The sequence below is a fragment of the Corynebacterium sp. 11A genome (assembly GCF_008930935.1).
Classification (GTDB): domain Bacteria; phylum Actinomycetota; class Actinomycetes; order Mycobacteriales; family Mycobacteriaceae; genus Corynebacterium; species Corynebacterium megadyptis.
The window spans coordinates 1-57,051 of sequence record NZ_PQMR01000008.1; the positions used below are offsets into that span (position 1 = coordinate 1).

General features: G+C 62.0%; 55 protein-coding genes, 3 tRNA genes, 1 other RNA gene and 1 pseudogene (1 of these 60 only partly in view). 30 read left to right on the forward strand and 30 right to left on the reverse strand.

Annotated elements, in window-relative coordinates; genetic code table 11:
- Positions 1-187: 187 nt before the first annotated feature.
- Positions 188-415: a hypothetical protein gene (locus GBB18_RS06980; protein ID WP_151641199.1), complete on the reverse strand. Its 228-nt coding sequence runs from the start codon at positions 413-415 to the stop codon at positions 188-190.
- 202 nt (positions 416-617) lie between these two features.
- Between GBB18_RS06980 and GBB18_RS06985 the strand changes: the two genes are divergently transcribed.
- From GBB18_RS06985 to GBB18_RS06995, 3 genes are all read left to right on the forward strand, one after another.
- Positions 618-1,202 (forward strand): alpha/beta hydrolase, encoded by a 585-nt coding sequence (locus GBB18_RS06985; protein WP_151549624.1) that lies wholly within the window; start codon positions 618-620, stop codon positions 1,200-1,202.
- 104 nt (positions 1,203-1,306) lie between these two features.
- A complete protein-coding gene (locus GBB18_RS06990) occupies positions 1,307-2,575 on the forward strand; it encodes a pyridoxal phosphate-dependent aminotransferase (protein ID WP_151641200.1) in 1,269 nt (422 codons plus the stop codon).
- Between the two features lie 245 nt (positions 2,576-2,820).
- Positions 2,821-4,128: a YibE/F family protein gene (locus GBB18_RS06995; protein ID WP_225990259.1), complete on the forward strand. Its 1,308-nt coding sequence runs from the start codon at positions 2,821-2,823 to the stop codon at positions 4,126-4,128.
- A gap of 7 nt (positions 4,129-4,135) precedes the next feature.
- On the opposite strand, the gene GBB18_RS07000 is transcribed toward GBB18_RS06995, so the two are convergent.
- From GBB18_RS07000 to dcd, 6 genes are all read right to left on the reverse strand, one after another.
- The gene (locus tag GBB18_RS07000) at positions 4,136-5,473 is read right to left on the reverse strand and encodes a UDP-glucose/GDP-mannose dehydrogenase family protein (RefSeq protein WP_192795961.1); all 1,338 of its coding nucleotides are present in this window, start codon (positions 5,471-5,473) and stop codon (positions 4,136-4,138) included.
- Between the two features lie 152 nt (positions 5,474-5,625).
- The gene (locus GBB18_RS07005; RefSeq protein ID WP_151549627.1) at positions 5,626-6,564 is read right to left on the reverse strand and encodes an ABC transporter substrate-binding protein; all 939 of its coding nucleotides are present in this window, start codon (positions 6,562-6,564) and stop codon (positions 5,626-5,628) included.
- A 448-nt stretch (positions 6,565-7,012) separates the two neighbouring features.
- Positions 7,013-7,690, reverse strand: a complete 678-nt coding sequence (locus GBB18_RS07010) for an ABC transporter permease (RefSeq protein ID WP_151549628.1) — start codon at positions 7,688-7,690, stop codon at positions 7,013-7,015.
- Complete coding sequence (locus GBB18_RS07015; RefSeq protein WP_151641202.1) at positions 7,690-8,349, reverse strand: ABC transporter permease; 660 nt, start codon at positions 8,347-8,349, stop codon at positions 7,690-7,692. The genes GBB18_RS07010 and GBB18_RS07015 overlap by 1 nt, the downstream gene beginning before the upstream one ends.
- Complete coding sequence (locus GBB18_RS07020) at positions 8,350-9,168, reverse strand: ATP-binding cassette domain-containing protein (protein WP_151641203.1); 819 nt, start codon at positions 9,166-9,168, stop codon at positions 8,350-8,352.
- Positions 9,169-9,207: 39 nt separating this feature from the next.
- Complete coding sequence (gene dcd, locus GBB18_RS07025; RefSeq protein ID WP_151549631.1) at positions 9,208-9,771, reverse strand: dCTP deaminase; 564 nt, start codon at positions 9,769-9,771, stop codon at positions 9,208-9,210.
- 187 nt (positions 9,772-9,958) lie between these two features.
- On the opposite strand from dcd, the gene GBB18_RS07030 reads away from it, so the two are divergent.
- Positions 9,959-10,032 (forward strand) — tRNA-Gly (locus GBB18_RS07030).
- 938 nt (positions 10,033-10,970) lie between these two features.
- On the opposite strand, the gene GBB18_RS07040 is transcribed toward GBB18_RS07030, so the two are convergent.
- On the reverse strand, positions 10,971-11,510 hold the full coding sequence (locus GBB18_RS07040; protein ID WP_151641204.1) for a hypothetical protein: 540 nt from the start codon (positions 11,508-11,510) through the stop codon (positions 10,971-10,973).
- A 509-nt stretch (positions 11,511-12,019) separates the two neighbouring features.
- Here GBB18_RS07040 and GBB18_RS07045 point away from each other — a divergent pair.
- The 3 genes from GBB18_RS07045 to GBB18_RS07055 all read left to right on the forward strand — a co-directional run bounded on the left by GBB18_RS07045 (position 12,020) and on the right by GBB18_RS07055 (position 15,427).
- Positions 12,020-13,057: an extracellular solute-binding protein gene (locus tag GBB18_RS07045; RefSeq protein ID WP_151641205.1), complete on the forward strand. Its 1,038-nt coding sequence runs from the start codon at positions 12,020-12,022 to the stop codon at positions 13,055-13,057.
- Positions 13,058-13,218: 161 nt separating this feature from the next.
- Complete coding sequence (locus tag GBB18_RS07050; RefSeq protein WP_225990260.1) at positions 13,219-14,766, forward strand: iron ABC transporter permease; 1,548 nt, start codon at positions 13,219-13,221, stop codon at positions 14,764-14,766.
- Entirely contained in the window at positions 14,759-15,427 is a 669-nt protein-coding gene (locus tag GBB18_RS07055; RefSeq protein ID WP_151641207.1) for an ABC transporter ATP-binding protein, read from the forward strand. Before GBB18_RS07050 ends, GBB18_RS07055 begins: the two co-directional genes overlap by 8 nt.
- Before the next feature lie 36 nt (positions 15,428-15,463).
- Here GBB18_RS07055 and GBB18_RS07060 read toward each other — a convergent pair whose 3' ends face one another.
- From GBB18_RS07060 to GBB18_RS10865, 5 genes and pseudogenes are all read right to left on the reverse strand, one after another.
- Positions 15,464-18,082 carry an AMP-binding protein gene (locus GBB18_RS07060; protein WP_151641208.1) on the reverse strand — a complete coding sequence of 873 codons (2,619 nt, stop codon included), beginning with the start codon at positions 18,080-18,082 and terminating at the stop codon, positions 15,464-15,466.
- A 320-nt stretch (positions 18,083-18,402) separates the two neighbouring features.
- On the reverse strand, positions 18,403-19,389 hold the full coding sequence (locus GBB18_RS07065) for a bile acid:sodium symporter family protein (RefSeq protein WP_151641209.1): 987 nt from the start codon (positions 19,387-19,389) through the stop codon (positions 18,403-18,405).
- Positions 19,390-19,509: 120 nt separating this feature from the next.
- On the reverse strand, positions 19,510-19,638 hold the full coding sequence (locus GBB18_RS10830) for a hypothetical protein (RefSeq protein WP_255444693.1): 129 nt from the start codon (positions 19,636-19,638) through the stop codon (positions 19,510-19,512).
- 190 nt (positions 19,639-19,828) lie between these two features.
- A pseudogene (locus GBB18_RS07070) lies at positions 19,829-20,041 on the reverse strand (transposase); the annotation flags it as partial.
- Between the two features lie 317 nt (positions 20,042-20,358).
- Positions 20,359-20,496 carry a hypothetical protein gene (locus GBB18_RS10865; RefSeq protein ID WP_192796416.1) on the reverse strand — a complete coding sequence of 46 codons (138 nt, stop codon included), beginning with the start codon at positions 20,494-20,496 and terminating at the stop codon, positions 20,359-20,361.
- A gap of 517 nt (positions 20,497-21,013) precedes the next feature.
- On the opposite strand from GBB18_RS10865, the gene GBB18_RS07085 reads away from it, so the two are divergent.
- The 8 genes from GBB18_RS07085 (at position 21,014) to GBB18_RS07120 (ending at position 32,362) form a co-directional block, all read left to right on the forward strand.
- The gene (locus GBB18_RS07085; RefSeq protein ID WP_151549639.1) at positions 21,014-22,042 is read left to right on the forward strand and encodes a zinc-dependent alcohol dehydrogenase; all 1,029 of its coding nucleotides are present in this window, start codon (positions 21,014-21,016) and stop codon (positions 22,040-22,042) included.
- Between the two features lie 774 nt (positions 22,043-22,816).
- Positions 22,817-23,770 (forward strand): ATP-binding cassette domain-containing protein, encoded by a 954-nt coding sequence (locus GBB18_RS07090; protein WP_151641210.1) that lies wholly within the window; start codon positions 22,817-22,819, stop codon positions 23,768-23,770.
- The gene (locus tag GBB18_RS07095) at positions 23,771-25,834 is read left to right on the forward strand and encodes a YhgE/Pip domain-containing protein (protein WP_151641211.1); all 2,064 of its coding nucleotides are present in this window, start codon (positions 23,771-23,773) and stop codon (positions 25,832-25,834) included.
- 183 nt (positions 25,835-26,017) lie between these two features.
- On the forward strand, positions 26,018-28,114 hold the full coding sequence (locus GBB18_RS07100; protein WP_151641212.1) for a prolyl oligopeptidase family protein: 2,097 nt from the start codon (positions 26,018-26,020) through the stop codon (positions 28,112-28,114).
- A gap of 11 nt (positions 28,115-28,125) precedes the next feature.
- Complete coding sequence (locus GBB18_RS07105; RefSeq protein WP_151641213.1) at positions 28,126-29,499, forward strand: M1 family metallopeptidase; 1,374 nt, start codon at positions 28,126-28,128, stop codon at positions 29,497-29,499.
- A gap of 10 nt (positions 29,500-29,509) precedes the next feature.
- Positions 29,510-30,727 carry a hypothetical protein gene (locus GBB18_RS07110; RefSeq protein WP_151549644.1) on the forward strand — a complete coding sequence of 406 codons (1,218 nt, stop codon included), beginning with the start codon at positions 29,510-29,512 and terminating at the stop codon, positions 30,725-30,727.
- Positions 30,728-30,810: 83 nt separating this feature from the next.
- Positions 30,811-31,386 carry a DoxX family protein gene (locus GBB18_RS07115; RefSeq protein WP_151641214.1) on the forward strand — a complete coding sequence of 192 codons (576 nt, stop codon included), beginning with the start codon at positions 30,811-30,813 and terminating at the stop codon, positions 31,384-31,386.
- Between the two features lie 211 nt (positions 31,387-31,597).
- Positions 31,598-32,362, forward strand: coding sequence for an IclR family transcriptional regulator (locus tag GBB18_RS07120; protein WP_151529361.1), 765 nt, complete (start codon positions 31,598-31,600; stop codon positions 32,360-32,362).
- A 13-nt stretch (positions 32,363-32,375) separates the two neighbouring features.
- Here GBB18_RS07120 and GBB18_RS07125 read toward each other — a convergent pair whose 3' ends face one another.
- Entirely contained in the window at positions 32,376-33,428 is a 1,053-nt protein-coding gene (locus GBB18_RS07125) for an NAD(P)-dependent alcohol dehydrogenase (RefSeq protein ID WP_151641215.1), read from the reverse strand.
- A gap of 125 nt (positions 33,429-33,553) precedes the next feature.
- Between GBB18_RS07125 and GBB18_RS07130 the strand changes: the two genes are divergently transcribed.
- The 6 genes from GBB18_RS07130 to GBB18_RS07155 all read left to right on the forward strand — a co-directional run bounded on the left by GBB18_RS07130 (position 33,554) and on the right by GBB18_RS07155 (position 38,857).
- Positions 33,554-34,750 (forward strand): CbrC family protein, encoded by a 1,197-nt coding sequence (locus GBB18_RS07130; protein WP_151641216.1) that lies wholly within the window; start codon positions 33,554-33,556, stop codon positions 34,748-34,750.
- Positions 34,751-34,814: 64 nt separating this feature from the next.
- Positions 34,815-35,639 carry a glycosyltransferase gene (locus GBB18_RS07135; RefSeq protein WP_225990261.1) on the forward strand — a complete coding sequence of 275 codons (825 nt, stop codon included), beginning with the start codon at positions 34,815-34,817 and terminating at the stop codon, positions 35,637-35,639.
- 126 nt (positions 35,640-35,765) lie between these two features.
- Entirely contained in the window at positions 35,766-36,509 is a 744-nt protein-coding gene (locus tag GBB18_RS07140; RefSeq protein ID WP_192795962.1) for a glycosyltransferase family 2 protein, read from the forward strand.
- Positions 36,506-36,910 carry a DUF2304 domain-containing protein gene (locus GBB18_RS07145; RefSeq protein ID WP_151641217.1) on the forward strand — a complete coding sequence of 135 codons (405 nt, stop codon included), beginning with the start codon at positions 36,506-36,508 and terminating at the stop codon, positions 36,908-36,910. Before GBB18_RS07140 ends, GBB18_RS07145 begins: the two co-directional genes overlap by 4 nt.
- Positions 36,911-36,923: 13 nt before the next feature.
- Complete coding sequence (locus GBB18_RS07150) at positions 36,924-38,024, forward strand: thioredoxin domain-containing protein (protein ID WP_151641218.1); 1,101 nt, start codon at positions 36,924-36,926, stop codon at positions 38,022-38,024.
- The gene (locus tag GBB18_RS07155) at positions 38,021-38,857 is read left to right on the forward strand and encodes a cytochrome c biogenesis CcdA family protein (RefSeq protein WP_192795963.1); all 837 of its coding nucleotides are present in this window, start codon (positions 38,021-38,023) and stop codon (positions 38,855-38,857) included. The genes GBB18_RS07150 and GBB18_RS07155 overlap by 4 nt, the downstream gene beginning before the upstream one ends.
- 85 nt (positions 38,858-38,942) lie before the next feature.
- Here the strand turns inward: GBB18_RS07155 and GBB18_RS07160 are convergent, their stop codons facing one another.
- On the reverse strand, positions 38,943-39,878 hold the full coding sequence (locus GBB18_RS07160) for a GDP-mannose 4,6-dehydratase (RefSeq protein WP_151641219.1): 936 nt from the start codon (positions 39,876-39,878) through the stop codon (positions 38,943-38,945).
- A gap of 176 nt (positions 39,879-40,054) precedes the next feature.
- Here GBB18_RS07160 and GBB18_RS07165 point away from each other — a divergent pair, with 176 nt between their 5' ends.
- Complete coding sequence (locus GBB18_RS07165) at positions 40,055-40,702, forward strand: DedA family protein (RefSeq protein WP_151529367.1); 648 nt, start codon at positions 40,055-40,057, stop codon at positions 40,700-40,702.
- Here the strand turns inward: GBB18_RS07165 and gluQRS are convergent.
- From gluQRS to GBB18_RS07190, 5 genes are all read right to left on the reverse strand, one after another.
- Positions 40,686-41,621, reverse strand: coding sequence for a tRNA glutamyl-Q(34) synthetase GluQRS (gluQRS, locus tag GBB18_RS07170; RefSeq protein WP_151641220.1), 936 nt, complete (start codon positions 41,619-41,621; stop codon positions 40,686-40,688). The genes GBB18_RS07165 and gluQRS overlap by 17 nt on opposite strands.
- On the reverse strand, positions 41,599-42,189 hold the full coding sequence (locus tag GBB18_RS07175; protein WP_192795964.1) for a suppressor of fused domain protein: 591 nt from the start codon (positions 42,187-42,189) through the stop codon (positions 41,599-41,601). Before GBB18_RS07175 ends, gluQRS begins: the two co-directional genes overlap by 23 nt.
- Positions 42,190-42,327: 138 nt before the next feature.
- Positions 42,328-43,581: an aminotransferase class I/II-fold pyridoxal phosphate-dependent enzyme gene (locus GBB18_RS07180; protein WP_192795970.1), complete on the reverse strand. Its 1,254-nt coding sequence runs from the start codon at positions 43,579-43,581 to the stop codon at positions 42,328-42,330.
- Between the two features lie 224 nt (positions 43,582-43,805).
- Positions 43,806-44,486 carry an anti-sigma factor gene (locus GBB18_RS07185; RefSeq protein ID WP_151549653.1) on the reverse strand — a complete coding sequence of 227 codons (681 nt, stop codon included), beginning with the start codon at positions 44,484-44,486 and terminating at the stop codon, positions 43,806-43,808.
- Positions 44,483-45,037 (reverse strand): sigma-70 family RNA polymerase sigma factor, encoded by a 555-nt coding sequence (locus GBB18_RS07190; RefSeq protein WP_192795965.1) that lies wholly within the window; start codon positions 45,035-45,037, stop codon positions 44,483-44,485. The genes GBB18_RS07185 and GBB18_RS07190 overlap by 4 nt, the downstream gene beginning before the upstream one ends.
- 124 nt (positions 45,038-45,161) lie before the next feature.
- Between GBB18_RS07190 and GBB18_RS07195 the strand changes: the two genes are divergently transcribed.
- The 5 genes from GBB18_RS07195 (at position 45,162) to GBB18_RS07215 (ending at position 48,555) form a co-directional block, all read left to right on the forward strand.
- Complete coding sequence (locus GBB18_RS07195; protein ID WP_151641223.1) at positions 45,162-45,854, forward strand: fasciclin domain-containing protein; 693 nt, start codon at positions 45,162-45,164, stop codon at positions 45,852-45,854.
- 29 nt (positions 45,855-45,883) lie between these two features.
- Positions 45,884-46,393 carry a hypothetical protein gene (locus tag GBB18_RS07200; protein ID WP_151549656.1) on the forward strand — a complete coding sequence of 170 codons (510 nt, stop codon included), beginning with the start codon at positions 45,884-45,886 and terminating at the stop codon, positions 46,391-46,393.
- Between the two features lie 210 nt (positions 46,394-46,603).
- Positions 46,604-46,933, forward strand: coding sequence for a hypothetical protein (locus GBB18_RS07205; protein ID WP_151549657.1), 330 nt, complete (start codon positions 46,604-46,606; stop codon positions 46,931-46,933).
- Positions 46,934-46,939: 6 nt separating this feature from the next.
- Positions 46,940-47,773, forward strand: coding sequence for an ABC transporter ATP-binding protein (locus GBB18_RS07210; protein ID WP_151641224.1), 834 nt, complete (start codon positions 46,940-46,942; stop codon positions 47,771-47,773).
- A complete protein-coding gene (locus GBB18_RS07215; RefSeq protein WP_151641225.1) occupies positions 47,773-48,555 on the forward strand; it encodes an ABC transporter permease in 783 nt (260 codons plus the stop codon). The genes GBB18_RS07210 and GBB18_RS07215 overlap by 1 nt, the downstream gene beginning before the upstream one ends.
- Before the next feature lie 75 nt (positions 48,556-48,630).
- Here the strand turns inward: GBB18_RS07215 and GBB18_RS07220 are convergent.
- Positions 48,631-48,719, reverse strand: a tRNA-Ser gene (locus tag GBB18_RS07220).
- A 191-nt stretch (positions 48,720-48,910) separates the two neighbouring features.
- On the opposite strand from GBB18_RS07220, the gene ffs reads away from it, so the two are divergent.
- Positions 48,911-49,005: signal recognition particle sRNA small type (gene ffs / locus GBB18_RS07225), an RNA gene on the forward strand.
- Positions 49,006-49,063: 58 nt separating this feature from the next.
- Here the strand turns inward: ffs and GBB18_RS07230 are convergent.
- From GBB18_RS07230 to GBB18_RS07250, 5 genes are all read right to left on the reverse strand, one after another.
- Complete coding sequence (locus GBB18_RS07230; RefSeq protein ID WP_151641226.1) at positions 49,064-50,275, reverse strand: FAD-dependent oxidoreductase; 1,212 nt, start codon at positions 50,273-50,275, stop codon at positions 49,064-49,066.
- 33 nt (positions 50,276-50,308) lie between these two features.
- Positions 50,309-50,830 carry a pyridoxamine 5'-phosphate oxidase family protein gene (locus tag GBB18_RS07235; protein WP_151549660.1) on the reverse strand — a complete coding sequence of 174 codons (522 nt, stop codon included), beginning with the start codon at positions 50,828-50,830 and terminating at the stop codon, positions 50,309-50,311.
- Positions 50,831-50,901: 71 nt separating this feature from the next.
- Positions 50,902-51,606 (reverse strand): DUF5808 domain-containing protein, encoded by a 705-nt coding sequence (locus GBB18_RS07240; protein ID WP_151641227.1) that lies wholly within the window; start codon positions 51,604-51,606, stop codon positions 50,902-50,904.
- A 9-nt stretch (positions 51,607-51,615) separates the two neighbouring features.
- Positions 51,616-51,936: a PadR family transcriptional regulator gene (locus tag GBB18_RS07245; protein WP_151549662.1), complete on the reverse strand. Its 321-nt coding sequence runs from the start codon at positions 51,934-51,936 to the stop codon at positions 51,616-51,618.
- Between the two features lie 144 nt (positions 51,937-52,080).
- Positions 52,081-52,533 carry a hypothetical protein gene (locus tag GBB18_RS07250; protein ID WP_151641228.1) on the reverse strand — a complete coding sequence of 151 codons (453 nt, stop codon included), beginning with the start codon at positions 52,531-52,533 and terminating at the stop codon, positions 52,081-52,083.
- 500 nt (positions 52,534-53,033) lie between these two features.
- Here GBB18_RS07250 and GBB18_RS07255 point away from each other — a divergent pair, with 500 nt between their 5' ends.
- The gene (locus tag GBB18_RS07255) at positions 53,034-53,189 is read left to right on the forward strand and encodes a DUF4357 domain-containing protein (protein WP_151641229.1); all 156 of its coding nucleotides are present in this window, start codon (positions 53,034-53,036) and stop codon (positions 53,187-53,189) included.
- A 51-nt stretch (positions 53,190-53,240) separates the two neighbouring features.
- On the opposite strand, the gene GBB18_RS07260 is transcribed toward GBB18_RS07255, so the two are convergent.
- Both GBB18_RS07260 and GBB18_RS07265 read right to left on the reverse strand, forming a co-directional pair.
- A tRNA-Thr gene (locus GBB18_RS07260) sits at positions 53,241-53,316 on the reverse strand.
- An 83-nt stretch (positions 53,317-53,399) separates the two neighbouring features.
- Positions 53,400-54,584, reverse strand: a complete 1,185-nt coding sequence (locus GBB18_RS07265; RefSeq protein ID WP_151641230.1) for a DNA polymerase III subunit delta' — start codon at positions 54,582-54,584, stop codon at positions 53,400-53,402.
- A gap of 53 nt (positions 54,585-54,637) precedes the next feature.
- Here GBB18_RS07265 and GBB18_RS07270 point away from each other — a divergent pair, with 53 nt between their 5' ends.
- Positions 54,638-56,164, forward strand: coding sequence for an adenylate/guanylate cyclase domain-containing protein (locus tag GBB18_RS07270; RefSeq protein WP_151641231.1), 1,527 nt, complete (start codon positions 54,638-54,640; stop codon positions 56,162-56,164).
- Here the strand turns inward: GBB18_RS07270 and GBB18_RS07275 are convergent.
- Together GBB18_RS07275 and topA are read right to left on the reverse strand one after the other, a co-directional pair.
- Positions 56,161-56,583 carry an NUDIX domain-containing protein gene (locus GBB18_RS07275; protein WP_151641232.1) on the reverse strand — a complete coding sequence of 141 codons (423 nt, stop codon included), beginning with the start codon at positions 56,581-56,583 and terminating at the stop codon, positions 56,161-56,163. The two genes, GBB18_RS07270 and GBB18_RS07275, sit on opposite strands and share 4 nt — an antisense overlap.
- Positions 56,583-57,051 carry the end of a type I DNA topoisomerase gene (gene topA, locus GBB18_RS07280; protein ID WP_151549668.1) on the reverse strand. The gene runs 2,507 nt beyond the window's last position, so 469 of the gene's 2,976 nt are visible here — the last part of the coding sequence; the start codon falls outside the window, past its right edge; its stop codon occupies positions 56,583-56,585. The genes GBB18_RS07275 and topA overlap by 1 nt, the downstream gene beginning before the upstream one ends.

A 57,051-nucleotide genomic window follows, 5' to 3' on the forward strand; every position in this document is an offset into this window, starting at 1 on the left:
CCCCAGCAGCCCCAGCAGCGCCCCGACCCGCAGCCCCGGCGGCTGCAACGCCGAAGGCAGCAGCACCCAAGGCCGCGGCTCCCCAGCCGGCGGTGCCCCAACCGGCGACGCCACAAGCAGCAGCGCCAACACCCGCAGTTCCGAAACCTGTGGCGCCGACTCCTGCAACACCGAAGGCCGCAACTCCTCAACCTGCTGTGCCCAGGGCAGCTACACCCCAAGCGGCAGCACCCAAGGCAGCTACTCCGCAACCCGCAGTACCCCAACCGGCGACGCCGAAAGCAGCAGCGCCAGCGCCCGCAGTTCCGAAACCTGCGGCGCCGACTCCTGCAACACCGAAGGCCGCAACTCCCAAGGCGGCAACGCCCCAAGCGGCGGTGCCCACGCCGGCCACGCCGAAGGCTGCAGTGCCCAAAGCCGCAACACCCAAGCCTGCAACCCCGAAGCCAGCAACTCCGCAACCAGCTGTCCCGCAGCCTGCGGTGCCCGCGCCTGCCGCCCCCACACCCGCCGTGCCACAACCGGTGACGGGCCGGGATGCGTCGACAAGCGCACAGCGCGACGACTCCGAGGACGGCACGGAGACATAGCCGAGGCGGCTGGGTACAGTCGTTGCTATGTCGCTCGAAACTGCCCAGCCGGTAGCCCCTATCCGCTCTGTCTACGCCCTCCACGGTTTCCATAGTTCGCCGCAGAAGCGTTTGTTTCAGTGGCTGAAGCTGGAGGGGATCATGCGCGGCGCCGTGCTGGATGCGGTGGCTTTTCCCTCCCCCGATGCGCCCGTGCCGAGCCAGTGGCAGGATGTGCTCGACCGGCAGCTGCCGGAACTCGATACCTCGATGGGGCTGGTGACGCATTCCCTCGGCGGGATCACGGCGCTGCGCTATCTCACGCGCGACACCTCTGAGTGGTCGCTGGGGACGTTGGTGCTTATTGCCCCCTTTGCCCGCCCCTATGAAGGCACACCTGCGGAGATCCGTGCCTTCTGCGAGGAGGTGGAGTGGGAGAAAATTCGTGACCGGGTCGCCTCTATCGCGGTGATTCGCTCCGATAATGACTCCCTCGTGCCCGCCGCAGCCAGCGATGAGGTGGCCGCCCATCTCGGCGTGGAACCCACCATCGTCGCAGGTGCCGGCCATTTCCGTGATAGTGAGAACGTGGTTCAGGTGCCCGAGATCCGCGACGCCGTGTTCCGTTCCTAACCCCTAGCGCTTATCGACGCCACCCTCCGTGACCATCGGCGATTCTGCCCCACAGATTCCCCGCAGCACTTTCCTGCGCCGGAGGCCAGTGGCATGATGGAACAATGAGCAATGACACCCATCAGCCCCGCGACGAGCGTCGCCCCGACGTGAAACGCCGCGAGTTCGACCAGTCCGAGAAACTCAAAGACGTCCTATATGAGATTCGCGGTCCGGTGGCGGCGGAGGCCGAGCGCCTCGAGATGGATGGTCACCGCATCCTGAAGCTGAACACCGGCAACCCCGCTGTGTTCGGTTTCGAAGCCCCGGACGTGATCATGCGCGACATGATTGCCGCACTGCCGAGTGCCCAAGGCTATTCCACCTCCAAGGGAGTGATCCCGGCGCGCCGCGCGATCGTGACGCGCTATGAGATGATCCACGGTTTCCCCGAGTTCGATGTCGACGATGTCTACTTGGGCAATGGTGTTTCCGAGCTGATCACCATGACCACCCAGGCGCTTTTGAATGATGGCGATGAGGTGCTCATCCCCTCCCCGGATTATCCCCTGTGGACGGCCGCCACCTCCCTCGCCGGCGGCACCCCGGTGCACTATCTGTGCGATGAGGAAAACGAGTGGCAGCCGTCGATCGAGGATATCGAGTCCAAGATCACGGAGAAGACCAAAGCGATCGTGGTGATCAACCCGAATAACCCCACGGGTGCGGTGTACTCCCGTGAGGTGCTGAATAAGATCGCCAACATCGCCCGCGAGCACCAGCTGCTGGTGCTGGCCGACGAGATCTACGATCGCATTCTCTATGAGGACGCCCAGCACATCTCCATTGCCTCCTTGTGCCCTGATCTGCTGTGCATCACCTACAATGGCCTGTCCAAGGCCTATCGCGTGGCCGGCTATCGCGCCGGCTGGATGGTGCTGACCGGCCCGAAGGATCACGCCGAGGGCTTCATCGAGGGCCTCGACCTGCTGGCGGGAACACGCCTGTGCCCGAATGTGCCTGCCCAGCACGCCATCCAGGTGGCGTTGGGCGGACGGCAGTCCATCTACTCCCTCACCGCGGAGGGCGGCCGGCTGCTGCGCCAGCGCAATGTGGCCTATGAGAAGCTCAACGAGATCCCCGGTATCTCCGTGGTCAAGCCCATGGGTGCGCTGTACGCGTTCCCGAAGATCGATCGCAATGTCTACGACATTCACGATGACACCAAGTTGATGCTGGATCTGCTGCGCAAGGAGAAGATCCTGATGGTGCAGGGCACCGGCTTTAACTGGCCGGAGCCCGATCACTTCCGCGTGGTCACTCTCCCCTGGCCCAGCGAGCTGGAGGAAGCGATCGACCGCCTCGGTAACTTCCTCGCCAGCTATAAGCAATAACGTCCGCGGCGGCCGCCTATCGCGGCGTCGCCTCTCGCCCCGTCCACTCCGCCGCGCGCGGGATGGGCGGGGTTGCTGCTGTCGGTGATTGTTCACCGGGGCGGCCCCGCCCACGCCGCGCTGCACTGGTGCGGGGTTATTTCCTGCACGGCAGGAAGGTAGTCTTTTCAACTATGGGCAGACACTCGCGGCACTCGGAATCCAAGCGATCAGCCAGCAGCGCCGGTAGCACGGCGCGGTTCAGCATGGCACAGAAGATCCTCGCTGGGGCTTTGGCGCTGACTGCACTATTGACAGTGATCGGCACCGTGCTGCTCTGGCCCTCCGCTGAGAAGCCGAGCATCGCTGAAGGGTTCAGCCTCTCCGTCCCGCTCGCACACAAGCAGGTCGATGGCACCGTCGCCGTGGTCCAAGAGGGGGCGTGTGATTCGCCCGGCTCAGGGCAGGTGTTTGAAACTGCCCCGGCGGCCGCTCCCGCCGCCCCCGCGGCGCCACCACCCGCACCCAATGGCCCCGCGGCGCCTGGGGCGCCGAGTCGTGATTCCGCCCGCCCCGTCGAACCGAACCACACCTGTACCCACTCGATCGTGGATCTCACCTCCGGCGATGACGCTGGGATGCGCACATTACTCATCACCAATAATCTGCCTGGCGATCCGGAGCTTAAAGTGGGCGACCAGATTCGCATGCTGGTTAACAACACCCCCACCGGTGGCACCCAGTATGCGTTCTCGGATTTTCAACGCGGGACCCCGATCCTCCTCTGGACGCTTCTCACCGCCCTCGGCTTTGTGATTATCGGCGGCTGGCGCGGCATGCGGGCGCTGGTGGGTCTGGGCGTGACCTTGGCCGGTATCGCCGTGTTCTTGCTGCCCAGCTTGCTGCGCGGCGGTGATCCGCTGTGGCTATCGGTGGTCACCGGCTCGCTCGTGTTGTTCATCGTGATCTACCTAGTACACGGTTTGAACTGGAAATCCTCGGCCGCCTTGGGTGGCACCCTCACGGCGTTGCTCATAGCAGCGCTGTTGGGCCGCTATGCGATTAGTACCACCGGTATTCGCGGCCTAGGCGATGAGGACAATCTGCTGATTCAGCTCTACCTGCCCGATGTGACGGTTCCGGGGTTGATGTTGTGCGGCTTCATCATCGGCGCATTGGGCGTGCTCAATGACGTGACCATTGCCCAAGCCTCCACGGTGAACGAGCTCTATGAGCTCAACCCGCGCAACACTCCGTGGCAGGTATTCACCTCCGCCATGCGGGTGGGGCGCGACCACATCGCCTCGATGGTCTACACCCTGGTGCTGTCCTATACCGGCGCGGCGCTGCCGCTGCTGCTGTTGCTCTCTGTGGCGGATCGCCCGCTGAGCAACACTCTCACCTCGGACATTATGTCCACCGAGCTCATGCGCTCTGCCGTGGGTGCCCTCGCCCTCTGCCTGGCGGTGCCGATCACCACCGGCATTGCGGCCTTGACAGTGGGGCCGCACCGCGAGGATGAGCAGAGCCGAGGCTACCAGGACGCTATCGCCGAGGAGGCCGCGAGCGCCTAGCGCCTCTTTATACCGATCCCGGCTCCAAGCTGGGGCGCCCCAGCGCATGCACGCTCCACCCTGCCGCCGCCCACGCCTGCCGATCCATCACATTGCGGCCATCGACTAGCCGTGGGGTGCGCACCATGGCTGCCGCCTCCCGCGGATCGAGCTCCATAAACTCCGGCCACTCAGTCGCCACCACCACGCAATCGGCGCCTGCCAGCGCCTCGCGCGCATCGGTGGAATAGTGCAACGTGGGAAAAATCGCGCGGGCATTATCCATGGCCTGCGGGTCATAGACACTCACTTCCGCCCCGCCCAGCGACAACGCACCCGCCACGGCGAGGGAAGGGGAATCGCGCACATCATCGCTGTGGGGTTTAAAGGCACAGCCGAGCACAGCGATATTCTGCCCGATCAGCGATCCGCCACATGCCCACTTGACTACCTGCACTAGGTGATCGCGGCGGCGCATGTTGATGGCATCGACCTCGCGCAAAAAGGTGAGCGCCTCATTGGCGCCGAGTTCGCCGGCGCGGGCCATGAAAGCGCGAATATCCTTCGGTAGGCAGCCGCCGCCGAATCCCAAACCGGCGTTCAAAAAACGCCGGCCAATGCGGTTATCGTAACCAAGCGCATCGGCCACGTCGGTGATGTCCGCACCCGCAACCTCACACACTTCAGAGACAGCGTTGATAAAGGAAATCTTGGTGGCAAGGAAGGCATTCGCCGCCACCTTCACCAATTCCGCCGTCGCCAGATCCGTAACAATCAACGGGGTGCCCGCTTCGAGGGCCTGGGCATATATTTCTTCCACCGCGGCGCGAGCCGAGGAATCAGGGCGCGCCATGCCGAGCACGATGCGATCCGGGGTGATGGTGTCGTGCACCGCATAGCCTTCCCGCAAAAACTCCGGATTCCAGCACACCTCCACGCGGGCGCGGTCCCCGGCGAGATCATCCGCCATTTTTTGCAGGCGCGCCGCGGTGCCCACTGGCACGGTTGATTTCCCGATCACCACATGATCGCCCTCGAGATGCGGCACCAGCTCACGCAGCACCCCCTCCACTGCCGAGGTATCGGCGGCAAAGGAGCCTTTGGCCTGTGGGGTGCCTACTGCGATGAAATGAACGTTCGCCTGGGCCGCCGCGCTCATGTCTGTGGAAAAGCGGAGCCGGTCATTGTCGATGGCGCGGCGCAGGATAGCCCCTAGCCCCGGCTCATAAAAGGGAGCTCGCCCCGCCGATAGTGCCGCGATCTTGTCTTCATCAATGTCCACGCCCACCACGGAAAAGCCAAGCTCTGCCATGCATGCCGCGTGCGTTGCCCCGAGATACCCGGTGCCCAGTACTGAGATGTTCATGAGTGTTATTCCTAGCTCAGGTGGGTAAACCACCGCTGACAGGGCGCTAGCCCGCGCATGAATGCTTGCTTACAAGCGTATTCCCCCATGTCACAGCACAAAGACCCTACCCCATGTGGCGGGGCAGGGTCTCAGGCAGGCATGGTGTGTATCTAGAACACTTCCTGAGTGTACTCACGTGCGATCTTCGCGGGATCCTCCTTATCGGGGCCCACATTGCGCTTATTCAGCTCAGTGAGTTTGTCCGTCGTGAGCGTGCGGTTGACCCACGCAATGGTCTCTCGCGCCTCGCGCCCCAGCCGTCCCTTGGCCATCAGCGGCACAATATTCTGCGGCAGGATCATACCCTTGGGGTCATCAAGCATCACCAAATCGATCTCCTCGCCCTCGCTATTAAGAACGGGGGAGGTGGTATAGATATCGGCGATCGTGGCCGCCCCATCGCTCAACGCCTTCACCGTCAGCGGGCCACCACCATCGGAGATGGCCTTGAATTCCATGGAGGATTCTTCCACGCCATAAATCTCGGCAAGCCCCTTCGGGCCATAAGGACGCTCGGCGAGCTCCGGGTTGCCCGCAACAATAATCTCCGGGACGGAGCGGAGATCCTCGAGGCTCTTCAAGTCATATTCCTGTGCCACCTCGGGGGTGACGCGATAGGAATCCTTCGACTGCGCCTCGGCGGCCTCGCCCACAGCGAGATTCTTGGGAGTTACCTCCTTCAACGCGTCGAGCACGTCCTCGCTGGACATGCCCACGGTCACAGCGTCCTCATCGCCAGCCAAGTACATCGCTAGGTTTCCGGAGTACTCGGGCACCAGGTCGATGGATCCTTCCTCGATTGCCTTGATGTAGACCTCGCGGGAGCCGATGCCGGATTTCACCTCGACATCGATGCTCTGCGTACGCAGCGCCTCCGCCCAGAGCTGTCCAATAAGCTCCGACTCCGGAAAGTTCGCTGTGCCGATAACGATGGTGCCGCGGTCTCGGTCCGAGTTCTTCTCGCGGTCCGAGTCCTGTCCATCGAGGGGATCATTGCCGGCTCCGCAGCCGGTTAGTACAAGGGCGGTCGCGCTCACGACAGCAGTCATGCTCGCAAAACGTGTATTGAAGTTCATCTGCTCTACCTTCTTTAATAATTCTCTTGTGGAGGGCTAACTACTTCCACAGTACTAAGTTCACCTGAGTGATGATCCCTGCACATGAGGGTTACACGCGCGACACAGTCGCACCTACGGTCACGTTGCGATACCCTGCGTCCACCGGCTGCGCGCACATAAAATGGATCTCTACCCACGGGGATATCGGTGACCGAGAAATGGAAGCCACGCCCGCCGCTGATAGACGGTGAACGAAATATTCATGCGCTCGCCACACTGCAGCACAACCGCTTAGTTTAACAGCCGCTGAGTTTTATTGTTAGAAAAATTACTTTTGAACGGCGCAGACTCGCCACGAAGCCACTACGGCTACGCGCGCGAGCAAGGGCGCCCTGCCAAACCTCGCCGTCTAAAGGTAGCGACGTACCGAGGTGACAACCTAGGTGCGCGGACGGGCAGTGCGTTGAACCACAGCAAGAAGCATGTCCACTATCCATGCCAGTGCAATCACCAGAATGGCTCCTGCGAGCATCTGCGGATAATCCCGCAGGGCCAAGCCGTCGATAAGCGGACGGCCGAGCCCGCCCAATCCGATATAGGCCGCTACCGTTGCGGTGGCGAGAACCTGAACGGTGGCGGAACGTATTCCTCCGATGATTGTGGGCAGCGCCAGCGGCAGATGCACGGCCCGTAGCGCCTGCCAAGGGGAATGCCCCATGGCTACAGCCGCATCCACCACACTGTGTTCGATGGCTGCGATACCGGAGTAGGCCCCCGCAACTACCGGCGGTACCGCGAGAATCACCAGCACGATCACCGCGGGAATCGTGGGCATAGAGATACCGAGGGGAATAATCAACGTCAGCCATGTGACAAGTCCCAGAGTCGGCAGCGCGCGCAACGCCCCCAGAGCGGCGACGATGCTGGTACCACTCCGGCCGGTACGGTGGGCGCGTACTCCCAACCAGATACCCACGGGCAACCCAATCGCGAGCGCGAACACCATGGTGAGCAGGGTGAGTTCCATATGCTCCAGCACCCGCACGCCAAAACCGGAGGATCCAGACCAATACTGAGCGCTGGTGATCTGTGCAAAAGCATCTGCTACAGGGTTCATTAGCCCACACCCCCTTGCTGGGAGGTACGCACCCATGGTGTGCTCATCCGACCGATAGCCACGATGATGAGATCAAAAACCACGGCCAGCACCACGGTGCCGATGACCCCTGCCAGAATCTCGGTGGGAAAGGCCCGCTGGAACCCATTGGTAAACAAGGTACCGAGAGACTGCACACCGATGAGCGCGCCTACCGAAATCAGCGAAATCGTGGAGGCAGACACCACCCGCAGCCCAGCTATCAGCACCGGCAATGCCAAGGGAAATTCCACCTGCAGCAGGCGCTGCCACCGGCTATACCCCATGGCTTCTGCAGCCTGAACCGGCGCCTCGGGCACCGAGGCGAAAGCATCTGTAGTACTACGAATCTGCAGGGCCAGCCCATAGAGAATCATCGCCACCACCACGTTCACTGGCGATAGCACCGAAGTTCCCAAGATCAACGGCATCACGATAAAGAGCGCCAAACTTGGCACCGCATAGAGCAACCCCACGGCACCGATGAGAAGCTCCCGCGCGGCTGGATAGGACCGCTGCCAAAAGCCAAAAGGCAACGCCAACACAAAACTGGCCACAATCGCCGGCAGCGCCAACATTGCATGCTGGCCTGCGAGGCCCGCGATATAGCCCACATTATCCACTATCCATGACAGACTCATCTATCCCACGATCCCTTGGACCCGGCCGAGGTGATCTACCACGATCTGCTGCCCATCACGCTGCTCAATGTGCACCGTGTTGGTATGCATGCCTAGGAAGTTTTTCACAAACTCATCAGCGGGCTCACGCACGATCTCTGTGGGGGTGCCTACCTGCGCGATCTCCGCAGAGGTACGCAGCACTACCACCTGATCTCCCAGCGCAATAGCCTCCTGCATATCGTGGGTGACCAGCACAATCGTCTTATGCAAGCGTTGCTGTAGATCAAGCAACTGGTCTTGCAGCTCCCGCCGCACCAGCGGATCCACAGCACCAAAGGGCTCATCCATGAGCAAGATAGCGGGGTCGTGGGCCAGCGCCCGCGCAACACCCACACGCTGCGCTTGTCCGCCCGAGAGCTCACTCGGGTAGCGGTCGAGCAATCCTGTGTCCAAGCCGAGCAGCGTCAATAGCGGCCCAGCGAGTTCTCGCCCTTCGCTTTTCGACGCCCCCTCGAGGCGCGGCACCGTGGCGATATTATCCGCAATCGTTCGGTGGGGGAGCAGACCCGAAGCCTGCATGACATAACCGATGGAGCGTCGCAGCTCGACGGGGTCATGATCTGCCACCGAGTTGCCGTCGATAAGCACCCGACCGCTGGTGGGCGTGACCATGCGATTAATCATGCGCAACAAGGTCGTTTTTCCAGAACCGGAGGAACCCACAAAAACGGTGGTTTTGTCGCTCGGGATCGATAGCGAGAAGTTACTGACCGCGGGGGCGGTGTTATCCCCCTCACGGGCTGGGTAGGTTTTAGTGACGTTCTCGAACGTGATCATAGAGTCCTCGTGCTAGCGCACGCGCCGTGTGGGCGCGGCCTAGCGGAAGTTTAAGTATGCCTTCGACGGCGTTGGCCCGCGTTGCCCCTGGTATTTAGAGCCGAGCGCACTCGAACCATAGGGCACATCGGCGGGCGAGGTCATCTTAAATAACGCTAACTGTCCCACTTTCATTCCCGGCCACAGCATGATCGGCAGATTGGCCACATTGGACAACTCGAGGGTGATGTGCCCATCAAAACCGGGGTCGATAAAGCCGGCGGTGGAGTGGGTGAGCAGACCCAAGCGGCCTAAGGAGGATTTTCCTTCGAGCCGCCCTGCGAGATCGCTCGGTAGCCGGAAACGCTCCAGCGTGGCACCCAGCACAAACTCGCCGGGGTGCAGCACGAAGGGCTCATCCTCCTCGACCTCGACCAAACTCGTCAGCTCATCCTGCTGCAGCTTTGGGTCGATATGCGTGTACCTCGAGTTATTGAAGACACGGAAGAAACGATCCATGCGCACGTCAATGGACGAGGGCTGAACAAGCGTCTCGTCATAGGGGGTAATCCCCAATGCCTGTGAATCGATGGCGGCGCGAATGTCATGGTCAGAAAGAAGCACGTTCGCAAGTGTAGCGGGTACGCGGCACAGAAGTCAGAAAAATAGCGGCCCGCTCCGACCACGGCAGTTGGTGGAACCATAAAACGTGGTGCTACACTGTGAGCTTGCAACTCAGGTATGGGAAGGCAGATGCGCGGTCTATATGCGGCCGGTATTCGCACTACGCCACACCCCGCCGAGCAGCACTGCCGATGTAGTTCAATGGTAGAACATCAGCTTCCCAAGCTGAATACGCGGGTTCGATTCCCGTCATCGGCTCCACATAAACACCCCATTGTGATACCCCGCCTGGTTTGGCCGGACGGCGTATCGGAAGGGGTGTTTTTTGCTTGTTGCGGCCGGTTCCCTAGCGCTGGTACGGCACCCGCTATATCGGCGTGTTGGCCCGCTGGGCGCATACAGATACACCGAATGTGCACGGCATTGTTACCTAGCTGGCCTATCGTGGTGACAATGTAGCCTAGATGTATCACCACGCCTCCGGCGCAGATTACTCCACACATGGGTGAGGAACGATGATGCAGGAAACGATGACATGGCCCTCATTGAGATAACTGAGAGGACGGCTGATCATCCTCCTCGGTGCCATTGCTATGGTGTGCGGCTGTGCGAATAACGATGCTCCTATGCACTCTGAAAAGATCGTCGACTGGACGAAATATGAGGTCACCGGGGCCAATGAGGTGACTTTCACTGTCACCACCGGCGATCCGAAATGTTTTGGACTTCGAAGCGCAGTGAAGGAATCTCAGGATTCTCTCGAGGTGGCAATCGTAGAGGGTATTCGCCCGAACCCACCGAAACAATGCACCGCAGTAGGTCGGATCGAAGAAATTAGTGTGACGACTGAATTTCCAGCACGCAGCTTGGACATTCGCACTATGCCACCGGAGGAAGTCGGACTTAATAATCAACCATCGTGGGAGTACACCACCAATGGACTACACCGGTGTAGCTCATGCACTGTGCGGGATATGCCTACATGACCATCGGGTTCTTCGCGGAGAATACAGCCCCTTCTTTTCCTCAGCATGTCTCCGCTATCGATTTTTCTTGGAGTTCTTATCAGTGCTCTAGTTGCCTACCGTAGGTGCGATAGCGCCGGATGGCCGGGGGAACTATTCCTTGCCATAGGCACACGGGCGGCGAAGCCGCGGCGGCGTGCCGGCGGCTCACACCTCATCTTCTCTGTACGTAATTTATGTCCCCTCGCACAGGTACGCATGCTGAATTTGGTCCGCTGTTAAGCCCAGATCCTCCAGATGTGCACGGCTATAGCAGCTGAAGTCATTGTCATCCTTGCCATCTGGGTTGATCGTGTGCCACGAGTCCCCGCTCCAGTGGGCAATGTGCACAGACCCCGTGTTCGGCCTCCCATAACGGGCAAAACTCTCATCGCAATACAGCACGCTCAGACCCCCTACCCAGTCCACGTCTGCGCGTAGCTTGTCCATGTCACACCTCTGGGCAAGAGAGATAGTGGGTTCGCCTTCCGCCTCCTGCTGCGCCTGCTGCTCCTGCTGCACACTAGTGCTGGCCGGTGCGGCAGAGCTGCGGCTACGAGCACTCGTTTCGGTGATAGTTTCCGTGACGGTGACAGACTCGGCCGCAGACTCGGCCCCAGACTCGGAGACAGTCGAGTCTTCAGAGGAGGACGGCAAGGCGGAGCAGCCGGCCATAAGTATGAGCGCGCTACCGCCGCCAAGGATGGTTTTCCAGACAGGAGAAATGCTCAGCATGATCTCAGCTTAAAGTCCCGAGCCGGCATATGCCCCACATACGGCGTCATCATTTCCCACGTGCATCGTGAAAGCAACTACTCGACACAGAGCCAGGAATAACGCAGCGCGACACGTCACCCCAGATGGCACATTCCGCACATACACTTACCCGCATTGGGGACATGTCCCTATTGTTTTTCTCGCCCTCATCTACCCCCGTATGGCAGCACTTCGGAGCACCCTGAGCGCCACACACGGCACTCAGTGGCAAAAAACACACATATGCATGCCTAACCTCGCCACCAGCACAAATATTTCTGGCAGACGCAGCATTTCTCGCGCTACAGACCTATATGCTTAGGCTAACAGTTCCTCTTGCAGGGAATATGGCAAGCCTTTGCTATTATCTAAGACGCCCATGTGGGACTCTTATATATCCCACATTTTGTACGCCGCGCGCAGGCCTATCAATGTGGCCGCAATCGTCACATGGACACGCTAAGCGCACAACCCTAAGGAACGACCATATGCGCCGTTTAACCGCCACCATCGTCGCCGCTGCGGTGGGCCTCTCGCTGGCCAGCTGCTCCAGCGGAGGTGACGCCCCCGAAGAGTTCGATAAGGACTCTCCCGATGTTGTGAATGTCTACTCCTCCCGCCACTATGACGTGGACAAGGAGATCTACGATCGCTTCGAAAAAGACACCGGCATCGAAATCAACGTTGTTGAGGGCAAAGCTGACGAGCTGATCGAGCGCGTCAAGCGTGAGAAGTCCAATCCTGCGGCTGACGTGTTCCTCACCGTGGGTGCCGAGTCTCTCTTCCCGCTCAACGAGGAAGGTGTTCTCGGTGACTCCATGACCCCCAAGATCGAGAAGTCGATCCCCGAGAACTTCCGCGGCGACAACTGGATGGGCATTGTTTCCCGTGCCCGCGTGATCGCCTACAACAAGGAGACCGTGGATCCGGAAGAGCTCACCACCTACGAGTCAATTACCGACCCGAAGTTCAAGGGCAAGGTACTCTCCCGCTCGTCCAGCTCCTCCTATAACCAGGCTCTGCTGTCCTCCTTCGTCGCCCTGAACGGCGAGGATGAGGCCAAGGAGTGGGCTCAGGGCGTGGTGGATAACTTCGCTCGCGACCCCAAGGGCAATGACCGCGACCAGGCCAAGGCAGTGGTTGCAGGCGAGGGCGACGTCGCCATCATGAACTCTTACTACTGGGCACTGATGAACCGTTCCTCCGATCCCGAAGAGCGGAAGGTGGCGGAGAAGATCGGGCTTGCTTTCCCCGAGAACACTCACCTGAACATTAGCTACGCCTCGGTCATCGATGGTGCGAAGCACGCGGACAACGCCAAGACCTTCCTCGAGTTCCTGGCCAGCCCAGAGATCCAAGAACTGATCGCTGAGGAGAACGGCGAATTCCCGCTGAACCCGGAGGCCAAGCTTCCTGAGATCCAGGCATCCTGGGGCGAATTCAGCCCGCAGGATCTCGACTTCGCCACCTTCGGTAAGGAACGGCCCATCGCTACCCGCATCTTCGATGAGGTTGGTTGGAAGTAGCGTTCCGCCTCTCCACTCTTGTAGATAGAAAGCCGGAGTAAGTGACGGCCAAACGATTCGTGCCTGCCCGCGGGCAGGCACCCTGGCTCATGCTGAGCCTCACGGTAGTAGCACTTATGCTACTACCGCTTCTTGGCATTTTGTCAGGCCTTCTTTCCCCTGTGTCCGACACCTGGCGGCATATTCAGAGCACGCTGCTTCTGGGCTACATCAAGGAAACCACCGTCGTGGTCATCGGCGTGCTGCTGATTACCTGCTCACTGGCGTCCGCGCTCGCGTGGTTTATCACTGCCACTGAGTTCCCCGGCCGGAGGTTCCTCAGCATCGCCCTCGTGGTGCCGCTGGCAATCCCGCCCTATATCGGTGGTTACACCTATGTGTCCATGACCAGCTACACAGGAACCATTCAGGTATTTGCCCGCGAAAGACTGGGCATCACCATCCCGCCGTCGCTGATGGACATTCAAAATGTGCCCGGCGCCATCGTGATGTTTTCGCTCTTCCTCTACCCCTATGTGTATCTGGTGGTGCGAGCCTTTTTGGATCGGCAAGCCGGGGGACTCATCGAAGCCAGCCGCATGCTGGGGGCGGGCCCCATTCGCACCTATTTTCAGATCATTCTGCCGTTGACACGCAATGCCGTGATCGCGGGCGCCACGCTCGTGGCCTTTGAGGTGCTCTCGGACTATGGCCTCTCGCAGTACTTCGGGCTGAATGTCTTTACCACCGCCATCTTTAAGAGCTGGCTGGGTTTTCAGGACGTGAATTCGGCGCTGAAACTCGCGGGCATTCTATTGCTGGTAGTCACGATAATCAGCGTCGGCGAGAAAATGATGCGCGGCTCCCGCTCCGCGGCCTATTCCTCGGGCCGAGTCACGCCCATTACTCGCCGCACCCTGCAGGGCCCCAGCAAGTGGCTGGCCATGCTACTGGGCTGGGGAACATTAGCGTTTGCCCTGATCATCCCCGTGGCACAGATGACCTATTGGGCCATTCTCTCGCTGCCCAATATCCGCACCGAGGGGCTGCTCGAGGATGCGATCACCACCGTGTGGGTTGCCGGCATCGGCGCGGCGCTAACCACTGTCTTCGCGATCATTGTGGCTAATAACCAGCGCCTGTGGCCCTCGCGGGTCTCGCGCTTTTTGGCCCGCATCACGGTGATGGGATACTCGGTGCCCTCCACGGTGATCGCCTTGGCGATCTTGTCGGTGGCACTGTGGATCGACGCTCACTCACCGCTGCAACTCATGCTCTCACCGACGATCGTGATTGTGGCCTATGTGATCCGCTACCTGGCGGTAAGTATGCAATCGGTGGAATCCGGTTTCGAGCGCACCGGCGTGCGCTTCCACGAATCCGCCCGCATGCTGGGCACCGGCCCGACGCGAGCATTCTTCCGCGTGGACATGCCCATGATCTCCACCGCCCTAGTGGGAGCTTTCCTCTTGGCGTTCATTGACATGGTGAAGGAGCTGGCGATCGTGCTGATCCTGCGCCCCTTCAACTTCTCTACCCTCGCCACGCGCGTCTTTGAGTATGCCAATGATGAGAAGATCCCGGAGAGCTCTCTGGCCTCGCTCATGATTGTTCTCATCGCCGCCTTGCCGCTGCTGCTGTTGTTGTGGCGACAAAAAACCACAACAGCACCCAGCGAAAAAGACAGCCCCGCTTCTGCCGCACAGCTTGAAGGGTCTACCCATGACTAATACTTCCTCATGCCCCACGATCACACTGCGCGATGTGTGCTTCAGCTATCCCGGGTCTGAGACTCGGCAGTTGGATAATTTCAATCTCGAAGCCCCCGCTGGGGAATGCACCGCGCTCTTAGGGCCTAGTGGCTGCGCCAAAACAACGGCGCTGCGCCTGATCGCGGGCCTCGAGCAGCCCAGCTCGGGATCGGTGTATATGGATGAGACCCTGCTGGCAGGCCCGGGGGTATTTGTGCCCCCAGAAAAGCGCGCCATTGGCTTGGTATTCCAAGACTATGCGCTCTTTCCGCACCTCACGGTGCGCGCCAATATCGCCTTCGGTCTGCGCAAGATGAACCGCGCAGACGCCAAGGACCGAGTGCAGGCCATGCTCGCCGCGGTCGGGCTTGAGGGCTACGACAAGCGCTACCCGCACGAGCTTTCTGGTGGGCAGCAGCAGCGCGTGGCGCTGGCGCGTGCCCTCGCCCCCTCGCCGCGGGTGCTGCTATTGGATGAGCCCTTCTCTAATCTCGACACCGCCCTCCGCGGCCAGGTGCGCGATGAGGTAGCCGCCATCATCGAACAGTGCAGCGTCACCAGCGTGTTGGTCACCCACGACGAGCAAGACTCCGCCCGTCTCGCCCAGCACACGGTGCGCATGACGCCCGTGGGGAGCTAAGCCTCGAGGGACGCGTCGATAAGCGGCGCAGTGACCTTAGACTATCCACCGCTGCGCGAGCCACGCCACCACGCTTGTCGACGCCTTCCACAGCACAATGCCCGCGAGGAAGCAGAGCGGCACCGTGATGAACTCGCTCAAGGGCTGAGCCAGAATGTCGAACTGGATCAGATAGATATACAGCGACGCCGAGGCGATCAGCCCCACTGGGCGCACGATCGCGCATGGTACCGGCAGGCGCACCTCGGAGAGCAGAATCGCGCTCACCACCATCACATACACCCACTGGGTGACGTGCTCGAAAAGCGTGACCGAGCCGGCCACGAGAATGGTCGCCGCGAGGAGCTTCTGCCGGCGGCTGCGCGCCTGCGAGATCATGATGCCGGCAGCAATGAACCACATCGCTCCCGGCGGCTCAAAACGGGTCTGCACGATATCCCACGCCCCGACGGCGAAACGCAAAATGAGAAATACGCCAGTGAGCACACAAGCTGTCACGAAAGGCTCGTGGCGATAGCGGCGATACACCGTTGGAATGGACAGCAGTCCCATGATCAGAATCAAGCCCAGTACATAGGACTCGATAAACCACAGGGATCCACTTGCGCCCTCACTGGGGCGCCACCAGTGGATAAAGAGCAGGTTACTCAGACCATATCTGTCAGTGGTGGCCATGCCCACTAGCACCAACAGCACTGTCGGCAGTACCACCGCTAGGAGAGAGCGGGCCGTGGCACGCAGTCGCGATACGGCGCTCAGCACAGTAAGGCCAAAGGTACCCAAGGCCACACCGGCGATCACCAAGAGGGAGTGGGCACCGCCCATCATGAAGGTAAAGGTGGTGGCGTGGCCCAGCACGATGGTCACAGCACAGATGGCGCGCAGTACCAGCGAGGAATCAAGCCAGATGAGCGAGGACGGCTCCGCGCGCTCGGCACTACGGCGCGCAACTACGGACGCTGCTGGGCTGTGCTGAGAATCTGCATCGTCAAGTAGCTCTGCGAGGGGAATGTGGTGCCAGCCGGTGGGCAACTCCACCCCGGCGTGAGCGAAAGCCATGGCCACTGGCACAAAGCTCATGGAACTGCCGCCGTTGTCAACGAAAGAGAGATCGCGGCGCACCGCACTCGGCACGGTACCGAGGGCCTGGGCGATGTTCTCGATCACCGACTCCACACCCGCGACGCTGAGCGCACCTGCGCTCATAGTGGGCTGTGTTCCAGTGTCCTGGTGAGGGCATGCGGCGGCATCGGCCAGCTCCGTGCAGCGGCGGCGGTCAAGTTTGCCATTATCGATCAGAGGGAAGGTGGGCAGGACCACCACGCGCACGAAGATCGGACTCAGCCCAGTGCGGGAGCAGAGCTCTCTTTTGATCTCCTCAGCATCGGGTTGCGCGTGCGAGGTTTGTTCATCGACCGCCACGCGCAGGGCGGTATCATCGCCGGTCACACAGGCGGTGAGGCCCGCTTCGGCGAGCCAACCGCGCACGTGCTCGCAGGAAATGCGCAGGCCCGCGAGTTTCACAAAGTCAGAGGATCGCCCCGTAATGCGCAAGATCTCATCCGTTGTGGGCGAATCCACCTGCACCAGCTCACCCAAATCACCGGTGTGGAGCTCCTCAATAGTGCGGCCGGTGTGTAGATCAGCAAGGTTCTCGGCGTAGCCGAGCATCACCGATGGGCCACTAAAGATGAGTTCTCCGGACTCACTGATCCGCATGGAATGCCCGACCAACGGCGCGCCGGCCGCCTCTGGATAGTCAGCCATGAGCTCCTGCGGCATGATACTCATGCGGGCGGTGGCCTCGGTTTGGCCATACATCACTCGGAAGTCTGTATCGTGCTCAGCCAAAAAGCTGTGCCACCACTGCACATCAGCTTTATCCAACTTTCCACCGGCCTGGTACACCAGACGAAGATCCGTCAAGCAGTGGCCGCCATCGGCGGTACGCAGCACCTGCAGCATGTGCGGCACGACGCCCACATTGCTCACCCCATAGCGCCGCAGCATTTCACCGAAGCCAGGATCCGCCACCGAGCACTCCTCCACAGCAATACTCGCCCCGCAGGCAAGGTGAGAATTCAGTACAGACAGCCCGAAGGAATAGTGCAGTGGCAGCAACGTGATAGCGCGGTCCTCAGCATGAAGTCCCAGCCCCTGCACAATGGCGTGAGCATTCGCCCGCAGGTTCTCCAAGCTCAATTTCACGAGCTTTTTCGCTCCCGTGGAACCCGAGGTAGACAAGAGCACCGCGATATCGGAGTGTAGGGGCTCGCCATCCTGTTGCTGCTGCGGCACTAGCTGGCCCGTGGCGGGATCGATGCTGGCTGCGGGACAATAGGTGCGCAGAATCTCCGCATAGGGGTCGTCATCAGCATCGGCACAAGCTCCAGCCGTGTCTGCAGTAAGCAGAATCGGCATCTTCGCCGCAAGCGCCGCGAGATAGGCCACCACAGCTTCACAGGTAGGACGGAAAGAGAGGTGCAGCAGAGTGCCGGGCTCATAGCGCTGCAGGAATTCCTCCGCGCGCCGCTGTGTCGCATCCTCGAGCTCGCGGTAGGTGAGATCACCGGAACTCGTGCGCAAGGCAATATCGGTGGAGCGGTACGATCCAACAACTCCTTCCAGCAGCGGCGCAGTGCGTGCGAGGGACACATAATCTCCTTCCACCGTGCCCCTGCCTACCCCACCCAGGTCAGCACAGGGCGACGCGCTGGAGCATAAGAGAGGCACCCAGCTAGTTCTCAGTCAACCCTAAAATAAACTAGGTTAGGCGTCCCTACATAAAAGTGTGGAGGAGGTTACACATCTACACCCAACAGCCCCCGCCGTTTACGAACGTCTCAGCATGTCACAGGCGTCCACCCCAGCACATTTTTATGCATGTGTTCCCGCCCGAGCGCCCGCCCATGCTTGTAGACGCCTCCCTTGAGCACTGGCGTCGTGGCCGACAGCGACGCCCGAGGACAGCTGCTTTATCTCCGCGTGGCCGTGTATTTGCGGGCCACAAAGGCAAAAAGCGCGCCCGCAACGTTGTGCCATACTGCGGCGATCGCGCCGGGAATTGCAGCCTCCGGCGAAAAGAACTTCGCCGACATGCCCGAGGCCAAGCCCGCGGATTGCGTAGCGACTTCGATGGCGGTGGTGCGACACGCTGCCTCCGGCATCTTCATTGCCCGTGCCGAAAGGTAGCCGAGAACATAACCCAGTAGGTTGTGCAGCACAACGGCCACAAACACAATCACACCCACATCCACAAGCTTCTCGGACGCCTTCGCCACCGAGGGGAACACCACCACACCGATGCCGAGAATCGAGAGCCATGGCAGCGCCGGCAGGATGCGATCAACGAAGCTAGTGAGGAAGAAACGGATGAGCAGCCCGCCGATAACGGGAAATAGCACAGTTTGGGCGAGCATCCAGGCAATACTGGGGCCGTCCACGGGTGTTTCAGCATCAGCCAGAGTCAACATAATGATGGGCGTGACGAGCGGAGAAAGCAGAGTAGACACCGATGTCATCGCCACAGACAAGGCCACATCTCCCTTTGCTAGGTAGGCGACCACATTTGAGGCAGTGCCGCCGGGCACCGAACCCAGCATCAACAGTCCCACCGACAACGCCGGATTCAACCCCAAGAGCCTAGCGACAGCCACCGCAATGAGGGGCATGATCACGAATTGTGCAACCACCCCGATCACGATCGGCCACGGTCGACGTACCACTTCTTTTAAGTCTGGGACGGTGAGAGTAAGCCCCATGCAGAACATAATGAAGATCAGGGCTGGGGTGATATAAGCAGCAATCGGTGCGACCGGATCGGGAAAGAGAAAGGCAAACACCGCCCCTGCCAAGATAAAGGCAGGAAATGCCCACACCGCGATAGCCGCAGAGCGCTCCTCTGCGGCTATCGCTTGCGCCCCTACTCCATACTGATCTGCACCCTTATTCTGTCCACGCATGTTCTCACTATAAGAGATGCAGCTTCTACTATGCGGGATTACCTCAGAGATAGTTGACGCTCCGAGCATGCTTCCTGCTCAGGGCAGGTCGATCAGGTGCACTCAATCCCTCCACCCGTCTCAGTCCCTCGCGCCGGCTGTCGATACCACCACCGGGGAACCATCGACATGGTGGATATCTACCCGCGCCCCGTAGAGCTCGCCCATGCGCTCAGAGGTAAGCACCTCGGAAGGGGTTCCCGTGGCCACGATGCCTCCCCTCATGCATAGCAATCATGCGGTGGCAGTAGCGGGCCGCGAGATTGATGTTATGCAGCACCATCACCACGGTCAGTTCGGTGCTCGCATTCCGCTGCGCTACCGCTTCCATCAGGGCCACGTGATGCGTCCGGCCGAGATAGGGGTTGCCTGGGCGCGTCGTTCCAGTAGCTAGCTAGGAAAACGATCCAGTGTTCAGTATGGGAACGGCGATGTCCACGGTGCCAAAACGGGTGTCGAGGTTGCGGTGGCAGTATCCATTGCACTGATTGATACGCGCGTCGCCGACGATAGCGTAATTGGCGCCGCAGATCTGGTCAGCCTGGGCCGACAGGATCGGGTTGATGAACTTCTGTAGCATCACACACATCAGGTCCGGCGAGGCTTGAGCCAATAGCTGTCCGAGGTAAGTGGTCGGGTCGACAGAATAGAGGCCAGCGACCCTCGCGGTGCCCCTGTCGAGGAAGTGCGGTTACGGCCTCGAAAGGCACAGCAGTGGTCGCTTCGTGCATTCATAAGCACCGACGCCGATATAAAGATACACCACACTAAAAGACGCAACCGATGACATCCCCACGCACGCGCTTGGCCATGGTCTAGCGGTCTCACATCGGCGGCATCTCGCTGTCATGATTTTTGCCAAAGAAGATCTAGCTAACTGCCTAGCGACAGGGGAACCGTATATTGCTTACGACATGTTCCACTTTTCAACTAGATAAACCCGGCGTCGCGCAGAGCCTTCAGATGACAATCAGCCTGCTGACGGGTGATACCTACTTCCTGACCCACGGTTCGCCCTGACGGAGCCTTTCCTGCCTGCGTCAAGATGTCCATCGCCGTCGCTAACACCCGTCCACGAGCACCTTTCCATTACTCTGTCGGAGTGCGTGTGCCGCTTGGAGCTTCTTACGCTCTGCCTGCGCATATTCGCCTTGCGAATCTGTTTTCCAGCGTCGTGCGGCTTTCTTCCCGCCTCTGCACCTCTTGCCACCTAGGCAGCCAGTTTCGCTCACCCCTCTCGCCGTGGCGGATGCGCCGCCGTCCGCGAGACGCCCCGGCCACGAATGCGACCGGCCGCCCCTGCCCCTCCCGCCACACGGGGGTACCACACGGGGGTGGCCAACCTGAGAAGCATAGCTAAGGGCACCCTTCGCAGACTTTGCTAACGTAGCCATGTTCAGCAAGGACCCCTTAATGAAAATTGGCACAGTCAAGCGTTCCTGAGAATCAAGCAATAGTCATTCACAGTTATGGCAGACACACTGCCCCCGGTGGTTTGGTGGACCTCACACCCCGCCGCGTCCCCGCCGAGGCCAGCACCAATGCCCCTCGACCACGCGAACCCTACCCCCAAGGAGTGGTTGACATGTCCGATACATTCACCGCCGCAGTAGCCACCGAGTTTGGCCCCAACCTCACCATCAGCGAGATCGATCTACCCAGCCCAGGCCGCAATCAGGCACTGGTAAAGCTACACACCTCCGGCATTTGCCACACAGATCTTCATGCCGTAGAAGGCGACTGGCCAGTCAAGCCCGGCCTGCCCTTCGTTCCCGGCCACGAGGGCGTGGGCGAAGTGGTCGCTCTCGGCGAAGGCGACCACGCCGATATCGAGGTCGGATCCATGGTGGGCAATGTGTGGCTATGGTCCGCCTGCGGCACCTGTGAGTTCTGCCGCACCGGCCGCGAAACCTACTGCCCCAATGCCGAATACGGCGGCTACACTGTCGACGGCTCCTTCGGCCAGTACATGTTGGTCGACACCCGCTACTGCGCCCGCATCCCCGAGGGCGCCGACCTCCTCGAGGTTGCACCCGTACTCTGCGCCGGCGTCACGGTGTACAAGGGCCTAAAGGAAACAGAAACCCGCCCCGGCCAGTTCGTGGTGATCTCCGGCGTGGGTGGTCTCGGCCATATCGCCGTCCAGTACGCGGTCGCGATGGGCATGCGCGTGATTGCTGTCGATATCGCAGAGGACAAGCTGGAGCTAGCGACAAAGCACGGCGCCGAGTTCACCGTCAATGCCCGCGAGACAGACCCCGGCGAGGCCGTACTGGACTACACCAAGGGCGGCGCGCACGGCGTGCTCGTCACCGCCGTACATGAGGCGGCCTTCGGCCAAGCCATTCACATGGCGCGCAAGGGCGGCACCATCGTCTTCAACGGCCTGCCCCCGGGAGACTTCCCCGCCCCGATCTTCGACATCGTGTTCAAGGGCCTGACCATCCGCGGCTCCCTCGTGGGCACCCGCCAAGACCTCGCGGAAGCACTCGACTTCTACGCCCGCGGCTACATTCACCCGACCGTGAGCGAGTGCGCCCTCGAGGACGTCAATGATGTCTTTGAGAAGCTGCGCCACGGCGGCGTCGATGGCCGCATGGCCATTCGCTACTAGCAACTCACGCCGCACACCGATCGACTAGGAGGTGGGCGTCGACAAGCGCACAGAGATGCGCATCGACGCCCACCTCCTCCATGTAGCCCCAGACCACCACCATTCCCTAGGCCGTGTGGGCATAATCACAAACGGGCATATGCTTGCCGAACGGGCGCCAGAGGGCAAGTAGCCACAATAAGTGGAACACCCCCTTTCGGATGAAGATAGAGCCGACCGCTTGAACTGCCTCCCATAATCGGTTCACCCACCTTCCTTACACTCCCAGCTCACTCCCTTGCACTACCCCCTCTTCCCACATCACAACACACATTGGTGTGGGTTATGTCTATGCGTCAGCTATGGCGAACAACGGGTCGCTTTGCAGGTAGATGCCACTTTATGGCTAGAATCAAAGACTCATTAAGGAACTTAAGCTACACCCGTTGCGTTAAGGGTTGTGGATACTACGGGGCGGATACTGCGAGGCACGCGAGCGATGAATCGTCTCGACGCGGAGTCGTCCTCGTGCCAGCAGCGCCGGCCCTGCTGCGCTAGGCGCAGCAGCCTGTGGCGCCCCTCGCCGCCGTGGTTGTCCACCCATACCTACGTGTGTGCCGGCAGAATTGAAGATACGCACCACGGCTGAGATCTCCGTGTCCCCGGCGGCGGCGCATGCGGCTGGCACCGAGGAGATAGAACGCAGCACCGTGGATGAGTATCACCCACCCAGTGCCGGACACAGACGCACTGGCGCTGAAGCCAGTCAGGGATACACAGTGCTGAGGAGAGAGCATGTCAGACAGGGAGATCCACACGCAGGGCGAGGAACCCGCGGATAACACCCGCCAGTTCCACGCTGTACCCACCAGCGCTGCTGCAGACACCACCGCGCCCCCTGGCGAGCCGGAGGCCGACGATGCCTATGTGCTCGTGGCCGATGGGCTATCCGTGGTGGGCGAGGAAGGGCCGGTATTTGGGCCCATTGACCTGCGCGTGCCCGATAATACCCTCGTGTTTCTCTCCGGCCGCGGCGGCTCGGGCCGCACCGCGCTCGCCCTCACCTTGGCGGGACGAATGAAACCCACCGAGGGAACTCTCACTGTCTTCGGCCACGACCAGCTCAAAGATATTCGCGATACCGTCGCCATTGCCGGGGTGGACGTTATTGATGCGCTCGACCGCGATGTGCGGGTGCGTGATGTGCTCACCGACCACCGCGCGTGGTGCCATGGCTGGTTCGGGTGGGTCCCCAAGGCCGATGATGCCTACCGCGAGGAGATCCTGTCGAAGGTATATGGCAGCCGCTCGCTGCCGGATCTGAACCAATACGTCAGCCAGATCCCCGCACTGGATCGCATCCTCATCCGCATCGGCATGGCCCTGCACCCCGCCCACGATGAGGAGATTCGACTGCTCATCCTGGACGATCTCGAGCAGGTGCGGGAGCTTAGCGACCGCGCCATTTTGCTCAGCGTGCTCAACCGCCTCTCCACGGAGATGACCGTGCTGGTGAACTCCGTAAATCCGCCAAGCGCGGCAACACTGCCAGGCTCGCAAGTGATTGAGCTCTTCACCGACCGCGGGCACATCGCCCCCGAGAGCAGCGGCGCCACCGACCAGCACCTCGAGGACCTGCTGGCGCGCTGGACCGCGCTGCGCCAGGGCGAGCATCCCCAACCGCGCCACGCCAAGAGCGACACAGCGTCGACCACCACCGAGTCCACTACCACCAAGGAGGAGCAGTAAATGCTTGCCACATTGCATATCGGCAGCGAGCTTCGCCGCTTCGGTCGAGCCAAGCTGGGAAAGATCGCCATCGTGGCCATCTGCCTGCTTCCCCTGCTCTACTCCACGCTCTATCTGTGGAGCTTCTGGGACCCCTTCGGCCGTCTCGACCGCATGCCCGTCGCCCTCGTCAACGAGGACACTGGCGCCGAGGTCGATGGCCAGCGTATCGACGCTGGCAAGCAGATCGAAGAGGGCCTGCTCGAGGATCAGTCCTTGGACTGGATCACCGTGACCGAACAGGACGCGCTCGAGGGTGTGAAAACCGGCGAGTATTACTTTGCGGTGACTCTGCCGGAGAATTTCTCCCAGGCAGTGGCCTCTCCCACCTCTGAGAATCCCGAGAAGGCCCGCATTGTGACGCACTACAATGACGCCAACGGCTGGCTCTCCACGCTCATTGGCCAAAACGCCATGCGCCAGGTGCTCGCCGTGGTCTCCGACAGAATCGGTACCGAGGCTGTGGATAAGCTGCTGGTGGGCGTCGTCAACGCCAGCGAGGGAATTCAGAAGGCCGCCGATGGCGCCGCCCACTTGGATGATGGCGCCACCAAGCTCGACTCTGGTCTGGGGAAGATCCAGCAGGGCGCCGGCGATCTCGTTGCCGGCCTCGAGCGCAATAAGGAAGGCACCACCCAGCTGGTCGACGGCACCGGTCGCCTCCGTGAAGGCGCCGACAAACTGCAAGCGGGCTCAGGCGAGCTGGCCACTGGCACGGAGCGGCTAGTGGAGGGCACCAACCAGCTCAGCGGCGGGCTCGATCAAGCCATAGGCAAGCTCCAAAGCCTCACCGGCGAGGTGCACCACTACCACGCCACCGCCAGCGAAGCCTCCGAAATCCAGGGCTCCCTCGCGCAGGATTTACGCGATCTCGCCGCGGCGATCCGCCAGATCCCCGATCCGCTGGCGCAACAGACCGCCGGCCAAGTGGATCACATTGCGCACCGCGTGGACACCGAGGGCGTTGGCCCCCACTCCCCGCTGAAACAGGACCTCGACCGGATCAATGGCATCGCCGCGGGCATCGACCAGGGCAATCTGCCCGGCAAGCTCGGCGAACTCGTGGGCGGTGTCAACCAGCTCAATGACGGCGCCCAGGCCCTCAACGATGGCGCCCACCGTCTCAACGCCGGCATCGGCGAGCTCGGCTCGGGTGTCACCCGGCTCGATGATGGCGCCAATAAGCTCAATGACGGCGCCACCCAGTTGCTCGATGGCGGCCGCACACTTGATTCCGCTCTCGCCGAGGCCAAGGACGGCTCCAGCAAGCTCTCCACAGGCAGCAACGAGCTGGCCACCAAACTCGGACAGGCTGCGGGCGAGGCCCCAGATTGGTCGCCCGATCACCGCACAACCATGGCGGAGACCATCGGCGGGCCGGTAGAGATCAACCAGTCCAACTCCGGTGGGGAGAACACCTTCGGTGCTGGTCTGGCTCCCTTCTTCTTCTCGCTGGCCCTCTACATCGGTAGCCTCGTGAGCTTCCTGCTGCTGCGCCCGCTGCAGGCCCGCGCCGTGGCCGCCGGCATCTCCCCGCTGCGCGCCGCTATCGACGGTCTGGCCCCGGCCGGCCTGATCGCCATGATCCAGGCCATCGTGGTTTCTACCGCCACCGTGTTGGCGGTGCCGCTGGATCCGGCCACATTCTTCGGCCTCACCGTGTTCATGATGCTCACCGCGCTGGTCTTTGCCGCGATGAACCAAGTGCTCATCGTTCTCCTTGGTTCCGGCCCAGGACGGGTGGCCAGTATGGCGATGCTCATGGTGCAACTCTTGGGTTCCGGCGGGCTCTACCCCGTGGAAACGGAACCGGATTTCTGGAGTTGGATCCACCCCTTCTTGCCCATGACCTACACCGTCAACGGCTTCCGCCAGACACTCTACGGCGACTTCGACGGCCGCATGCTGCAAGCAGTGATCGCGCTCTGCTTCTTCCTCACGATCTTCCTCTTAGGTACCGCTCTCGGTGCCCGGCGCGATAGAACGTGGACCATGAAGAAGCTGCATCCGCCCATCGATTTCTAATCATCCCCCGCTCAGCACCGCCGCGGCCCGCTGCCGCGGCGGTGCTTCTGTGCTACGGGGTGGCGTCGATAAGCGTCCGGAAAAGGGCCGCTGAGTTTAACTCGTACCACCAGCCATAAAAGTGCCAATGAGCTGCACTAACACTGGTGCAATGGGGGTATCATCCGTATAATCGGCGGCACTATGAGCACTACCGCACCAGCACAGACGCCGCCGCCGAGCGAGCTTGAAATTATCGGCTCCCCCACGGCCCTTGGGTGGGCGCAGGAGTGGACGGCCTCCACCATCGAGAACATCGATAGCCAAGGCGGCCATCGCACCGCCCTGCAGCAGCGGCTGCGCGCGGCCCTCGATGCCGACGCGCGGGTGCCCTATGTGACTCGGCGCGGCGACTACCTCTACAACTTTTGGCGCGATAGCAAGCATCCGCGGGGGCTGTGGCGGCGCACCCGCTATGAGTCCTATTGCAGCGAGGCGCCGGAGTGGGAGATCCTGCTCGATGTGGACGCCCTCGCCGCGGCCGATGGGGAAAGCTGGGTGTGGAAGGGCGCGCACGTGCGCGAACCGGAATGCGACCGGGCCCTGCTGCGGCTATCCCGCGGCGGCAGTGACGCCACCGTGATCCGCGAGTTCGACATCACTAGCTGCAGCTTCGTGGAGGATACGCCTTTTACTCTGCCGGAGGATAAATCCGATGTGTCGTGGGAAAGCCTCGATACCCTCATCCTCGGCACCAATGTGGGCGAGAACTCCCTCACGGAGTCTGGCTACCCAGCGCGGGTGTATCGCTGGCACCGCGGCACCGACCCGCGCGAGGCCGAGCTGCTCTTTAGCGGCGAGCGCAGCGATATCGCCTCCGGCGGGTGGGCGGATCGCACGCCCGGGTTCGAGCGGGTGCTCATTGAGCGGCGGCTGGATATGTTCACCGCCGAGAATTACCTGCTGCGCGGCTCGGAGCCGGTGCGCATTGAGGTGCCGGTGGATTGCGAGATTATCGTTCACCGCGACCAGATCTTCCTGCTCCCCCGCACGGAAGTCCACGGGGTGCCCGCCGGCGGCGTGGGAGTGGCCGACTGCGAGAGCTTTGTGGCGGATCCCGCGAGTACCGAGGTACAGGTGATCTTTTCCCCCACCGAGTATCAATCGCTGGAGACGCTGCACTTCACCCGCAGCTATGCGCTGATCCAGGTGCTCGAGAATGTCACCACCACCCTCTACCGGGTGCGCCTCGATGCACCGGAGGAGTGCGTGCGGGTGTCCCTGCCGGCGTTGGCGAGCACCAGCGTCGTGGCTACCGCTCCGCTCTCGGAGGACCCAGAGATCGGCGAGGAAGTGTGGCTCTACTCCTCCAGCTTCACCACCCCGGATAGGCTGCTGCGCGCCGACGCCCGCGACCCAGAGAGTTTCTCCACGGTGGTCACAAGCGCGCCCGAGCAATTCGACGCCTCTGGGATGAGCACTCGGCAGTACTGGGCCACCTCCGCCGATGGCACGAAGATTCCCTACTTCCTCACCGGCCGACTGCACGAGGACGGCGCCACCCCCACCCCGAAGCCCTGCGTGGTGCACGCCTATGGCGGTTTCGAGATTTCCCTCCTGCCCTACTATTCCGCGGTGAACGGCATCGCGTGGCTAGAAAAAGGGCATCTGCTGGTGCAGGCGAATCTGCGCGGCGGCAGCGAGTTCGGCCCGCGCTGGCACTCCCAGGCCACAAAGCTGGAGCGCCGGAAGGTATTTGAGGATCATCAGGCGGTGCTCAATGATCTCGTGGAGCGCGGGATCACCACCCGCGAGCAGCTCGCGGTGCGCGGCGGCTCCAATGGTGGTCTGCTCACCGCGGTGGCCCTCACCAGCTATCCCGAGCTTCTTGGCGCGGTGGTGAGCGAGGTACCGCTGATCGATATGCTGCGCTATCACACCCTGCTCGCGGGTGCCTCGTGGGTAGCAGAATACGGCCACCCAGGTAACCCCGAGGAGCGGGCGGTGATCGAAAGCTACTCGCCCTTGCAACGTGTGGTCTCGGCTGCGGACACGCCCTACCCGCCGGCGCTGGTCACCACCTCCACGCGGGACGATCGGGTGCACCCCGCCCATGCGCGCTGGTTCGCCGCCGCCCTCGCCGCCGCCGGCCAGCCGGTGGACTATGTAGAAAACTCCGAAGGCGGGCATGCTGGGGCGGCCGATAATGATCAGATCGCATGGAAGCAGGCCATCGTGTTTACCTGGCTGGAGCAGCAGCTCGCGGCGGCGGGCGCGGAGGCTCAGCGCTCCGCGGACTAGACTTAGCCGCGATGAGTTCCTTTACACGCCTGCGCACCACCGAGATCCCCGGCACCCGGGACCGCTACACGGGTGTGGACTTCAACCTTGGATTCCACATCCGTCACTACGACCTCGACCTGACCTATCGGGTCATGCCCAACCACCTCAGTGGCACGGCGACGCTGGATGTGCTCAGCTACCTCCCGCTGCAGCAGCTCACCCTCGACTTCGCCCGCACCCTCACCGTGCGGCGCATCACCGCCCAAGGTGTGGGTGGCGCGCAGGTGAAGGTGAAAAAGTTCCGCCACCGCGGCGATAACAAAGTGGTGGTGCTGTTCGACCGCGAGATCCCTGCAGATACCGAGTTCAGCTTGGCCATCAGCTACTTCGGCAATCCGCAGCCCATCAACTCCCGCTGGGGTGAGATTGGCTGGGAGGAAACTGATGCCGGGGCGCTCGTGGCCAGCCAGCCACACGGCGCCCATAGCTGGTTCCCCTGCGATGACACGCCCGATGAGAAGGCCCGCTACGACATTCGGATCACCGCCGATAATCCCTTCAGCGTGATCTGCACCGGGGTGCTGGTGGATACTCAGCGGAACAATTCCACCACCTCGTGGCACTACCGGGTGCAGGAACCGATGGCCACCTATCTCGCCTCGGTGCAGATCGGCGAGTTCAGCACCATCCCCCTCGGCTCCGCGGCGGGCGTGCCCGTCACCGCCTATGCCCCGGCTGCCCTGCGCCAGCGGGTGCTGCATGACTTCGCCGACCAGGCCCGCATGCTCGAGTTCTACGCCGAGCTCTTCGGCCCCTACCCCTTCCCCGACTACCGGGTGGTCATCACCGCCGATCAGCTCGAGATCCCCCTCGAGGCCCATGGGCTATCGATCTTCGGCGCCAATCACGCCGATGGCCGCAGGACCTGGGAGCGCCTAATCGCCCACGAACTTTCCCACCAGTGGTTCGGTAATTCCCTCGGCGTGGCGCAGTGGGACGATATTTGGCTCAACGAGGGCTTCGCCTGCTACTGCGAGTGGCTGTGGTTCGAGCACTCCACCGGCACCCCCGCCGAGCACTACGCCCGCGAGCACTATCGCGGCCTCCAGCAGAAACCGCAGGACCTGTTCCTCGCCGATCCGGGCCCGCAGCACATGTTCGACGATCGCCTCTACAAGCGCGGCGCCGTCTTTGTGCACGCCCTGCGCCTGCTACTCGGCGATGCGGCCTTCTTCGCCGCGCTGCGCGACTATGCCCGCCGCGACCGCCACGGCGTGGTCGAGCCCGTGGATCTCTTCAATATCCTGCGCGCCCACCTCGCACCCGAACGGCACGCCGAATTGGAGCAGCTGCGCTCCGCTTGGCTGCTCTCCCTGCCACTTCCGCCTTTCCCCACCGCCTAGGACCACTGCCATGCGCGCGCTGTCTCTCGCCACTATTTTCGCGGCCCTCTCGGGGTTCGTGGTGGTCATCGTCGCCTCCTGGGCCCTGCCCGAGACCATCAACGCAGACTTCCAGGCCTATTGGGGTCTCTTCTTTGCACTCGCGGGGCTTATCGACGGCATCACGCAGGAAACCACCCGCGCAACCTCCGCGGTGCGCGCCGGGGCCAGCCCCCGCTCGGCACGGCCGGTACGGCTGGCCGGGGTGGTGGCGCTCATCGCTGGGATCAGCATCCTCGCCACCGGCGGGGTGTGGATGGGTTTCCTGTTGCACCACCCCCATCCCGCGGCGATCGCGCTTTTTGCCATCGGCCTATCCTCCTATGTGTTCCAGGCGCTGCTCTCGGGCGTGCTCTCTGGGCTCAAGCACTGGGGTGCTTATGCCTGGTTGGTGGCCATCGACTCTGGGGTGCGCATGCTGGCCGCGGCATGCGCATGGTGGCAGGGCTGGGGTATCGGCGCCTTCCTCCTCATTACCGTCATGGGTGCCGCCACCTGGCTGCTCATCATCGCCTTCTCCCCGCAGGCCCGCGCCGCGCTACAGGCCCCAGTCGATGTCACCTCCGCCGCTTATCGACGCGGCGTTGTCTCCGCCATGGCCGCCACTGGGGCATCGGCCGCCCTGATTACCGGCTTCCCGCCGCTGGTGCGCATCACCCACGGCACTGGGGATAGCTCCGTGGATGGCGTGAGCGTGGCAGCCATCATCATGGCGGTGCTCCTGACCCGCGCCCCGATCCTAGTGCCCACCCAACGCTTCCAGTCCGCCCTCGTGGTGTACTTCGTGGATCGGCGAGAGCGCCTCCTATCGGCCCTGCTGATTCCGCTGGCTGTGGTCGGCGCCGTGGGCGTTGCCGGGGCAGGACTGGCGTGGCTGCTCGGACCGTGGATCCTCGGGCTCTTCTTGCCCGCCAGCTATGTGCTGCCCGGCTGGCTACTGGCTGTGCTCACCTTCGCCTCCGCCTGTACGGGCTCGTTGATGATCACCGGCTGTGCCGCGCTGAGTCACGAGCGCCATAGCGTGTACGTGCTCGGCTGGGTGGTGGCCACCGCCAGCGCCTTCGGCGTGCTGCTGCTGCCCTTCTCGCTCACCACCGCGGTCTGCGCCGCATTGATTCTCGGCCCACTCATCGGCATGGCGGTGCACGTCTATTCTTTGCTCGGCGCACACGTGCGGCGCGTTCATTAAATTATATTTCTGGACGATATTCTTATTATTTTCACGCACTTCCGTATTTTGCTTAATCGAACCTTTATGTAGGGTGTGTAGGCGTGACTGTAATTAAAGATATTTTCCAACTCATTGCCCGCATTATTCTCGGCACCGTGCTCATCGCACACGGCTGGCAGAAAATCAACGACATCACCATCTCTGGTGTGACCGACATGTTCAGCAACTTGGGTGTGCCCAACCCTGAGCTCGCTGCCCAATTTACCTCCTACTTCGAGTTTGCTGGCGGCATCGCCATCGTGCTCGGCTTGCTGGTCCGCTTCGTTGGCCCGGTTCTCTTTGCTTTGATGGCTGGTGCCGCGTGGTTCGCCCACCGCGATGCAGGTATTTTCGTCTCCGATGGCGGCTGGGAGCTCGTCGGCGTGATCGGCGCCGCTGGCCTGCTGCTCGCCGCTGCAGGCGCTGGTCGCGTCTCTCTGGACCACCTCGTGGCGCGCCCCTTCCGCAACCGCAAGGACAAAGACGACGAGGGCGTCGCCTCCGCCGCTTATGCCCCTACCACCACTGCGACCACGGCACCCGCCGCAGGCGCGAACACCGCCTTCGATACCGAGACCACAGCCTTCGATAGCTCGGATATCAACACCACCACCGGCTGGGACAACACCAACCGCTAATGCTTCGCTGCCCCGTGTAGCAGCACCGCCCCGTCGCCCTCGTGCGCGAGGCGGTTTTTTGTGTCTAGCCGCCCATATATGCTCGGGATTAGCCCCCGAGAACGGAGACTAAGCTACCGAACCGTTAGTTCCTCGGTATAGTTTTTAAGGAACACCCGCGCTGCGTGGCCACACAGCGCCAGACCCCGAACAGAAGGAGGACGTGAAAAAAGTGAGCGAGCATACCCGACGACATTCATCGCGGGTCCCAGCAGCCACCAACGTCCTTCGCATTCTTACGCTGCTGACCAGCATCGATGTTCCCGTCTCCGCCGCCCGCATCTACACCGAGCTGGATCTGCCACGCTCCACGGTCTACCACCTACTCACGGTGATGGAGGATGCCGGTTATGTGGTGCGACTGCCCGAGGAAAAGACCTATGGGCTAGGCGTGGCTGCCTACGCTATGGCCTCGGCTTATACCACCCAGCAGCCACTGGTGCGCGTCGGTGCCCGCCACGCCAAATTCTTGGCTGAACTCATTGGCGGTAGCGCCCATATCTCCAAGCTTTCGGGAAGTGATGTGCTCTACATTTTGGAAGAGCGCAGCAAAAACGCCAACAGCCTGCTCTTCGATGCCGGGGTGCGCATTCCGGCCTTCATTACAGCCTCGGGCATGGCCATGCTCTCGCTCCGCTCGGAGCAGCAGGTCAAGGCCACCTACTCCACCTCCCCAGTGCCGAATCACATGAGCTTCCGCGAGGTGATTGAGCAACTGGCCATCATCCGTGAGCGAGGCTGGGCCGAGGAGAATGAGCGCATCGACCGCGCCCACCGCTCCTTTTCCGCCCCCATCCTGGACCATCTCGGCCAGCCGGCGGCGGCCCTCGCGGTGTCTTTCCATATCGACTGCCCCGTGGACCCCCGCGAGATCCTCGGCGAGGTACGCACCCGCGCCGAGCTGATCTCCCACACCGTCTTCGGCCACGAACACTAGCCGCTGCGGCGGCTTAGGCCTGATCGAAGCTGGCGGTGTCGATCACACACCGGAACTGCACCTCGCCATTGACCACGCGCTCATAGGCCTCATCCACCTCATGCACAGACACCTTCTCGATGCGGGCACTGATACCGTGCTCGGCACAAAAATCGAGCATCTCCTGGGTCTGCTTGATACCGCCGATATTGGATCCAGCGAGCACCTTTGCGCCGCCAACGATGGAGCCGAAGTGTAGCGGCTGCTGGTTCGGCGGCAGCCCCACGACCACCATCACTCCGTGTGGCTTGAGTAAACCGAGGTAGGCGTTGACGTCGATATCGGCGCTAATGGTATTGAGGATGAAGTCGAACTCGCCACGATGCTGCTCAAAGAATCCTTCCTCGGTGGTGGCGAGCGTGCGCTCCGCACCCAATTCGCGGGCCTGTTCCTGCTTGCGCATACTGCGGGAGAGCACCGTCACCCGCGCCCCCTTGGCAGCGGCGATCTGGACAGCCATGTGCCCCAGCCCACCGAGGCCGAGCACGGCCACGGTGTCGCCTTCCTTCACACCCCAGCGATCGATGGGCGCATAGGTGGTAATGCCCGCGCACAGCAGCGGGGCCGCGTGATCATCATCGATGCTATCGGGGATGCGGCAGACGAAATTCTTGTTCACCACCACTTTTTGGGAGTACCCACCTTGGGTGATGCTGCCGTCCACATCCTGCGCGTTATAGGTCCCCACGGCACCATGGAGACAATCCTGCTCCTGATGGTTGCGGCACTGCTCGCACTCTCCACAGGAATTCACCATGCACCCCACGCCCACGCGCTCGCCAAGAGCGAACTCAGTAACCTCGGAACCCACCTGGGAGACAACACCGGCAATCTCGTGGCCCACCGTGAGCGGAAAGTGGGCCTCGCCCCACTCATTGCGAATGGTATGGATGTCGCTATGGCAAATACCGGCCGCCTTGATATCAATCACTACATCGTCTGGGCGCGGATCGCGGCGAGTGATCTCGGCGATCTCGAAGGGGGAATCAGGGGCAGTCTTTTGTACAGCTTTCACGCGAAATGTCATGCCGCCCACGCTACAAAACAACAGCTAGCGGTGCTGGTTTTCATTAGCGCGGACTAGTGACACAGCTGCCGGCAGGGTAGACCACGACCCTGCACACACCTTCGAATTTTCTTAAGATAGTTCTTATGTTTGATTCCTCAGTCACCCTAGAAGGCAGCGTTATCAACCTGACGCCGCTGAGCACCGACCACGCAGAAATCCTCAGCAGCGCCGCCGTGGACCTGCACAAACAGTACTGGTCGGGGGTGCCTAAGCAGGAGGGTATACCCGCGTATCTGGAGCGCCTCTGCGCTACCGTCGATACGGGACGTTCCCTGCCGCTTTTGGTGCGGTTGAATACCGATGGCCGCGCCGTGGGAGTCACCGGATTGACCATCGATAACCCCGATGTTCCCACCGTCACACTGAGCCACACCTGGGTCACCCGTGGCGCCCAGTCCACCCGCGTCTTCCCAGAAATCTTGGCGCTCCTGATCGCCTATAGCTTCGACACTCTCGGTGCCCAGCGCTTCTCCATGGTGGTGCCACGCACCAATATTCAGGCCCGGCGCGCCGCGGAGAAGGCGGATCTGCGCTATGAAGGCACGCTGCGTAGTGCCTCGCGCCTGGGCGATGGCAATGTGGACGATGCCCTGGTGTACTCGGTGCTGCCCCACGAGTTCCCCTCGCTCATGGCTGGTCTGCAGTACCGAATTGACCGCCCCATCCTTCCCGATATCGCCACGGTGAGCACTCCCATCACCGAGTCTGCGGCGCGGTCCCAGGCGGCACTAGAACCGGCGCACGACGAACTCCCCGTCTTCCGCTACCATCCAGACCCAGTGATCACGGGCGCCATCGTGCGCAATGAGGACGCAGAGTGCCCCTGCTGTGAACGCACGACTGGGTGGGCCTATGTGTATCGCCCCTATGCGCTAGAGCGCGTCGAGGATCTTTGCCCGTGGTGCATCGCATCGGGTGCCGCCGCCGAGAAATACGATGCCCGCTTCGTCCCCACCGCCCCCGAGGGCATGCCGCCCGAGCGCGCGGAGGAGCTCATCAAGCGCACCCCCTCTTTCGCCTCCTTCCAGGAGGAGCAGTGGCAAAGCGCGGACGGCGACGCCTGCCAGTTCCTAGGCGTAGCTACTGCCGCCCAGCTAGAGAGTCTCAGCCCCGAGGAGCGAGAAGAGTCTGGGCTGGATGAGTCCTTCTTTAAGGAGGAGTATCTCACCTGGTTGCGCGCCCAACCACGCGAGGAACTACGGGCCCACGCCGATCCCTGTGTATTCGCTTTTGCCTCCTTAAGTTCGGACAAACTGAAGTTCTGGATGGATCACAGCTAGTTCTCAGCCCAGCCGACTAGGCTTAGGGCCGCTGAATTCTTCCGAGCTGAAAGGTGTACTCACGGTGGCTGGTCCGAGCCTAACAGTGCTGATGACGGTGTATCACGGGACAACGGCCCCGCATATACGCCAAGCTTTGGAGAGCCTCTACGCCCAGACCCGGCCAGCGGAGGAAATCCTGCTGATCCAAGATGGCCCCGTGGGCGAGGATGTGGCGGCTATCCTCAGCAGTGCAGAGGCCACCCGGCCCGAGGTGCGGATACTGCGGCGAGAGAAAAACGAAGGCAATGCGGTGGCCACGGCCGCTGGGTTTTCCACCCTCACCACCGAGCTCTATGCCCGCCAAGACAGCGACGATATCTCCTACCCCGAGCGCTTCGAGCGCCAGCTCGCGTTCCTCGCCGAGCACCCACGGGTAGATCTGGTGGGCTCGGCCATGACGGAATTTGTGGATTCCCCTGCCGAGCCGGTGGGCGTACGTGCACTGCCTGAAAGCCCCGCGGAGATCAACCGCTATCTCACCATCAATAATCCCATCAACCACCCCACTGTGATGGCCCGAGTGGAGGCTATCCGCGAGGTTGGCGGCTATCAGCCGGTGCACTTGATGGAGGATTATGACCTCATGGCGCGGCTGGTAGCCGAGGGCAAAGTACTGGCCAATATGTCAGAGCAGCTGGTGTATTTCCGAGTCGGCGAGGAGCAGATGTCACGCCGCACGGGGCTGGATATGATCCGCGCCGAGCTAAGCATGCAGCGCCACCTCGTGGAATATGGGACCGTCAGCGCGTTTCGCGCGGTGGGCAACTTTCTTCTTCGTTCCCTCTATCGATTACTACCCAAGCGCCTGCTCGGGCGGGTATATCGCCTCCTGTTCCACCGCCCCTAACTGGTCTGATGGGCAGTGAAGGCGGCGTCGTCACGCATGCTCTGTGAGCGAGCGCTGATTTTCATTCACTGTCTAACGCGCGTGGCTGCCTCCGTCTCTATCCGAGAAGTTACTAGCATGACAGGCATGACCGTTGTTGATACTCCCCGCCCCGCCGATGACGCCTGCCGTCAGCCAGGCGACTACGCGGATACGTGGTTGGTGATCCCGTGCTTTAATGAGGGACCCGTCATCGGTGATGTGATCCGACATGCCCGCCAGACTTTTCCCAATATTGTGGCGGTCAATGACGGTTCGAAGGATGAGTCTGCTGCGGCCATCCACGCCGCCGGCGCGCATTTGGTGAATCACCCCGTGAATCTCGGCCAAGGCGCCGCCATTCAAACAGGTGTGGAATATGCCCGCGCCCAGCCCGGCGCGCAGAACTTTGTCACCTTCGACGCCGACGGCCAGCACCAAGTCAAAGATGTGGTGGCCATGATCGATCGGCTTCGCACCGAGGAGGTGGACATCATTGTGGGCACCCGTTTCGGCCGGCCGCGCGCCGCCGATGATCAGGTGCCACTGATCAAACGCATCGTACTCAAAACGGTGGTGCTGCTCTCACGGCGCACCCGCAAACTGGGGCTCACGGACGCCCATAATGGTTTGCGTGTGTTCAATCGCACGGTGGCCGAGCAGCTGAATCTACGCATGAACGGCATGAGCCATGCCAGCGAATTTGTCACGCTCATGGACACCAATAACTGGCGGGTGAGCGAGCAACCGGTGGATATTCTCTACACCGAGTATTCGATGAGCAAGGGCCAATCACTCTTTAATGGAGTCAATATTCTGGCCGATGGATTTATAGCGAGGAACCTGTCATGAGTTCGGGACAAAGCATTATTCAGGTGGTGCTGCTGCTCGCCACCATCGGTTTGGCCATCTTTTTCGTGAGCAAGCGCAAAAAAGCTCGCGCCAAAGCTTGGGTGAAACTCGGCTTTGTGGTGTTCTTATTCTCCTGTATCTGGGCGATTGTGCGCCCCGATGACCTCACCGTGGTAGCCAATTGGCTCGGTGTATCCCGCGGCACGGATCTGCTGCTCTACCTGTTAGTGGTGGCCTTCATGTTCACCACGATCTCGAGCTACATTCGCTTCCGCGAACAGGAACTGCGATACGCTAGGCTAGCTCGCGCTGTCGCCCTGCAAACGGCGATCCGACCCGACGCACATGATCCATCCCGCGATGGCACCGATCCCACGGCCAGCCGCCGTGCAGAAAAGTGAGACGACGACATTTATGCCTAAGGCCCCGAAACACGGACCGGACCACACCCCCAACCCCGAGGACGCCGAGGCTGTGACTTCCGCAGCACCCGACCCTGCCGACGCGACACGTGTCGACGCCGAGTCCGCGGACGATCCCGCGACTGAATCCGCAGCCGCCGCGGACGCAGCTGACTCCGCGGACGCTGAGGACACCGAGGAAACAGCCGTCTCCCCGATCTCCCAGGTGCCCACCGTGGTGTGGGCCCTGTTTAGCGTGCTGCTGGTAATCGCCGGCCTCGGCGGCTACCTAGTGGGCACGCAGACGGCGGATACCACCGCCACCCAGGCCGCGCCCACGTCAGCGCAGCAGGACTCGGGGAATGCCGCTACTTCGGAGGAGTCTGCGGTAGAGAAGCTGAGCAAGGAGGAGATCGCGGAACTGGTGGCCCAAGTGAAGCCAGGAACGGGCTCCCTCGACGCGGAGTCCGAGGACGGCTCCTTCGACGCCACCATCTACGGCCCCGGCGGGGAGATTCAGTCCGTGGCGGACATCATGAAGGTAGCTCGCCGCGATGCGGCAGATCCCTTCGCCTATGGCGCCGTGGATGCCCCCGTGGTGATCTCGGAGTTCTCGGATTTCGAGTGCCCTTTCTGCTCCCGCTACGCCAATACCACCGAGCCGGAACTCATTGACCAGTACGTCAAGGATGGCTTGGTGCGCATTGAATGGAATGACTATGCCATCAACGGCCCCCACGCCGTCAACGCCGCACAGGCGGGGCGTGCTGCGGCCGCCCAAGGCAAGTTCTTCGCCTTCAAGCATGCGCTCTATACCGCGTCGAAGGACATCACCGGACATCCCGAGTTCGGCCGAGAAGACTATATCCGCTTCGCCAAGGAAGCCGGAGTGGAGGACATGGACGCCTTCACCGAGGCTCTGGACAATGAAACCTACGCCGAGCCCGTGGCGGAGGCCCAACGCTACGCCAATGGTTTGGGTATTCAAGGCACTCCGAGCTTCGTGGTAGGTACCCGTTTTGTGTCTGGCGCCCAGCCCACTGAGACCTTCGTTGAGGTCATCAATGTGGAGCTAGCCAAGGTGGCTGCTGGCGAGGTGAGCGTTCCGCAATGATCTCGATCGGACTCTTCGGCGCCATCGTCGCTGGGGCGCTCTCGATCCTCAGCCCATGCTCGGCGCTGTTGCTTCCGGCATTTTTTGCCTACGCATTTAGCTCTCGCACGGAGCTGATTACCCGCACCGTCGTGTTCTTCCTCGGCCTCGTCGCCGTCCTCGCCCCCATCGGGGCGGGCGCCGGCGCGCTGGGGCAGTGGCTCAGCAGCGAACGTGACACCCTCATCATGGTCGGCGGGATCATCATGATTCTGCTAGGCGTGTTCATCTTCTTCGGAGGCGGCTTCCAGATCCCCGGCCTCTCCTCCCTCGCTGGCAAGGTGGGCATGAGCGCCGCGGGGTGGGTGCCCACCTTCCTGCTCGGCGCGGTCTATGGCTTCGCCGGGTTCTGCGCCGGCCCCATGTTGGGTGCGGTGCTCACCACCGCCTTTGTTAGCTCCAGCGTGCTCTACGGCTTGGCGATCATGGCCGCCTATGCCTTCGGCATGACCCTGCCGCTTTTCCTGCTGGCCGCACTGTGGGAGAAGTTCAACATCGGTGAGGCCTCTTGGCTGCGGGGCAAGCAGGTACAGCTCGGCCCGCTCACGCTGAACTCCACCAATATGCTCGCCGGGGTGTTCTTCATCGTCCTCGGCGGGCTCTACATGGCCACCAACGCCACCACGAGCCTCGGCGGGCTGCTCTCCACCGAGACCCAGTCCGCCATCCAGCTGCGCGTGGCCACACTGCTGATGAATATCAACGGCACCATGGTGCTGCTGTTCATCCTCAGCATCGTCGCTATGGTGCTGGCTTATAAATCCGTGCGGGTTCCCGCCAAGAACAGCGAGTAACCGCGCTCCGCATGCTTAACGACGCCACCCTCACCCCAGCGTTTCAGGGGGATGGAGGGTGGCGTTATCACGCAGAGCCCCCGCCTTAGAGGCTGCGGAAATACTCCACCGTGCGGGCGATGCCCTCGGCGACATCCACCTCAGGCCGCCAGCCGAGTACCGACTGGGCACGACTGGAGTCGAGGCAGGAGCGGGGCACATCGCCCACCCGGGCCGGCTCGAAGCGGGGTTTATCCGCCACTCCCACCGCCTGGGCCACGAGGCTGTGGAGGGCTCGGTCGGTGGTTTCCACCCCGGTGCCGATGTTGAAGCGCATTCCCGAGCCCTGCTCCCCAGAGGCGGCCACGAAGGCGCGCACCAGATCGCCCACATACACATAGTCGCGGGTATTGCTGCCCTCGCCGAATACCACGGTGGAGGCACCGGCCAGCAGATTCTTGCTGAAGATCGCCACCACCCCGGCCTCGCCGTGGGGATCCTGCCGAGGGCCGTAGACATTCGCCGGGGCGATATGCGTGCAGTCGAGCCCGTAGAGGCGGCGATACATGTTCAGATAGGTTTCGCCACCCACCTTCGAGGCCGCATAGGGAGACATCGGGCGCACCGGCTCCTCCTCGCTGACGGGGAAGGACTCCGGGCGGCCATAGATAGCACCGCCCGAGGAGGTGTAGACCACCTTGCGCACCCCAGTCTGACGCGCCGCCTCAGCAATCCGGATCGTAGAAATGGTGTTCATCTCGGCATCGAATACCGGATCAGCCACCGAGGAACGCACGTCGATCTGCGCCGCCAAGTGGAAGATCACCTCGGGACGATACTCCCTGCACACAGCAAGAAAATCACAGCTGAGCACATCATCTTCGAGCAGTGTCACCTGCCCCGTCTCCAGCGCATCGCGCAGGTTGTCCCGTCGGCCATGGGAGAGATTATCCACCACAACCACGCTATCGCCGCGGGCCACGAGCGCATCCACCAAATGGGAGCCGATGAAGCCAGCGCCGCCAGTAACAAGAGTGTTCATGCTGAAAATCGTAGTACTCTTCGGCGCGCAAGCGCGATACCGCCGCCAGCAGCTGCCCGCCCTCGTGGCAGGAGGCAATCTATTCACGCGCTAAGCTCGCTAGGAGAACGCGAGGTGCCCACCGCACCCGCGCTTACTGGCGCACCGAGTCCGAGAAAGGGGGCGAGCAGCCTACCGTGGAAGAGATCGTATTCCAGTGGCTGGAGCCACTGATGGCCTCCCCTTGGATCTATCTGCTGCTCGGGGGCGTCACCCTCGGCGATGCGATCGTGCCCGTGATCCCCGGCGAGCTGCCCATGAACCTCGCCGGTGCCTACTCCGGTATCTTCGGCTTCCCGCATCTCATCCTCATCATGATCTGCTGCGCCGCTGGGGCGATCATCGGCGATAATATCTGCTTCATTTTAGGCCGCAGTCTCACCCGTGCCATGGGGTATCTCCGTAAGCGCAGCCGCCTGCAGAAGGCCATCACCTGGGTGAACGATAATCTCTACCGCCGCGATGCCTCGGTTATCGTGATCGCACGCTTCATCCCTGGGGCGCGCTGGGTGGTCACCGTGATGCTCGGCTCCAGCCACTACTCCCACGCCCGCTTCGCCTTCTTCGACGCCATCGGGGTGATTATTTGGGCAGTACAGGGCACGTTATTCGGCTATCTCGGCGGCTGGGTATTTCGGGAGCAGCCGCTGATCGGCTTGGTCTCCGGCATGGTGCTGGGGGTGGTCTCAGGCCTCGTGGTCGAGCGCCTCAGCCACCGCTTTGCCCGCCACCTTCCCGAGCACACCACCGCCGCGGCCGCCCAGGCCGCTAACTGCGAAAAGTAACCGCCTCAGCAGGCAGCTGATCCAACTCCCAGCGCTCCAGAATCTCCGCCGTGGAGTGGGCCCCAGGAACCCCGAGCGATGCACCGAGCGCCTGCACCACATCAGCGGTAGATCGCTGCTGCTCCATCTCACGCAGGGTCACCGCGCCATCGCGTTTAGCGAGCCGCTTGCCCTGCTCATTGAGCACCAAGGGCACATGCAGATACAGCGGCGGCTCATAGCCGAGCAGCCTGGCGAGATAGGCCTGTCGCGGGGCAGAGGACAAGAGATCATCGCCGCGCACCACATGGCCCACGCCCTGGTAGTGATCATCGACCACAACCGCGAGGTTATAGGCCCAGTCGGGGGCCTGGCCGCCGCGCCGCAGCACGAAGTCATCCACATCACCGCGATAGCTGCCGGCCCAATAGTCCTCCACTGTGGCGGAGGTGGCGTCGCTACGCAGCCGCAGCGCGGGGTACCGACCTGCGGCGCTGAGCTGCTCCCGCTTCGCACGACGCTGATCCTCATCCAGATCACGGCAGGTGCCCGGATAATGGCCGGGGATGGCGTGCGGTGCCGAGGCCGCATGCGCGATATCCTTGCGCGAGCAATAGCACTCATACACCAGCCCCCGCCCGCGCAGGGCCTCCACCACCTGCTCATAGGCGGAAAAACGCTGGTGCTGGTAGAGCACGTCCCCATCCCAGTCGAGGCCGAGGCGGGCGAGATCCTCCAGCTGCGCCGCCGCCGACTCCAGCGAGCTGCGCTGGGTATCGACATCCTCAACCCGCAGCAGAAAAGGCAGCCCGTGCGAGCGGGCTACCAGCCACGAGATCAGCGCGGTGCGCAGATTACCGAAGTGCAGTTCTCCGCTTGGCGACGGCGCGTAGCGGCCAGCACCGCCGATACGGGCATCAGCGGTTCCACTCATGCACATCAATCCCTTGGGCCGGCATCTGCTCCTGCAGCTCCTCCGCCGAATATGTGATCGCATACTCCAGCTCCTCCGGCGTGAGCAGCAGCAGCTGCAACGGCAGGGTGAGCTGGCCATGAGAGCGCCCGGTCTGCTCGGGTTCTTCCCACAGATGGGGCACGCCCTTCTCCCATAGCTGCGGCGCGACCAGAAGCCCGTGGCGGGTGGACAGCTCCGGCATAAGATCGGCGAGGATGGCACCCGGCTGGGGTGTCACCTGAGAGTCGGCCTCACTCAGCGCCGCTAGGGCGCGGCCCAGCGCCTCGTGCAGCTGATCTCGGTGGGCATCCGTGGTCTGCAGAATCAGCTCCACCCGAATATCTGCCTCGCTCAGCGGGTTCTGTGCCTCGGGCGGGGCCACCGCCCGCAGCCCCGTATCCACCGTGGACATATCCAGGGTGACTGCGGTGGCCCGATGGTCAGAAGAAAAGGTGGCGGCGCGATGGCCGGCGACGCTGTATTCCTGCCATTCGGGCTGTTCGCCCAGCTGGAAGAGCTGTGCAAACCAGACACTGATCTCTGCTGTGTTCATTCCTCCAGTGTGACACATCCACCGCAGCCGAACCGGCATCTGCACGAGCATAAGCGCAGCTGCTGGCGGCGGCCCAGCGCACAACTCCCCCGCCCCGCACGCTGCGGGAACGAGGGAGATGCCTGCACAGAGGAAGATTTAGTGCGCGAGCTTTTCTACCGCGGCGAGCAGCACACAGGTGGCCACACCATCCATTGCTACTTGGACCTCATTCAGCGGCGGCATCGAGGGGGCGAGGCGGATATTACGATCGTTGGGGTCCTGCTTGAGCGGGAAGGTCGATCCAGCGGCGGTGAGCTTGATGCCGGCTTCCTTGGCCAGCTCCACCACGCGAGAGGCGGTGCCATCCACCACGTCGAGGGAAATGAAGTAGCCGCCCTCCGGCTTCGTCCAGGTGGCGATGCCGAGCCCGCCGAGGCGCTGCTCGAGAATCTCCAGCACGCTGTGGAACTTCGGCGCCAAAGAGCCGGCATGCTTGCGCATCACCTCGCGCACTCCGTCAGCAGAGCCGAAATAGCGGGCGTGGGCCAGCTGATTCACCTTGTTCGGGCCGATGCCGCGAATACCTGCGTGGGAGGCGTACCACTCCAGGTTGGCGGCGGAGGAGGCGAAGATGGCCACGCCCGAACCGGCGAAGGTGACCTTCGAGGTGGAGGTGAGATACCAGAAGCGGTTGGGGTTGCCGGCCTTCTTGGCCATCTCGAGCACATTGTGGTTCTCGGGGAATTCATCGAATACGTGCACCGCATAGGCGTTGTCCCACATGATGCGGAAATCAGGTGCCGCGGTCTCCATCTCGGCGAGCTCTCGGCACACATCCTCGGAGAAGGTCACACCGGTGGGGTTGGAGAACACCGGCACCGCCCACATGCCCTTCACGCTCGGATCCTTCACCAGCTCGCGAATGGCATCCATGTCCGGGCCGTCCTCGAGCATGGGCACGGTCACCATCTCGAAGCCATAGTGCTCGGTGATGGAGAAGTGGCGGTCATAGCCGGGCACCACACAGATCCAGCGCAGCTTCTCCTCCTGCGACCACGGGCGCGGGGAATCACAGTTACCGAAGGTGTGGGTCCAGCTCATGATGTCGAACATGATGTTGAGGCTGGAGGAATCGCCGGCGCATACCTGGGAGACATCGAGCCCGAGCAGCTCGGCATAGATCTCGCGGATATCGACGATGCCGTTGAGGCCACCGTAGTTGCGGACGTCGACCCCATCGGCGGTGCGATAGTCGCCCTTCCCAGGCAGAGCCAGCAGCTCTTCCGCGAAGTCGAGCTGCTCCGCGGAGGGCTTACCGCGGGTCAGATCCAGCTGCAGGTCGCGCTGAACGAGCTCCTCATAACGATTGCGCGCATCGGCGGCAATCTCCTCGAAGTCCTGTTGATTCATATCCTTCAGTTCGGTCACGTCGCGACCCGCCCTTCCGTATTTCTGGTTGTTCTCGTGGTCAGTCACGCCACAGGTGATAGTCGTGGGCGATCATTTCCGCCCTTACTCTACTGCTCGGTCTGTCGTTTTTCTATGATCGCACACAGATGAGCAGCGGATTCTAGCCCTGCAGGGCGCGGTAGTCGGCTGTCTCATCCTCGCCCGCGTGGCGACGTCGAGGCGAACTATGGCAAAACAATGTCGAGCAGCGACATCGATGGAGTGGTCGATCCACCCGCAGGTTCTTGGCTAATCATGATTGACTGCGCCTGCGCGACGCCGTCAAGCTCCACGTCCATCTCGGGCAGTACCTCTGCGGATTCCATCACGCCGACGGAACGGGGACCGGCATCCTCCACAAGCCACATCTGATAGGCCTGATCCGGTGGCGGTGCGGGAACATCGCGCAACATCACCTTCGCCGTGTCGGCGCCTGGGGCATACTCCACAGTCACCGTGCCGCCAGCTACCTGGCGTTCACTAGTGCTCACCTCGGACTGCTCAGTCTCTGAGCGATCGGAGGAGGCATACATGGTGGTGAAGGTAATAGTGCCGATGACCAGCACCACCACGGCGCTGGCGCTCGCCAGCAACAGCGGCAGCCGGCGCCGTCGAGTCGCTTGGGTGTCCACCGTGGCCACGGGAGCAATATCTCGGCGCAGGCGCTCCCACGCAGCCTGGGCATCAGGCATATCGACATCGGAGTTGAGGCCGGCGAGGACATCTCGATACTGATGCTGGAGATGAATGAACTCGTCATTATCTGCCACACCCAGTTTTCTTTGCTCATCGAGCGGCAGCGACCCTAAGGCCGAGAGGGCGGCCAGCGCCTCTAGTTCCTCCCGCGATGGTTGTTGTGTAGTCATGAGCCCATACACCTCCTTAAAGCTTTCATTGCATCTCGTAAACGAGTTTTGATCGCCGAATGAGAAGCTCCGAGCAGATCAGCTACTTCTTGGTACGTCAGCCCTTCAAAATACGTTAGAGAAATTGCCTGACGCTGTTTTGGGGTGAGTTGTTCATAACACTCGGCTAGTTCTGCATGCTCATCAATACGAAGCAGATGAGTATCTGCCGCATCCACGGACTGAGTTAGGCTCATGGACTGGGCATATTCAGCGCTACGGCGATGGTGGGCTTCTCGGGTGCGTACGACATCAACTGCTCGGCGATGTGCCATGGCGAGAACCCAGCCCTCGGCAGATCCTCTATGCGAGTCGAATGACGAGGACTTTTCCCATACCGATAGCCATGCTTCGTGAGCGGCGTCTTCCGCCAAATTGCGGTCAGTGAGAATGCGAAGCGTTAGTCCGTAGACGCGCTTATGCAGAAGTGCAAAAAGTTGCTCAAAAGCCTGTACGTCCCCCCGCGAGGTGGCCTCGAGCAAAGCGTCGAGGTGAGATTTAACGTTAGGCACAGGGCCAAGCCTACACACGAAAAGAATATTTCGAGCGACACCCACCCGATCCCTCTTTGGCTCCGAACACTTTGTGAGGGCAACAAAATAGTTGCCTGTTTTCAAAACAACGAAGTGGATTTATATGCAACTTAATCGCCACCCAATTTTCACCGCAGCCGCTATTCTCGGCGCCACCGGGATTATGCTCAGCGGCTGTACCGCCGATGACTCCGATAGCGCTGAGGCAAAGGACAGCACCTCCAGCACCTCCAGCATGGCCAGCTCTGAGGACAGCCCTTCCAGCGAGGCTGAGGCTGAGACCGAAGCTGAGACAGAGGCTGCATCCGACGCTCCGCGCGGCCCGCTATGCCAGGCATATGCCGACGCCCACCCGGACGGCCCCGCCTCCCTCGAGGTCATCGCCGGCCAGAACATAGTCGAGGCGCTGCCGAATATTCCCGAGCTTTCCACGCTCACCGCAGCACTGACTGGAGAACTCAACCCAGATGTCAATCTCGTCAGCACGATACAAGGCGGGGAATGGACCATTTTTGCCCCGACCAACGACGCTTTCGAGAAGCTTGACCCAGCAACCATCGAAGAGCTGAAGACCAACTCCGACATGCTGACCAGCATTCTCACCTACCACGTTGTTGAAGGCCAGGCCGACATGAATGCGGTCGTAGGCGAGCACTCCACCGTTGAAGGCTCAATGCTGACCGTCACCGACGGTGATCCAATGATGGCCAATGACGCCACCGTGGGCTGTGGAAATGTGCCCACCGAGAACGCTCGGGTCTACATCATCGACACCGTCCTGATACCGAACAAGTAATTTTTCACCCTCTCAAAGGAGAAACTTCTATGAAACGCTTCACCAAATTTGCTGCCATGACCGTATTGGGTGGCTCCATGATTCTCGCTCCGGCCGCTGCCCAGGCCGGCACCCTCGAGGATGCCCTCCAGCCCACCCTCCCGGGCTTTAACGTCGCTGGTGCTCTTCCCCAGTGGGATGTTGAGAATGGCCACGCTCACGCCAAGGCTGATGACGCCATCGCCCTCGGCATCTCCGTGCTCAATGGCTCCGCTACCGCCCACGCCTCCAACTTCTCCGGCCCCGCCGCTATCGCTGTAGGCGAGGGTGCAGTAGTAGAGGCCCACGGCGTTCAGCCGGGCCTCGCCATCGGCATCGCTGGCCCCGACACCATGGTCACGATCGACGGCACCACCCCGGTGGTCTGCGATGGCCAAGCCGGTTTCGCTGGTGACTTCCAAACCCTCACAGGCTGCGCCGCCTACCCCAACATCGACGGCAGCACCCAGGTCATCCACTTCAACGACGGCACCGCTACCACCCCGTTGACGCTGCGTTAAGCTGACGCCTTCAATCCCCCGCAGGACGTATCCTGCGGGGGATTAGTCCTGTCTCGGTTCAGGGGAGCTTCTCGTCGCGGGCACAAAGATGCCGCCACCGCCTCGCCGCTCGCCGCATACAATCGCGGTGCGAGTCGCTTGCCGCCTGCTAGTATGTATTACAAGCTACTATGTACGGCAAGTACATTCCAGAAGAACAATGAGGACATCATGAACACATTCGACGCTGTGCAGGATCTGCCCACGTACCTGCTGGTCCTTCTCGCCCTTCTCATCGTGTGCCAGCTCGGCGCGATGGTGTGGGCCCTGCTCCGGCTCTGGAAAGATAAGCGCGAGCGTATCGCTGGGCTGCCTCGCTCGATCTGGACAGCCATCATCCTTATGGGACAGCTTCTCGGCCCTGTTGTGTTCCTCATCATGCACATCAGGGAAGAGCGGGCGATGGCTGAACAGGAGCGTTTCCATCGCGCCCAGAAACAGCAACCACGTGACCACGGCACGGGCGTCTCGTCTGTGATCGACGGTGTATATAAGGAATAAACCACCATGGAATGGGCAATAACGACGACGAAGCTGTGCAAAAACTACGGCAGCCACCGCGTGCTCACAGACGTGGAGCTGCGGGTACCACGGGGCGCTGTTTATGGCTTCGTCGGGGCGAATGGGGCCGGAAAGACCACCACGATCCGGATCCTATTAGGCCTTGCCGCTGCCAGCAGCGGGCAGGCCACGGTGCTGGGCACTCCTCGCGGCACGTTGCCGCCCACACCACGAGGAGGGGTCTCGTATCTTCCCGATGTGCCACAACTCAGTCCGTGGCTCGGCGCCACAGACGCCCTCATCACACTTGCCCGCCTCGATAATGTGCCATCGGAGGTGGCGTCGCACAGAGCTACTGAGCTACTAGAACTCGTAGGGCTGGCACATGCGCCGGGCACAGTCGGCGCGTTCTCGAGAGGAATGAAGCAACGTCTAGGGATCGCCGCGGCACTGATTACTGCACCGACCTTGCTGATCATGGATGAGCCCACCAGCGCCCTGGACCCCATGGGGCGTGCGGACGTGCTGGCGATCATTAAGGCGCTCAGAGGGCACGCAACCATCATGTTTTCCTCCCACATTCTGGCTGATGTCGAAAAAGTATCCACCCACCTTGGAGTGCTCCATCGCGGCCGGCTTCTCGCCCAGGGGCAGATCGACGAACTCCTCGAATCACACGGGTTGCCGCAGGCACACTTTGCCCTCAGCACCCGCGCCGAGCACGCCGAGCGCATCGCCGCAGCCATTCACGCAATCGACCCGCAGTCACGCATCGAACCGCAGCACCAGGGACTCGAGCACTTCTACGCACGCCTCACCAAGGGAAAGGAGGAGCAGTGATGGCGTCTCAGCAGCTACTGCCCCTATGGCGCTACCACGGTGTGCGGCTACTGCGCTCAACCAGCACGTGGGTGATGCTCGCGCTCATCGTGGCGATGGCAGGCACCCAGGGCGTGATTAGCTCGCATATGCCCGAGATCATGAGCAGTCTGGCTGGGCCAGAGATGACCGAGCTTCTGGCCGCCACGATGCCTGAACCATCGTGGCACCACGCCTATGCAGGATGGATGAAAAACCTGGCGCAAATCATCACGCTCGGGCTACTCACCATCAACGCACTCGGATACGCACACCTGAGCAGCAACGGCGATATCCCTTTTATTCTGACGAAGAACCTGCGACGTTCCTACTACCTAGCGACGGGGGCTATCTCTACGTGGTGCGCCATCTTTGCTTACGCGATCATCGGGGCGACATTCACGTGGGCGGGTACCACACTGGTGTTTTCTGGTGCACCCTATTTCCCGGTCCTCATTGCCAGCCTGGTGTGGGGCCTAGAAATGACGCTCATCAGCGCAGTCCAGCTCCTCGTCACAACACTAAAACCAGGTATCGGAGCCCCGGTGCTGGCCGGAGTCGGACTCTATCTTCTCATTGCAATCGGCGGGACATTCGACAGAATCGCCGCCTATAGCCCACTGGGCCTGTCGCGCCTGAGCACTGAGATCTCGAGCCAGGACGCGGTAGAGGCCTGGCTGATTCCCGTGGGGAGCTCACTGAGCCTAGTGCTCGTGGTGTTCCTGTGGGGAATCTACAGATTCAACCGCTGCGAGCTCGGTTAAGCACCGCGCCGCCCCACTGAAGGACATAAAAAATCTCCCGGCGCATCTATCAGGATGCGTCGGGAGATTTGTCAGTGGCGGAGGATGTGGGATTTGAACCCACGAGGGGCGTGAACCCCGCACGCGTTCCAGGCGTGTGACATAGGCCGCTAGTCGAATCCTCCATGCCAAACACAAGCGCAGAGCGCCTCTGTTCGCTAGATACACTACACACACTCGACCACAAACCCAAAAACGCCTTGTCAGCCGCCCTCTTTTCGCCGCTCAACCAGCAGCCCAGCGCGCCGGTCGCCCCAGAGCCCGCCGAGATCGCCTACCTTATTGCTTCTCACGCTTGGCTATTGCTACAGTAGTACACGGATTCCACGCGGCGTCCATCTTGTGAACTCCCCCAGGGCAGGAATGCAGCAAGGGTCAGCGAGCTCTGACGGGTGCGTGGGATCCCTTTATTGTTTCTGGGGTAGGTTCCCGGCGCCGCTTATCGACGCCACGAGCACGCCGCTCCGCACTACTGAGTGGCGAGAATATCCTCCACGATCTCCGCGGCCGCCTGGCCGGAGGCGATAGCGCCATCTGTGGACGCATTGCCGAATTGATCGCCGCAGGCCACCACCAATTCATGCCGCAGCGCGCGGTCGCCGCCCGGCTCGCCAGGGGCCACGGCGGGCAGAGTATCGGGCACATCGTGGGTGGCCACACAGCGCCACGCGGTGGTGTCCACCCCGTAGATCTCACCCAGGTGGCGGCGCGTATCCTCCTCGCTCGGCTCGGTATCATCGCTGAGCGTCAGCGCGGCAATGAGATGCTGGCCGTCCGGCGCATACTCGGGCGCGACATGGCTCACCACGCAGGTCGTGGTCACAGGTCCATATTCTCCGGAGGTGCCGCGCCCGTCGATATGCACCGCAGCGGTATCACTGGGGGCCTCATCGGCGGCGAACCAGAAGGTGCGCGTGCCATGCATCGCTGGGGTATCAGTACCCATCAACTCAGCCGAGGACTCCAGTCCAGCAGCGAGCACAATGCTGCGCGCGTGCAGCTCTGTCTCTCCCACCCACACGGTGGCAGTGGTGGTATCGATTCGGCTCACCGGCTGGTTCAACCGCACATCTAGGCCCTCAGCCATGATGCGCGGCAGGGTGCGCATGCCGCCGCTCGGCAGGCCAGGAGTACCGGCCATGAACATCGACAGCAGCCACGCGGTGTGCCTAAAGGAGGTACTGCCCTCTCGTTCTGCCACCACGCCAGCGAGGAAAGGATCGAGAACGTGGCGTCGTAAAGCGCCACTAAAACCGGCCTTATCGAAGGCCTCGGCGCGCGTGGTATCGGCGCTGGGAATCCCCTTCAACAGGCGCAACGCTGCGAGATCCTCCTTGGCCACCAAGCCAGATTTCAGCACGGCGGGCAGCGCCTGCAGCCGGCGCGTGGGATCGTTGAGCTCCACTAGGTCGGACTCGGTGCGCACCCGTAGCGCGCGGGGGAAAGAACGCAGCCCGAGCCGCGTGATGTCGATGCTGGCGCGCAGGTGACGGTAGGCGGGGTTTAAGATTTGGAAGCCGCGGTCGACGAGGAAGCCATCGACCTCCTCGGTCGTGATGCGGCCGCCGAGGCGATCGCTCGCCTCGAGGACGATGACGCTGTGGCCGTTATCCTGCACGGCGCGGGCAGCGGCCAAACCGGCCACGCCGGCGCCAATAACGATGACATCATAGGTGGTCATAGGCGGTGTGCTCCTAGGATTGGGGAAAGGAATCTAGAGCTCGACGGTGCCGCTATCGCCCGAGGGACGCTCATCGGAGACGAGACCAGTAAATGTCCGAACCATCAGGGAGGGGCGCGAGGGGCTTTCCCAGTACTGGGCGGACTCGCCACGCACGATCAGAACCACCTTGTCGGTGTTCTCGGGGTGTTCGCCCTCCTCCGAAAAAGCATCGGTGCCCGGGCCCCAGAGCTCGGCGAGCAGCTCGGTGTCGTGGGAAATCTCGCCCACTCCTGCAACGGAGACGAAAGACATGTCATCGTTGAAGGCCAGATTCACCTGCGCCCCATCTGCCTGCTGGGCGGTATCGCCCTCTTGGGGCAGGATAAATACGATCTCGCCGTTGTCGCGGACCGCCTGGACCGTCATGGGACGAGACACCAACGACCCAGCGCTATCCGTGGTGGTGACCATGGCAAAACGCGCCGAGCGGATGAGCTCGCGCACTGTGCGCCGCTGCTGTGCAGCGCGATCGGTGGAGTCAGGGGTGGATTGTGATGTGTGTGTAGCACTCATAGGGCCATCCTAGGCGTCATTCGGCACTGCCGACGCGGGCTGGGGATGGATGGCCAACCTCTCAGCCCAGTTCAGTCCGCCTCCCGCAGCTGGGCATCGAGCGCCGTCAAGGCGCTGCGCACACACGCGATCTTGAGCCCACCGCTGATCACCGGCCACGCCCACGGCGCAGCTGCACCCACAATCTGGCGTCGCTCGGGCCGAAGCGCCGACCAGAACGTGGCATGCAGCGCTAGCAGTGCCATGACTTGTGCACCACATAGCTCCGCCCGCGAGGCCACCGAGAACGCCTGCGAGAGATCTGCCTCCTGAGGTGCCTCCGAGCCGCGGCGTCCCGTCAGCTGCGGCAGCACTGCGATAACACCGACGATCCCCGCCGGCAGGGCCGCCGCCACGATCCCTGGACCCCATTTCTTCGGCTGGCCACCCAGCGACCACTGGACGGGCGCCGTCTTGAGACTCGCCACCGCGAGGGCGCCAGCAACCACGCCAAGACCGCCGATACGCGGCCCGAGCTGCAGCACGCGACGCCACCTAGCAGGAATATGCTCGGCGAGATCCGGCAAGGAATCATCGGGGCGAATCCAACCCGCTTTCACCGCCACCGCCCCGAGGTTGAGATCCCAGCCCAACCCCAAGGTGCGGGGCACACACAGACGCGGATTTTCCGGCTCGAAGTTATCGAGCACCGCATCTCGATCCCCCGCCCAGAACGAGGACACCGGCAGCCCACACACGCGCCGCTGCCCATCCTCGTCGAGAGTCCACCAGTTCATTGTGCTCACTCATGCCTTCCGTGTTGTTGCCGCCACCGCCGCCGCGAGCTGCTCCCATTCCTCTGCCAGCTGCACGAGGCGGGTGCGCCCAGAAGTGGTGAGCTCATAGATTTTGCGCGGCGGCCCTATAGGAGACTCCTCCCACGAGGTGCCCACCATTCCGGTTTTGCGGAGTCGAGCGAGCAGCGGATAGACCGTGCCGGAGGAGACCTCGAGGCCCGCCTCCACGCGCAGCCGCTCGAGCACCTCGCCGCCATAGGATGCTCGTTCCTGCAGCAGCCCAAGCACAACCAGCTCGATAGCTCCCTTGCGCAATTGCGATTCCGCCATATAGCCCCCTCGCCCAACCTAGTAGCGTGTCATACACAGTAGCTGCCGAAAAGACACCCACCAAGAAACCCCTGCGCCTGTGCCACAGCGATTGTGCTCAGCTCGGCCCCCTGTCCACTGGGCACTCCACCCAATCAACTCTTGTCACTGGCGGAGGAGAGTCCGCTCCGCTTCGCGTCCCGATAGGCTTATACAACAGATCTGTACGCAACCCCAGCCCCGCCAGAGCCCCTGGAGAGCCTGTACCGAATCCGGCTGGGATAAAAATCGGAGGATGCTTCGATGAATGGCAAGCAAGTTCGTCTCTACCTCGTCGACGGCACCGTCGGCGGGCTGATGACCGCCGAGATTCTCAACTGGACTGGGCACATGCTCCGAGCACGCCGCAAGGACCTCGCTCGGCTGAAGAATCGTGAGGAAGCCCAAAGAACTGGCGTTTACGTCCTCTTCGGCACTAATGAGGACGGTGAGCGGGCCGCCTATATCGGCGAGGGCGACAATGTCATCAAACGGCTGGAGAATCACAACGCCCGCAAGGACTTCTGGGAAGACGTCGTCATCATCACGTCCAAGGACATGAACCTCACCAAGGCCCACGTGAGGTACCTCGAGTCGGAGCTGATCACACTCGCTAAGTCCATCGGTCGGATCTCCCTTTACAACAGTGTCTCCCCGACCGGCGGAGCTGCCCTGCCCGAGGCTGATCAATCCGACATGCAGTACTTCATCACCCAGATACGGATTCTCATGCCGGTTCTCGGCTTCGATATCTTCCGAGGCCGCACCACCCCACTGACGATCCCCGAGGGGTCCACTGCCCCAGTCGCTCCTGCGCCGACTGATGAAGCCGCTGAGTCTTCAGACAGCCCCGTCTTCTACTTTAGAAACCGGAAAGGGGCCGACGCCCAAGCACAGCTCATCGATGGCGAGTTCACTCTCTTGGCAGGCTCCATCATCCCCGCGGCCATGAAGGACAACCCCGCTTGGTCCGATTCGACGAGGAAACAATTCACCAACCGCCAAGCCCTGCATGCGACGATCGTGGAAACCTCCAGACCCGGCCCCACACCGGATCTAGTCCAGCTAGTGAAAACGTCGTGTTCACCTCCCCTTCCGCCGCCGGGGCCATCGTCTCTGGCTGGGTATCCGCGAATGGGCGGACCCTCTGGAAGACGGAGACAAGACAGACCCTGGGCGATTGGGAGGAGGGGCAAGAAACGACCACCACCGCAGGTCGACGCCACCAGCCATAAGAAAAGCCCCACCTTCCTTTCCCGGAAAGTGGGACTGACCTGCTTTTTCAGTGGAGCCGCCTGCGAGAATCGAACTCGCGACCTTCTCATTACGAGTGAGATGCTCTACCGACTGAGCTAAGGCGGCCGGTATCACGACGCCAGAGGCGTCGCCATTACCGACTGGAAGTGTAGCGCACCACAGCGCACATTCCTAAATCCGCCCGTCGGCTACTGCTCCACCCCATACGCCAGCCGGAATTTCCCGATCATCGCATCCAACGCCACCGTGGGGCGCACATTAAATGTCAGCATCTCCCGGCATTCCGCAATCGCATCGATGCAGCGCAGCAGCCCCGCCACCCCCACCTGTTCGGCGAGATCGCGCGAGAGTCCCGCAAAATCTGGGTGCGTCAGGCTTGTCGACGCCGCGCTCGCCACAATGATCGCATCCCTATACAGTCCAGCGAGGTCGGTGAGAGCCAGATCGAGCGCATCCTGGGTGGAGCGGGTCCGGCGCCGCTTCTGCTGCTTTTCGAGCTCTTTCAGCTCGCCCCTGCTGCCCCGCAGCGCCGCGGCGGTTCCCTTGCCCCGCGAGCCCATGCCGAGGGACTGCTTCAGCTCGTCTGTTTCCTTTTCATTGTGGGCGGCGAGGGTGCTCTCGGTTTCGTCTTCGATCACTTTCACCAGCGCCGCCACGTCTTGGAAGGCACTGGAGCCGTGGTTGACGAGTTCCGCGAGCTGCAGCACTCGTGCCCGTCGTTTCTGCGCCTGGGTGTCGGTGGCGAGGTGCCGAGCGCGGCCGATGTGCCCGCTGGAGGCTGCCGCCGCTAGGTGCGCGGCCTGCTCGTTGGCCACTCCTTCCCTAATCAGTAGTTCGGCCACGTCCTCGGGGCTGGGCATGGGGATATAGAGGTGGCGGCAGCGCGAGCGCAGCGTCACCGAGAAGTCCTCGGGGTCGGTGGAGGGCGCGCAGAAGATCATGACGGTGCGCTCCGGCGGCTCCTCCACAGTCTTCAGCAAGGCATTGGAGGACTCCGATCCGAGACGGTCGGCGTCTTCGATGATGATCACGCGCCACCGCCCGTGGGTGGGCGAGGTATTGGCCAGCGGGATGATGCGGTCGCGGACCTGGGCCACGGGGATCACCACGCCCTCGGGCACGAGGTGGAACACATCGGGGTGGGTATCGGCGAATACCATCCGGCAGCCCTCGCACTGCCCACAGCCATAGCCGCCTGGGGTGTCACAGACGAGCGCGGCGGCAAAAGCTCGAGCGGCCACTGATCGTCCAGATCCGGGTGGGCCAGTGAGGAGCCACGCATGGGTCATGTGCTCGGGGTGCGAGGCGGCGTCGACAAGCGCCCGTGTCACACTCGTCGCCCCAGCGAGGCGGTTGAATACTTCGGAGCTCACGACAAACTAGCGTAGCTCACCGAAACGGAGATCAACTGATTAAAGTAATCACTATGAATCGATTGGCACGGGCACTGACATGGCTCTGGGGAACTGCGTGGCCGCTCTATGGCGCCACTGTTCTCGGGTCGAACCTCCTAGGTGCCGTGGCCATCATGGCGTTCATCCACTACCTCATCCCGCTGCCCGAGGGCACAAGCTTTGGCCAGTCGCGTTTCGACGTCGCCTCCATCGGCATCTTCTATGTGTTCTTCGCCATGATCGTGGGTGCCATCGCCACCTATTACCTCTTCAAACCGGTGCTGATGTGGCAGCGCCACCCCGATGAACATGACCGCAATATGGTGCGCAATCTGGTGATGCGCATCCCCGTCTATCAGGCGATTATTGCGGGCGTGGTGTGGCTGATCGGTATCGCGATTCTCACCATCGTCGCCAGCAGTGTCTCGGGGCGTTTCGCCGCGGTGATCTTCTTCGCCACATTTCTTGGCGGCTCCGCGGTTGTGCTACTCACCTATTTCGAGGCGCAGCGCCTTGTGCGCCCCGTGGCCACCCAAGCACTGGCTCGGCGCTTCGAAGATTCCACCCTCGAGCCGCCCGTGTCGCATCGCATGCGACTGACCTGGCTGGCCACCACCGCCATGCCCATCGTCGGCATCATCTTGCTGCTCACTGGGCAGTCAGTGGGATATTTCACCACCGAGCCCGCCGATATTCTGCCCGCTATTCTGGCGCTCTGTGTCGTGGCGCTCATCACTGGGCTGCTCGTGACCACCCTGCTGATCATGAGCGTGGTGGATCCCATCATGGAGCTGCAAGACGCCATCAACCGGGTGCGGCGCGGCGAGAAGGACGTGGCCGTGGACATCTACGACGGCTCCGAGGTGGGTGTGCTGCAAGCCGGTTTCAATGAAATGATGCGCGGGCTGCGCGAGCGCCAGCGGGTGCGCGATATCTTCGGCCGCTATGTCGGTGCCGAGGTGGCCAGCCGCGCCCTCGAGGAACGGCCCACCTTGGGCGGCGAGGACCGCAAGGTGGCGGTGCTCTTCGTGGACGTTATTGGCTCCACCACCTTCGCCGTGCACCACACCCCCGAGCAAGTGGTCACCGTGCTCAATGAGTTTTTCGAGCACGTGGTGGAATCGGTGCATGAGCACCGCGGCATCATCAATAAGTTCCAGGGAGACGCCGCCCTCGCCGTGTTTGGGGCGCCGGTATCGCTATCTGATTCCACCGGTGCCGCCCTAGCCACGGCCCGCGATCTGCAGCGCCGCCTCAAGGACAGCCAGCTGGAATGCGGTATCGGTGTCGCAACCGGCCACGTGGTGGCCGGGCATATCGGCGGCCATGATCGCTTCGAATACACCGTGATTGGTGATGCAGTGAACCAAGCCGCCCGCCTCACCGAACTCGCCAAGGACACCCCCGGTAAGACCCTGACCTCTGCCTCCACGCTGCGCGACGCCAACGAGGCCGAGCAGGCCCGCTGGACCGTGTTGAAGTCCGTGGAGCTGCGCGGGCGCCAAGAGATGACGCAATTGGCGCGCCCCATCCGCCCCACCTTGGCGGAGCGCTCCTAAGCGCCGAGGCGCGGCAGAATCTCCCGCACCATCAGTGGGGCGCACTCCACGCCATAGTCGGATAGCCGCTGCGGATCCATCCACAGCACCGCCTCGATCTCAGCGGCGGGTGCGATGGCCGCGGCCTCAGCCGCGCTGAGCAGACGGGTACAGACGAAGACATCCGCCGATACCACCCAACCCGCCTCATTGGCGGCTGGGGCCTCGAAATGCCCGAGCGATTCCAGCTCCTCCGGCTTGAGCACGAGCCCAATCTCTTCGCTCAGTTCCCGAATACCGGTGTCTTTGGGACTTTCGCCCGGTTCCGGTTTCCCGCCGGGCTGCATGAACCGGGTGGTGCCGCGCTTACGCACGGCGAGCACGTGGCCGTGTTCATCCCGCACCACCACGGCTGTCACCCGCACCACGCCTGTAGCCATTACTTCGCCGAACGCCGCCGCGATCCGGCCTTCACCACGTTCTTGGTGGTGCGCTTCACCGACTTCTTGCTGCTTTTCTTCGTGGCTTTCTTGCTGGCTTTCTTGCTCGCCTTCTTCCGCGACTTCTTAGCGGACTTCGAGGCCTTGGGGTTCTCCGCCTCTTTCGCGCGCCGCTCAGAGAGCAGCTCGCAGGCGCGAGCATCCGTCATGGTTTCTGGGGTATCGCCCTTGCGCAGCGAGGCATTGGTGGTGCCATCGGTGACATAGGGGCCGAAACGGCCGTCCTTGACGGACATGGGCTTGCCCGAGACATCGTTATCGCCCAGCTGCTTCAGCGGCGGCTTGGCGGCGGCCCGGCCACGGCGCTTCGGCTCGGCGTAGATGCGGCGCGCCTCCTCGAGAGTGATGCTGAAGATTTGCTCTTCATCGCCCAGCGAACGGGAGTCATTCCCCTTCTTCAGGTAGGGG

Coding starts and splice junctions, on each gene's coding strand:
- GBB18_RS07195 (WP_151641223.1), top strand. CDS start 45,162: ATGCAACTTAATCGCCACCCAATTTTCACCGCAGCCGCTATTCTCGGC.
- GBB18_RS07145 (WP_151641217.1), top strand. CDS start 36,506: ATGAGTTCGGGACAAAGCATTATTCAGGTGGTGCTGCTGCTCGCCACC.
- GBB18_RS07245 (WP_151549662.1), bottom strand. CDS start 51,936: ATGGCGGAATCGCAATTGCGCAAGGGAGCTATCGAGCTGGTTGTGCTT.
- GBB18_RS07095 (WP_151641211.1), top strand. CDS start 23,771: ATGCTTGCCACATTGCATATCGGCAGCGAGCTTCGCCGCTTCGGTCGA.
- GBB18_RS07000 (WP_192795961.1), bottom strand. CDS start 5,473: ATGAACATCTCAGTACTGGGCACCGGGTATCTCGGGGCAACGCACGCG.
- GBB18_RS07065 (WP_151641209.1), bottom strand. CDS start 19,389: ATGCGTGGACAGAATAAGGGTGCAGATCAGTATGGAGTAGGGGCGCAA.
- GBB18_RS07215 (WP_151641225.1), top strand. CDS start 47,773: ATGGCGTCTCAGCAGCTACTGCCCCTATGGCGCTACCACGGTGTGCGG.
- GBB18_RS07100 (WP_151641212.1), top strand. CDS start 26,018: ATGAGCACTACCGCACCAGCACAGACGCCGCCGCCGAGCGAGCTTGAA.
- GBB18_RS07010 (WP_151549628.1), bottom strand. CDS start 7,690: ATGAACCCTGTAGCAGATGCTTTTGCACAGATCACCAGCGCTCAGTAT.
- GBB18_RS07045 (WP_151641205.1), top strand. CDS start 12,020: ATGCGCCGTTTAACCGCCACCATCGTCGCCGCTGCGGTGGGCCTCTCG.
- GBB18_RS07140 (WP_192795962.1), top strand. CDS start 35,766: ATGACCGTTGTTGATACTCCCCGCCCCGCCGATGACGCCTGCCGTCAG.
- GBB18_RS07275 (WP_151641232.1), bottom strand. CDS start 56,583: ATGGCTACAGGCGTGGTGCGGGTGACAGCCGTGGTGGTGCGGGATGAA.
- GBB18_RS07150 (WP_151641218.1), top strand. CDS start 36,924: ATGCCTAAGGCCCCGAAACACGGACCGGACCACACCCCCAACCCCGAG.
- GBB18_RS07205 (WP_151549657.1), top strand. CDS start 46,604: ATGAACACATTCGACGCTGTGCAGGATCTGCCCACGTACCTGCTGGTC.
- GBB18_RS06985 (WP_151549624.1), top strand. CDS start 618: ATGTCGCTCGAAACTGCCCAGCCGGTAGCCCCTATCCGCTCTGTCTAC.
- GBB18_RS07125 (WP_151641215.1), bottom strand. CDS start 33,428: ATGACATTTCGCGTGAAAGCTGTACAAAAGACTGCCCCTGATTCCCCC.
- GBB18_RS07020 (WP_151641203.1), bottom strand. CDS start 9,168: ATGATCACGTTCGAGAACGTCACTAAAACCTACCCAGCCCGTGAGGGG.
- GBB18_RS06990 (WP_151641200.1), top strand. CDS start 1,307: ATGAGCAATGACACCCATCAGCCCCGCGACGAGCGTCGCCCCGACGTG.
- GBB18_RS07040 (WP_151641204.1), bottom strand. CDS start 11,510: ATGCTGAGCATTTCTCCTGTCTGGAAAACCATCCTTGGCGGCGGTAGC.
- GBB18_RS07155 (WP_192795963.1), top strand. CDS start 38,021: ATGATCTCGATCGGACTCTTCGGCGCCATCGTCGCTGGGGCGCTCTCG.
- GBB18_RS07230 (WP_151641226.1), bottom strand. CDS start 50,275: ATGACCACCTATGATGTCATCGTTATTGGCGCCGGCGTGGCCGGTTTG.
- GBB18_RS07085 (WP_151549639.1), top strand. CDS start 21,014: ATGTCCGATACATTCACCGCCGCAGTAGCCACCGAGTTTGGCCCCAAC.
- GBB18_RS07175 (WP_192795964.1), bottom strand. CDS start 42,189: ATGAACACAGCAGAGATCAGTGTCTGGTTTGCACAGCTCTTCCAGCTG.
- GBB18_RS07090 (WP_151641210.1), top strand. CDS start 22,817: ATGTCAGACAGGGAGATCCACACGCAGGGCGAGGAACCCGCGGATAAC.
- GBB18_RS07180 (WP_192795970.1), bottom strand. CDS start 43,581: ATGAATCAACAGGACTTCGAGGAGATTGCCGCCGATGCGCGCAATCGT.
- GBB18_RS07110 (WP_151549644.1), top strand. CDS start 29,510: ATGCGCGCGCTGTCTCTCGCCACTATTTTCGCGGCCCTCTCGGGGTTC.
- GBB18_RS07200 (WP_151549656.1), top strand. CDS start 45,884: ATGAAACGCTTCACCAAATTTGCTGCCATGACCGTATTGGGTGGCTCC.
- GBB18_RS07015 (WP_151641202.1), bottom strand. CDS start 8,349: ATGAGTCTGTCATGGATAGTGGATAATGTGGGCTATATCGCGGGCCTC.
- GBB18_RS07240 (WP_151641227.1), bottom strand. CDS start 51,606: ATGAACTGGTGGACTCTCGACGAGGATGGGCAGCGGCGCGTGTGTGGG.
- gluQRS (WP_151641220.1), bottom strand. CDS start 41,621: ATGTGCATGAGTGGAACCGCTGATGCCCGTATCGGCGGTGCTGGCCGC.
- GBB18_RS07105 (WP_151641213.1), top strand. CDS start 28,126: ATGAGTTCCTTTACACGCCTGCGCACCACCGAGATCCCCGGCACCCGG.
- GBB18_RS07160 (WP_151641219.1), bottom strand. CDS start 39,878: ATGAACACTCTTGTTACTGGCGGCGCTGGCTTCATCGGCTCCCATTTG.
- GBB18_RS07005 (WP_151549627.1), bottom strand. CDS start 6,564: ATGACTGCTGTCGTGAGCGCGACCGCCCTTGTACTAACCGGCTGCGGA.
- GBB18_RS07270 (WP_151641231.1), top strand. CDS start 54,638: ATGAATCGATTGGCACGGGCACTGACATGGCTCTGGGGAACTGCGTGG.
- GBB18_RS07185 (WP_151549653.1), bottom strand. CDS start 44,486: ATGACTACACAACAACCATCGCGGGAGGAACTAGAGGCGCTGGCCGCC.
- GBB18_RS07055 (WP_151641207.1), top strand. CDS start 14,759: ATGACTAATACTTCCTCATGCCCCACGATCACACTGCGCGATGTGTGC.
- GBB18_RS07235 (WP_151549660.1), bottom strand. CDS start 50,830: ATGAGTGCTACACACACATCACAATCCACCCCTGACTCCACCGATCGC.
- GBB18_RS07210 (WP_151641224.1), top strand. CDS start 46,940: ATGGAATGGGCAATAACGACGACGAAGCTGTGCAAAAACTACGGCAGC.
- GBB18_RS06995 (WP_225990259.1), top strand. CDS start 2,821: ATGGCACAGAAGATCCTCGCTGGGGCTTTGGCGCTGACTGCACTATTG.
- GBB18_RS07130 (WP_151641216.1), top strand. CDS start 33,554: ATGTTTGATTCCTCAGTCACCCTAGAAGGCAGCGTTATCAACCTGACG.